At 63.7% G+C, this 56526-nt stretch carries 54 protein-coding genes (1 of these 54 only partly in view); 29 read left to right on the top strand and 25 right to left on the bottom strand.

Annotated elements, in window-relative coordinates; genetic code table 11:
• The 3 genes in view from GCN75_RS19685 to GCN75_RS19675 are tightly spaced (at most 1 nt apart) and all read left to right on the top strand, a layout consistent with a single transcriptional unit that may run on beyond the window.
• On the top strand, window positions 1-322 hold the final stretch of the coding sequence (locus tag GCN75_RS19685) for an AmpG family muropeptide MFS transporter (RefSeq protein ID WP_152283929.1). Its footprint begins 938 nt before the window's first position; only the last 322 of its 1260 coding nucleotides appear in the window; its start codon lies beyond the left edge, outside the window; the stop codon is at window positions 320-322.
• Window positions 303-1205, top strand: coding sequence for a M48 family metallopeptidase (locus tag GCN75_RS19680; protein WP_152283928.1), 903 nt, complete (start codon window positions 303-305; stop codon window positions 1203-1205). The genes GCN75_RS19685 and GCN75_RS19680 overlap by 20 nt, the downstream gene beginning before the upstream one ends.
• Before the next feature lies 1 nt (window position 1206).
• Window positions 1207-2112, top strand: coding sequence for a pseudouridine synthase (locus GCN75_RS19675; RefSeq protein WP_152283927.1), 906 nt, complete (start codon window positions 1207-1209; stop codon window positions 2110-2112).
• On the opposite strand, the gene GCN75_RS19670 is transcribed toward GCN75_RS19675, so the two are convergent.
• The gene (locus GCN75_RS19670; protein WP_152283926.1) at window positions 2109-2885 is read right to left on the bottom strand and encodes an exodeoxyribonuclease III; all 777 of its coding nucleotides are present in this window, start codon (window positions 2883-2885) and stop codon (window positions 2109-2111) included. The two genes, GCN75_RS19675 and GCN75_RS19670, sit on opposite strands and share 4 nt — an antisense overlap.
• A gap of 109 nt (window positions 2886-2994) precedes the next feature.
• Here GCN75_RS19670 and pyrE point away from each other — a divergent pair, with 109 nt between their 5' ends.
• On the top strand, window positions 2995-3657 hold the full coding sequence (gene pyrE / locus GCN75_RS19665; protein ID WP_076568256.1) for an orotate phosphoribosyltransferase: 663 nt from the start codon (window positions 2995-2997) through the stop codon (window positions 3655-3657).
• Window positions 3658-3670: 13 nt separating this feature from the next.
• Window positions 3671-3997, top strand: coding sequence for a low molecular weight protein tyrosine phosphatase family protein (locus tag GCN75_RS19660; protein WP_152283925.1), 327 nt, complete (start codon window positions 3671-3673; stop codon window positions 3995-3997).
• Here GCN75_RS19660 and GCN75_RS29975 read toward each other — a convergent pair.
• Both GCN75_RS29975 and GCN75_RS19650 read right to left on the bottom strand, forming a co-directional pair.
• Window positions 3933-4196: a GNAT family N-acetyltransferase gene (locus GCN75_RS29975; RefSeq protein WP_226941475.1), complete on the bottom strand. Its 264-nt coding sequence runs from the start codon at window positions 4194-4196 to the stop codon at window positions 3933-3935. The genes GCN75_RS19660 and GCN75_RS29975 overlap by 65 nt on opposite strands.
• Window positions 4193-4936: a sulfite exporter TauE/SafE family protein gene (locus GCN75_RS19650; RefSeq protein ID WP_152283923.1), complete on the bottom strand. Its 744-nt coding sequence runs from the start codon at window positions 4934-4936 to the stop codon at window positions 4193-4195. The genes GCN75_RS29975 and GCN75_RS19650 overlap by 4 nt, the downstream gene beginning before the upstream one ends.
• A gap of 126 nt (window positions 4937-5062) precedes the next feature.
• On the opposite strand from GCN75_RS19650, the gene GCN75_RS19645 reads away from it, so the two are divergent.
• The 5 genes from GCN75_RS19645 to GCN75_RS19625 all read left to right on the top strand — a co-directional run bounded on the left by GCN75_RS19645 (window position 5063) and on the right by GCN75_RS19625 (window position 7996).
• Window positions 5063-5956, top strand: coding sequence for a LysR substrate-binding domain-containing protein (locus GCN75_RS19645; protein ID WP_034749390.1), 894 nt, complete (start codon window positions 5063-5065; stop codon window positions 5954-5956).
• 21 nt (window positions 5957-5977) lie between these two features.
• Complete coding sequence (locus GCN75_RS19640; RefSeq protein ID WP_152283922.1) at window positions 5978-6871, top strand: alpha/beta fold hydrolase; 894 nt, start codon at window positions 5978-5980, stop codon at window positions 6869-6871.
• Between the two features lie 74 nt (window positions 6872-6945).
• Window positions 6946-7137: a YqaE/Pmp3 family membrane protein gene (locus tag GCN75_RS19635; protein ID WP_077399393.1), complete on the top strand. Its 192-nt coding sequence runs from the start codon at window positions 6946-6948 to the stop codon at window positions 7135-7137.
• A gap of 65 nt (window positions 7138-7202) precedes the next feature.
• Window positions 7203-7667, top strand: a complete 465-nt coding sequence (locus GCN75_RS19630; protein ID WP_152283921.1) for a peptidase associated/transthyretin-like domain-containing protein — start codon at window positions 7203-7205, stop codon at window positions 7665-7667.
• Window positions 7667-7996 (top strand): hypothetical protein, encoded by a 330-nt coding sequence (locus GCN75_RS19625; protein ID WP_152256146.1) that lies wholly within the window; start codon window positions 7667-7669, stop codon window positions 7994-7996. Before GCN75_RS19630 ends, GCN75_RS19625 begins: the two co-directional genes overlap by 1 nt.
• A 21-nt stretch (window positions 7997-8017) precedes the next feature.
• Here GCN75_RS19625 and GCN75_RS19620 read toward each other — a convergent pair whose 3' ends face one another.
• From GCN75_RS19620 to gatC, 6 genes are all read right to left on the bottom strand, one after another.
• On the bottom strand, window positions 8018-9055 hold the full coding sequence (locus GCN75_RS19620) for an oxidoreductase (RefSeq protein WP_152283920.1): 1038 nt from the start codon (window positions 9053-9055) through the stop codon (window positions 8018-8020).
• Window positions 9056-9152: 97 nt separating this feature from the next.
• Complete coding sequence (locus tag GCN75_RS19615) at window positions 9153-10400, bottom strand: M56 family metallopeptidase (RefSeq protein WP_152283919.1); 1248 nt, start codon at window positions 10398-10400, stop codon at window positions 9153-9155.
• On the bottom strand, window positions 10397-10780 hold the full coding sequence (locus GCN75_RS19610) for a BlaI/MecI/CopY family transcriptional regulator (RefSeq protein WP_152283918.1): 384 nt from the start codon (window positions 10778-10780) through the stop codon (window positions 10397-10399). The genes GCN75_RS19615 and GCN75_RS19610 overlap by 4 nt, the downstream gene beginning before the upstream one ends.
• Window positions 10781-10975: 195 nt before the next feature.
• Window positions 10976-12451, bottom strand: a complete 1476-nt coding sequence (gene gatB, locus GCN75_RS19605; protein WP_264372550.1) for an Asp-tRNA(Asn)/Glu-tRNA(Gln) amidotransferase subunit GatB — start codon at window positions 12449-12451, stop codon at window positions 10976-10978.
• 48 nt (window positions 12452-12499) lie between these two features.
• Window positions 12500-13984: an Asp-tRNA(Asn)/Glu-tRNA(Gln) amidotransferase subunit GatA gene (gene gatA / locus GCN75_RS19600; RefSeq protein WP_152283916.1), complete on the bottom strand. Its 1485-nt coding sequence runs from the start codon at window positions 13982-13984 to the stop codon at window positions 12500-12502.
• 178 nt (window positions 13985-14162) lie between these two features.
• Window positions 14163-14465, bottom strand: a complete 303-nt coding sequence (gene gatC, locus GCN75_RS19595) for an Asp-tRNA(Asn)/Glu-tRNA(Gln) amidotransferase subunit GatC (protein WP_034784699.1) — start codon at window positions 14463-14465, stop codon at window positions 14163-14165.
• 350 nt (window positions 14466-14815) lie between these two features.
• Between gatC and GCN75_RS19590 the strand changes: the two genes are divergently transcribed.
• The 6 genes from GCN75_RS19590 (at window position 14816) to GCN75_RS19565 (ending at window position 21750) form a co-directional block, all read left to right on the top strand.
• Window positions 14816-15859 (top strand): rod shape-determining protein, encoded by a 1044-nt coding sequence (locus tag GCN75_RS19590; protein ID WP_010393186.1) that lies wholly within the window; start codon window positions 14816-14818, stop codon window positions 15857-15859.
• A 108-nt stretch (window positions 15860-15967) separates the two neighbouring features.
• Window positions 15968-17020: a rod shape-determining protein MreC gene (mreC, locus tag GCN75_RS19585; protein WP_152283915.1), complete on the top strand. Its 1053-nt coding sequence runs from the start codon at window positions 15968-15970 to the stop codon at window positions 17018-17020.
• Window positions 17017-17529, top strand: a complete 513-nt coding sequence (gene mreD / locus GCN75_RS19580; protein ID WP_077399420.1) for a rod shape-determining protein MreD — start codon at window positions 17017-17019, stop codon at window positions 17527-17529. Before mreC ends, mreD begins: the two co-directional genes overlap by 4 nt.
• 12 nt (window positions 17530-17541) lie before the next feature.
• The gene (gene mrdA, locus GCN75_RS19575; RefSeq protein ID WP_152283914.1) at window positions 17542-19515 is read left to right on the top strand and encodes a penicillin-binding protein 2; all 1974 of its coding nucleotides are present in this window, start codon (window positions 17542-17544) and stop codon (window positions 19513-19515) included.
• 67 nt (window positions 19516-19582) lie between these two features.
• Complete coding sequence (rodA, locus tag GCN75_RS19570) at window positions 19583-20698, top strand: rod shape-determining protein RodA (RefSeq protein ID WP_101483784.1); 1116 nt, start codon at window positions 19583-19585, stop codon at window positions 20696-20698.
• On the top strand, window positions 20698-21750 hold the full coding sequence (locus GCN75_RS19565) for a septal ring lytic transglycosylase RlpA family protein (RefSeq protein ID WP_152283913.1): 1053 nt from the start codon (window positions 20698-20700) through the stop codon (window positions 21748-21750). Before rodA ends, GCN75_RS19565 begins: the two co-directional genes overlap by 1 nt.
• Before the next feature lie 71 nt (window positions 21751-21821).
• Here the strand turns inward: GCN75_RS19565 and GCN75_RS19560 are convergent, their stop codons facing one another.
• Genes GCN75_RS19560 through argS form a run of 7 tightly spaced genes read right to left on the bottom strand, consistent with a single transcriptional unit; the run spans window position 21822 to window position 28058 of the window.
• Window positions 21822-22529: an SPOR domain-containing protein gene (locus GCN75_RS19560; protein WP_152283912.1), complete on the bottom strand. Its 708-nt coding sequence runs from the start codon at window positions 22527-22529 to the stop codon at window positions 21822-21824.
• Entirely contained in the window at window positions 22523-23281 is a 759-nt protein-coding gene (locus GCN75_RS19555) for a type III pantothenate kinase (RefSeq protein WP_152283911.1), read from the bottom strand. Before GCN75_RS19555 ends, GCN75_RS19560 begins: the two co-directional genes overlap by 7 nt.
• Before the next feature lie 4 nt (window positions 23282-23285).
• Window positions 23286-24080, bottom strand: a complete 795-nt coding sequence (locus tag GCN75_RS19550; RefSeq protein WP_152283910.1) for a biotin--[acetyl-CoA-carboxylase] ligase — start codon at window positions 24078-24080, stop codon at window positions 23286-23288.
• Between the two features lie 15 nt (window positions 24081-24095).
• Window positions 24096-24878, bottom strand: a complete 783-nt coding sequence (locus GCN75_RS19545; protein WP_152283909.1) for an SDR family oxidoreductase — start codon at window positions 24876-24878, stop codon at window positions 24096-24098.
• A gap of 46 nt (window positions 24879-24924) precedes the next feature.
• Window positions 24925-25596 (bottom strand): thiol:disulfide interchange protein DsbA/DsbL, encoded by a 672-nt coding sequence (locus GCN75_RS19540; protein ID WP_152283908.1) that lies wholly within the window; start codon window positions 25594-25596, stop codon window positions 24925-24927.
• A gap of 9 nt (window positions 25597-25605) precedes the next feature.
• On the bottom strand, window positions 25606-26328 hold the full coding sequence (locus GCN75_RS19535) for an SPOR domain-containing protein (RefSeq protein ID WP_152283907.1): 723 nt from the start codon (window positions 26326-26328) through the stop codon (window positions 25606-25608).
• Window positions 26329-26348: 20 nt separating this feature from the next.
• The gene (gene argS, locus GCN75_RS19530) at window positions 26349-28058 is read right to left on the bottom strand and encodes an arginine--tRNA ligase (RefSeq protein WP_152283906.1); all 1710 of its coding nucleotides are present in this window, start codon (window positions 28056-28058) and stop codon (window positions 26349-26351) included.
• A gap of 376 nt (window positions 28059-28434) precedes the next feature.
• Here argS and rsmB point away from each other — a divergent pair, with 376 nt between their 5' ends.
• The 8 genes from rsmB to GCN75_RS19490 all read left to right on the top strand — a co-directional run bounded on the left by rsmB (window position 28435) and on the right by GCN75_RS19490 (window position 36677).
• Window positions 28435-29862, top strand: a complete 1428-nt coding sequence (rsmB, locus tag GCN75_RS19525) for a 16S rRNA (cytosine(967)-C(5))-methyltransferase RsmB (protein WP_152283905.1) — start codon at window positions 28435-28437, stop codon at window positions 29860-29862.
• A gap of 97 nt (window positions 29863-29959) precedes the next feature.
• Window positions 29960-30466 (top strand): DUF4390 domain-containing protein, encoded by a 507-nt coding sequence (locus GCN75_RS19520; RefSeq protein WP_226938932.1) that lies wholly within the window; start codon window positions 29960-29962, stop codon window positions 30464-30466.
• The gene (locus tag GCN75_RS19515) at window positions 30466-32763 is read left to right on the top strand and encodes a sensor histidine kinase (protein ID WP_152283903.1); all 2298 of its coding nucleotides are present in this window, start codon (window positions 30466-30468) and stop codon (window positions 32761-32763) included. Before GCN75_RS19520 ends, GCN75_RS19515 begins: the two co-directional genes overlap by 1 nt.
• A gap of 98 nt (window positions 32764-32861) precedes the next feature.
• Window positions 32862-33581, top strand: coding sequence for a response regulator (locus GCN75_RS19510; protein ID WP_152256164.1), 720 nt, complete (start codon window positions 32862-32864; stop codon window positions 33579-33581).
• Window positions 33578-33979, top strand: coding sequence for a GTPase (locus GCN75_RS19505; protein WP_152283902.1), 402 nt, complete (start codon window positions 33578-33580; stop codon window positions 33977-33979). The genes GCN75_RS19510 and GCN75_RS19505 overlap by 4 nt, the downstream gene beginning before the upstream one ends.
• A gap of 165 nt (window positions 33980-34144) precedes the next feature.
• Window positions 34145-34402, top strand: coding sequence for a BTH_I0359 family protein (locus GCN75_RS19500; protein ID WP_010393222.1), 258 nt, complete (start codon window positions 34145-34147; stop codon window positions 34400-34402).
• 77 nt (window positions 34403-34479) lie between these two features.
• A complete protein-coding gene (locus tag GCN75_RS19495; RefSeq protein WP_101484851.1) occupies window positions 34480-35259 on the top strand; it encodes a class II glutamine amidotransferase in 780 nt (259 codons plus the stop codon).
• 137 nt (window positions 35260-35396) lie between these two features.
• On the top strand, window positions 35397-36677 hold the full coding sequence (locus GCN75_RS19490) for an EAL and HDOD domain-containing protein (protein ID WP_152256167.1): 1281 nt from the start codon (window positions 35397-35399) through the stop codon (window positions 36675-36677).
• A gap of 147 nt (window positions 36678-36824) precedes the next feature.
• On the opposite strand, the gene GCN75_RS19485 is transcribed toward GCN75_RS19490, so the two are convergent.
• The gene (locus GCN75_RS19485) at window positions 36825-37196 is read right to left on the bottom strand and encodes an SPW repeat protein (RefSeq protein WP_152283901.1); all 372 of its coding nucleotides are present in this window, start codon (window positions 37194-37196) and stop codon (window positions 36825-36827) included.
• Window positions 37197-37311: 115 nt separating this feature from the next.
• The gene (gene metH / locus GCN75_RS19480) at window positions 37312-41106 is read right to left on the bottom strand and encodes a methionine synthase (protein WP_152283900.1); all 3795 of its coding nucleotides are present in this window, start codon (window positions 41104-41106) and stop codon (window positions 37312-37314) included.
• A gap of 653 nt (window positions 41107-41759) precedes the next feature.
• On the opposite strand from metH, the gene GCN75_RS19475 reads away from it, so the two are divergent.
• Window positions 41760-44234 carry an IPT/TIG domain-containing protein gene (locus tag GCN75_RS19475; RefSeq protein WP_152283899.1) on the top strand — a complete coding sequence of 825 codons (2475 nt, stop codon included), beginning with the start codon at window positions 41760-41762 and terminating at the stop codon, window positions 44232-44234.
• Window positions 44235-44350: 116 nt separating this feature from the next.
• Here GCN75_RS19475 and fmt read toward each other — a convergent pair whose 3' ends face one another.
• Window positions 44351-45307: a methionyl-tRNA formyltransferase gene (fmt, locus tag GCN75_RS19470; protein WP_152283898.1), complete on the bottom strand. Its 957-nt coding sequence runs from the start codon at window positions 45305-45307 to the stop codon at window positions 44351-44353.
• A gap of 94 nt (window positions 45308-45401) precedes the next feature.
• Entirely contained in the window at window positions 45402-45944 is a 543-nt protein-coding gene (def, locus tag GCN75_RS19465; RefSeq protein WP_152283897.1) for a peptide deformylase, read from the bottom strand.
• A 312-nt stretch (window positions 45945-46256) separates the two neighbouring features.
• Between def and dprA the strand changes: the two genes are divergently transcribed.
• From dprA to GCN75_RS19450, 3 genes are all read left to right on the top strand, one after another.
• Window positions 46257-47363: a DNA-processing protein DprA gene (dprA, locus tag GCN75_RS19460; protein WP_152283896.1), complete on the top strand. Its 1107-nt coding sequence runs from the start codon at window positions 46257-46259 to the stop codon at window positions 47361-47363.
• Between the two features lie 94 nt (window positions 47364-47457).
• Window positions 47458-47922, top strand: coding sequence for a DUF494 family protein (locus GCN75_RS19455; RefSeq protein WP_034749287.1), 465 nt, complete (start codon window positions 47458-47460; stop codon window positions 47920-47922).
• A gap of 293 nt (window positions 47923-48215) precedes the next feature.
• Complete coding sequence (locus GCN75_RS19450; protein ID WP_152283895.1) at window positions 48216-50885, top strand: DNA topoisomerase III; 2670 nt, start codon at window positions 48216-48218, stop codon at window positions 50883-50885.
• An 81-nt stretch (window positions 50886-50966) separates the two neighbouring features.
• Here GCN75_RS19450 and pcaC read toward each other — a convergent pair whose 3' ends face one another.
• The 5 genes from pcaC to GCN75_RS19425 all read right to left on the bottom strand — a co-directional run bounded on the left by pcaC (window position 50967) and on the right by GCN75_RS19425 (window position 55938).
• The gene (gene pcaC / locus GCN75_RS19445) at window positions 50967-51365 is read right to left on the bottom strand and encodes a 4-carboxymuconolactone decarboxylase (protein WP_152283894.1); all 399 of its coding nucleotides are present in this window, start codon (window positions 51363-51365) and stop codon (window positions 50967-50969) included.
• Between the two features lie 78 nt (window positions 51366-51443).
• Window positions 51444-52172, bottom strand: a complete 729-nt coding sequence (locus tag GCN75_RS19440; protein ID WP_152283893.1) for a hypothetical protein — start codon at window positions 52170-52172, stop codon at window positions 51444-51446.
• 75 nt (window positions 52173-52247) lie between these two features.
• Window positions 52248-53633, bottom strand: a complete 1386-nt coding sequence (locus GCN75_RS19435; protein ID WP_405002829.1) for an alkaline phosphatase — start codon at window positions 53631-53633, stop codon at window positions 52248-52250.
• Between the two features lie 68 nt (window positions 53634-53701).
• On the bottom strand, window positions 53702-55102 hold the full coding sequence (locus GCN75_RS19430) for an alkaline phosphatase (RefSeq protein WP_226941474.1): 1401 nt from the start codon (window positions 55100-55102) through the stop codon (window positions 53702-53704).
• 164 nt (window positions 55103-55266) lie between these two features.
• Entirely contained in the window at window positions 55267-55938 is a 672-nt protein-coding gene (locus tag GCN75_RS19425; protein WP_152283890.1) for a hypothetical protein, read from the bottom strand.
• Window positions 55939-56037: 99 nt separating this feature from the next.
• Between GCN75_RS19425 and GCN75_RS19420 the strand changes: the two genes are divergently transcribed.
• Window positions 56038-56526 (top strand): LysR family transcriptional regulator (locus tag GCN75_RS19420; RefSeq protein ID WP_226941469.1); only part of this gene is annotated, 489 nt, incomplete at its 3' end.

The following is a 56526-nucleotide window of genomic DNA, read 5'->3' as shown; positions in this document are numbered from 1 at the left end:
GGCGCAGGTGGGGCCGAATACCATGCTGTTGAGCGCCGTGATCGGCTTCGAAGCCTTTGCCAGCCTGGGCCTGGGGGCGGCCGCGTTTGTCGCGTTCCTGTCGCGCACCACGGACCCGCGCTACACGGCCACGCAATATGCGCTGTTTTCCAGCCTGAGCGCCGTGCCGCGCACCCTGATCAATGCCTCGGTGGGTTTTCTCGTTGCCGAGCTGGGCTGGTTCTCGTTTTTCATCGTGTGCTTCTTCCTGGCCTTCCCGGCCATGATGATGCTGCCTAAAATTGCTCCATGGAGGTCTGCCAATGGCACCAATATCCCTTAAACGCTGCGCCGTCCTGGCCAGCCTGTGCGCCGCCACCGCGCTGGCGCCCTTGTCCGCCCATTCGCAACAGCAGGTGATGCAGGATGGCATCAAGGTGCGCCCTTTGTCGGGCACGCGCATTTTCGCCGGCGGCGAAAACTTCAACGAGAAATCGAAACTGCAGTATGCGGAACTGGTGCGCGAGGCCAAGGAAAAAAATGCGCTCGTGCCGGACAGCGATCCGCAGGTGAAACGCTTGCGCGCCATCGCCCAGCGCATCATCCCGTACGCGGCACGCTGGAACGACGCCGCCAGCAGCTGGCAATGGCAGATCAACCTGCTCAATTCGGACGAGGTGAACGCTTTCTGCATGCCGGGCGGGCAGATCGCCTTCTACAGCGGCATCCTGAATAAACTGAACCTGACGGATGATGAAGTGGCCGTCGTCATGGGCCATGAAATTTCGCACGCCTTGCGCGAACACGCGCAGGCGCAGGCAGGCAAGGGCAACCTGGCGGCCGTGGGCGCCAAGCTGGCCGGCGCCGGCCTGTCGGCCTGGCTCGGCGTCGATCCGAACCTGACCAGCACCGCCACCAATATGGCGGCCAAGGGCGTGATGCTGAAGTTCTCGCGCGACGACGAGCGCGAAGCGGACCTGATCGGCATGGACCTGGCCGCGCGCGCCGGTTTCGACCCGCGCGCCGGCGTGGTGCTGTGGCAGAAGATGGCGGCAGTCAGCAAGGGCGCGCCGCCGGAATTCCTTTCGACCCACCCATCGGGCAGCGACCGCATCTCGCAGATGAACAGCCACATGGCGCAAGTGCTGCCCTTATATGCGCGCAGCAAGGGTGTCAGCGTGGACGCCTTGCCGCCATACCGCAGCAACGCCATCGCCGCACGCTAGGATGTCTGCCCGTAGCAGTTCCGTGCCGCTGCCCATGCGCGACGGCGTCGCCCCCAGCTATCTGTGGCTGCCGGAGGGGCAGTGGCCGGACATGCTCTCCTTTCTCGTCGCGCGCTATCCGCAGATCAGCGCCGCGCAATGGCAGGACCGCATGGCGCGCGGCGAAGTGGTCGATGGCGACGGCGCCGTGCTGGGGCCCGCCAGCGCCTACAAGCGCGGCATGCGCATTTTTTATTACCGCGAGCTGGAGCGCGAAACGCCGATCCCGTTCCAGGAAGAGATCCTGTTCCAGGACGAACACCTGGTGGTGGTCGACAAGCCCCATTTTCTGCCCATGACGCCGGGCGGGCGCTTCGTGCAGGAGACCTTGCTGACGCGCCTGAAGAAACGGCTCGACAGTGCCGACCTGACGCCCATCCACCGCCTCGACCGCGAGACGGCCGGCGTGGTGATTTTTTCGCGCCAGGTAGCGAGCCGGGGCGCCTACCAGTCGCTGTTCCAGCGCCGCGAAGTGCGCAAGACGTACGAGGCGCTGGCGCCGCGCCTCGACGGCCGCGATTTTCCGTTCACCTACCGCAGCCGCATGGTCGAGGGCGCGCAGTTTTTCCTCATGCGCGAGGAGGCGGGGGAGCCGAACTCGGAAACCGTCATCGACGTGATCGAACGGCGCGGCGAGTTGAACCTGTACCGGCTGCATCCGCACACGGGCCGCAAGCACCAGCTGCGCGTGCACCTGGCGTCGCTGGGCGTCCCCATCGTCAACGATGCGTTTTACCCGGTGGCCCTGCCGTGCAAGGAAGACGACATGTCGCAGCCCTTGCAGCTGCTGGCGCGCGCCATCGATTTCACGGACCCGTTGAGCGGCGCGCCGCGCCGTTTTGAAAGCCGGCGCAGCCTGGGGGCTTAAACCTTGAGCGTGTAATCGATGATCAAGGGCGCGTGGTCGGAGAAGCGCTCGTCCTTGTAGACGCTGACCGTGTGCGCCTGCGCCGCGATGCCGGGCGTGGCGACGTGGTAGTCGATGCGCCAGCCTACGTTCTTCGCATAGGCCTGGCCCCGGTTGCTCCACCACGTGTACTGGTCTTCGCGCTTGTCCAGGCCGCGGTGCACGTCGACGAAGCCCACTTCGTCGAAGACGCGCGTCAGCCACGCGCGTTCCTCGGGCAGGAAGCCGGAATTCTTCTTGTTGCCCTTCCAGTTTTTCAGGTCGATTTCGTGGTGGGCGATGTTCCAGTCGCCGCAGATGACCACTTCGCGGCCCAGCGCCTTCAATTCCAGCAAGTGCGGCAGGAACAGTTCCATGAAGCGGAACTTGGCTTCCTGGCGTTCCGGGCCGGACGAACCGGACGGGCAGTACACGGAAATGACGGACAGGTTGCCAAAATCACAGCGCACATAGCGGCCTTCGGCATCGAATTCGGGGCTGCCGAAGCCGATATGCACGGCGTCCGGTTCCACCTTGCTGTACACGCCCGTACCGGAATAGCCTTTTTTCTCGGCATAGTGGAAATGGCCATGGTAGCCGTGCGGATTGAGGAATTCCGGCGTCATGTCGGGCAGCTGCGCCTTCAATTCCTGCACGCAGATGAAATCGGCCGTCTGCGTGCCCATCCAGTTGAAAAAGCCTTTTTTGGCGGCGGAACGGATGCCGTTCAGGTTGGCGGAGATAATTTTTGGCATAGGTCGAGAGTAAAAAGGGCGCTGGACGGGGCCGGCGGGCGCGGCATGGCGATTGTCTCGCCGGTGCGCGCGGATTAAAATACAGGCACTTTTAAAAAATGAGGCTAATGTGAATAATTTACGCCAGCAGTTTATCGCGTTTTCAGTATCCAAGGGAGTCTTGCGGTTTGGCGAGTTCACCACCAAGGCCGGACGCCAGTCGCCGTACTTCTTCAATGCGGGCCTGTTCCATGACGGCGCCACCTTGGCCGAGCTGGCGCAGTTCTACGCGCAGACCCTGCTCGACTCGGGCGTCGAATTCGACATGCTGTTCGGCCCCGCCTACAAGGGCATCACCCTGGCCTCGGCCACCGCCGTGGCGCTGGCCGGCAAGGGCCGCAACACCTCGTTCGCCTTCAACCGCAAGGAAGCCAAGGACCATGGCGAAGGCGGCACCATCGTCGGCGCCAAGTTGCATGGCAAGGTTGTCATCATTGACGATGTGATCTCGGCCGGCACCTCGGTGCGCGAATCGGTCGACATGATCCGTGCCGCCGGCGCCGAGCCATGCGCCGTGCTGATCGCCCTGGACCGCATGGAGCGTTCGGGTCCGGACGGCCAGCTGTCGCCAAGTTCGGCGGTGCAGGAAGTGTCGAAACAGTACGGCATTCCCGTCATCTCGATCGGCAACCTGGACGACCTGTTCGGCTACCTGAATGGCGCAGGCGCCGATCCGGAACTGCTGAAGCACAAGGAAGCCGTTTCCGCCTACCGCGCGCGCTACGGCATCTGAGGTTCGGGCGCGCTTGAACGTCCTGTTCGTTTGCAGCCGCAACCAGTGGCGCAGTCCCACGGCGGAGCAGGTATGGCGCCGCCATCCCGCCCTGTCCGTGCGATCGGGCGGTACCAGTCTGAACGCGCGCCATCCCGTCAATGCAAATGACCTGGCCTGGTGCGAGGTGATTTTCGTGATGGAAGAGAAGCACAAGTCGCGCCTGCGCGCGCAGTTTGGCCGCCTGCTCGAGCACAAGACCATCCACGTGCTCGACATCCCCGACGAGTATCAATTCATGCAGCCGGAGCTGGTCGAGCAGCTCGAACTGTCGGTCGCGTCCATTCTCGGCCTCGATTGACCCAGCGCACCTGCGCATAGCGCCGCAGGATTTCGCGCATCAATGCCCTGGCCACGCCACGATGGCGAAATGGCGGTTTCACGAACAGCATGTTGAGCGTGGCTTCGCCGCCGCAGGGGCTGAAATCGAGCATGGCCACCTGCTGCCCGTCGATGCAGGCCGACAGCGCATGCTCGCCCCAGGGCACCACGGCTATCATCCCAGCCATGGCTTGACCGCCGCATGCAGGCCCAGGGCGAACAGCCCTGCAAAAAAGCACCGTTTGAACACGGCCTGCGCGATGCGCCCGCGCAGCCATTGGCCGGCCAGCATGCCGGCCAGCGCCGGCAGCAGCGCATACGCGGAAGCGCCGACCGCGCCGAGACTGAAGTCGCCGTGCAGGGCCAGGCTGGCCGCCAGCGCCACGGTCGATGCGGTAAACGCCAGGCCCAGCGCCTGCACGAGCGCATCGCGCGCCAGGCCCAATCCCTGCAGATACGGCACGGCGGGGATCACGAACACGCCCGTGGCGGCCGTCACCAGTCCTGTCGCGGCGCCCGCCACGGGGCCCAGCCACGCTTCGTGCCGCGCCGGCACGCGCAGCTGCAGCGAAAACAGTCCCGCCAGTGCATACAGCATCAGCGCCACGCCCAGCGCGACGACGGCCCAGGTGCCGCTATCCTTCGGCAGCAGGGCGCCGCCCGCCAGGGTGCCCCCCATGACGCTGGCCAGCAGGGGCCACAGGCGCCGCAGCAGGGCGCGCAGGCCCGGGCCGGCCGCCAGCTGCCATACGTTCGTCACCATCGACGGCACGATCAGCAGGGCGGCGGCCTGCACGGGCGGCATGACGAGGCTGAGCGTGCCCATGGCCACCGTTGGCAAGCCTAGTCCGACTACGCCCTTGACGAAGCCAGCGGCGAGAAAACTGGCGCCAACGGCCAGCAGAAATGACGTCTCCATGATTTTATTCCACAGTGATTTTGCGTGGATTTTGCGCGCGCTTGCGGATTTCGCCAAGGTGGATTATTTTGAGTCAGCCTCAGTGGTGGACGAAGGCTGATAAGATGGGGAAAAAGGAGGGCTGTCATGCGTTTCGATCTGGTCGACTTGCAGCTGTTTGTCAACGTGGTGGAGGCGGGCAGCCTGACGGCGGGCGCCGCGCGCAGCCATCTGGCGCTGGCCTCGAGCAGTGCGCGCGTGCGCGGCATGGAAGAGATGCTGGGCATGCCCCTGCTGCTGCGCGGCCGGCGTGGCGTGGAACCGACACCGGTGGGCCAGACCCTGCTGCATCACGCGCGCCTCGTTTTGCTGCAAATGGAGAAAATGCGGGGCGAGCTCGGTGAGTTTGCGCGCGGCTTGAAAGGGCAGTTGCGGCTGCTGTGCAATACGGCGGCCCTCAGCGAATTCCTGCCCGAGGCGCTCGGCGCTTTTCTCGACCGCCATCCGAACCTGACCATCGACCTGGAAGAGCGCCTCAGTTACGATATCGTCAAGGCCGTCTCGGAAGGGCTGGCCGACATGGGCATCGTGTCCGACTCGGTCGACATGCGCGGCTTGCAGACGTTTTTGTTCCGCCCCGACCGGCTGGTGGTGATCGCGGCGGCCGACGGCGTGCACCACCGCGCGCTGGGACAGGATGGCGTCGTCGACTTTGCCAGCGTGCTCGATCACGATTTCATCGGCCTGGCCGACGACAGTGCGATGCAGCAGTACCTGGGCATGCACGCGGCGCGCCTGGGGCGCCCGCTGAAAGTGCGCGTGCGCCTGCGCAGCTTCGATGCCGTGTGCCGCATGGTGGCCAGCGGCGTGGGTATCAGCGTGGTGCCGCTGGCGGCGGCAAGCCGCTGCCAGCAGACGATGGCGCTGCGCTGCCTGGAATTATCCGATCCCTGGTCGGTACGCAATCTGACGATTTGCGTGCGCCAGTTCAGTGAATTACCCCTGTATGCGCGCCAGTTGATCGATCACCTGAAGGCGTGACAGGGCATGACAGGAGCAGCGATGCGTTTTTCAGAAGACAAGATGGCCAGCCTGCTGTGCAGCGACCAGGTCGAGCGGCCCATCCACATCTGGCAGCCGCCAGGGCCGCAACAGCCACGTGCCGTAATCCTGGCGATCCACGGCGGCATGGCGCATGCGGGCGACTATGTCACGCCGGCGCTGTACTTCCGCCAGCACGGCATCGCCACCGTCAGCTTCGACATGGTGGGCCACGACGGCAAGCGCATGGTGGACATCCCCTCGTTCGAGGCCTTCCTCGACGACGAGGAACTGTTCCTCGCCTGGGTCAGGCAGACGTACCCCGGCGTGCCGGTTTTCGTCATGGGCCACTCCATGGGCGGCCTGATCGCCACCCATCTGGGGCTGCGGCGCTTTGCGGGCGACCCGGTCATCCGGGGCTTCATCATCTCCTCGCCGTATTACGTGAATGCGATTCCCGTGCCGAAGGTGCTGCAGATGCTGTCGGGCTGGCTGGCCAGGCGCTTCCCCACGATGAAGGTGCCGTTGGGGAACCTGACCATGCTGCTGACGCACGACCAGGCCATCACCGCGCGCCATTTCCAGGACGAGCGCGACGGCATACGCGCCAGCGCCGCGTCGGTGCGTTTCGCCCACGCGCTGACGTCGGCGCAAAAGGAACTGGCGGGCGGCTTGTCGGGCTGGACCTTCCCCCTGTTTGCCGTGGTGGCGGGCGACGACAAGCTGGCCGACAGCCGCGCCACGGAAGGCATGCTGCGCAGCGTGCCCGATGGCTTGCTCGACTACCATTTTTATCCTGCCAATTACCACGAGAATTTCAATGAACTGAACCGCGAAGAGATCTTCGCCGCCATCCTGGCGTGGATGGAAAAACAACTGGCACCGGCGCCGCGTGAGGCGCAGCTATCGTTATAATCAGGTCAATGGATTTTACCGCCGGCATGCCGGCCCGGTCCCCGCGGCGCAGGGGAATACTGAAGGAACGAACGATGCGCTTGCTGATTGCCCTGATATTCCCGTGGCTGACCTTTTTCACGATCGGCCGTCCGATCGCCGGCATCATTTGCCTGATCCTGCAAATCACCTTGATCGGCTGGCTGCCAGCCACAATCTGGGCCGTGTATGCGCTGAGCCAGTTCAAGACGGACCAGAAGATTGCCGAGGCCATGCGCCGGCGGTGATGGTTTCCTAAGTCCTGCCTAAGCTGCGCTTCCTATCTTGATTCAACCGACACGAGGAGAGTGAGATGGCATCAAACAGACGCGGTACCTTGAGCCTGGCTGCGGCAATGCTGGCCGCCGGGCTGTTGCTGGGAAGTGCGGCGCAGGCACAGAATGAGAGTGCGCTGCCGCCCGTGCAGAAGAGCGGGGCGGTGGAATACCTGAGCGGCGGCATCGGCCTCGATGAATCGACCGCCATCAAGAGCGCCAGCCGGCATTGGCCATTGAGCCTGGTGTTTTCCGTGCAGGCGCCGGGCAAGGCGGAATTTGCCTCCGACGTGAAGCTGCAGATCAGCGACGCCAAGGGCGCGCAGGTGCTGGAAACGACGGCCAGCGGGCCATTCCTGCTGGCGAAACTGGCGCCGGGCAGCTACAGCCTGCGCGCCACCCTGGCCGGCAAGACCTTGGAACGCAAGGTGCAGGTCAAGGCGGGCAGCTCGGCGCGCGTGGAGCTGGTCTGGCCGGCGGGAACGAACCAGGGCCGGACCTGATGCCGGGCGACGGCAAGGCGCCCGAACGGGGCGTGCCGGCGCGCGGTTTGTCTGCCCATATTTTGCCTACCTCGGCGACGATGGTGGGCGTGTGCATGACGGTGCTGTCGATCGGCCACCTGGCGCCGCGCGGCGAGATGCGCGTGGCCATCGACAAGCTGCTGGCCGTCGATGCCATCGTCTTTCTCGTCAGCGCCGTGCTCTCGTTCATGTCGCTGCGCCCCGGCCAGCCGCGCTTGCGCTACGAGTGGTGGGGCGAATTGCTGTTCATTTGCGGCCTGGCCCTGCTGGCGCTGGGCGCCGTGGTGCTGGCCTTCGTCATCAACTGAGCCGGGCCGGCTGGCACCGGATCAGTCGACCGGGAGCACGCGGCCTTCGGCGGCGCTTTGCAGCGCCAGTTCGATCAGGCGTATCGTCGCCGCCGCATCCTCGGCCGCCACGGGCGCCGCTGCGCCGTGGCGGATGGCGTCGGCCATGCCCTGGTAAAAGTCCTGGTAGTGGCCCGCCTGTATCTCCAGGTGTTCGACGTGGCCGTCCGGCTGCGTGCCCAGGTGCAGCGCGCCGCGCACGGGGTCCACGCCCCAGCCGGGCTGTCCCGGCCTGCCGCCCGCCTTCAGGGCGTCTTCCTGCGGATCGAGGCCGAATTTCACGAAGCTGCCCTTGTCGCCATGCACGGCGAAGCGCGCCGTCGGCGCCTTTACCAGGCATCCGGCCTGCAGCACCACGCGCAGCCGGTCGTAATACAGCACGATGTGGAAATAGTCGACGGCTTGCGCGCCATCGCGCTGCAGGGCGATATCGGCAGACAGTTTTTCCGGCATGCCGAACAGCTGCATGGCCTGGTCCAGCATGTGCGGGCCCAGGTCGTACAGCAGGCCGCCGCCCGGCGCGCCGGACTCGCGCCAGCGCTGGCGGATCTCGGGGCGGAAACGGTCGAAATGCGATTCGACGCTGGCGATGCGCCCCAGGGTGCCCTGCGCCAGCAGCGCCTTGATGGTGAGGAAATCGCCATCCCAGCGCCGGTTGTGGTACACGCTGAGCACCAGCTTGCGCTCCTTCGCCACGGCGATCAGGGTTTGCGCCTCGGCGCTGGAAATCGTGAATGGCTTGTCGACCACCACGTGCTTGCCCGCCTGCAGGGCCGCCAGCGCCAGGCTGAAATGCGCTTCGTTGGGGGCGGCAATGACGACCAGTTCGATGGCCGCATCGGCAAACAGCTGCGCCGGTTCCGCATACACGGTGGCCTGCGGCCAATCCTGGTGCACGAGGTCCGGCTTGCTGGAGGCGATGGCCGTCAATTCCAGGGCGTCGATGGTGGACAGCACGGGAGCGTGGAAGGTGGAGCCGGCAAAGCCGTAGCCGACCAGGCCGGTTTTGATCTTGTTCATGGCGTATTCACAGGTGCGTGGAAGAATCCATGATCATACCCGCAAGCGGGCGGCGGCAGCGCTGCAACAATGTCGCCGCGATGCCGCCGCTACTGCATTAGTTCAGGCGCCAGACGTATTGCACCTTGACGCTGGCACTGACTGGCTTGCCGCCAGCGAGGGCCGGCTTGAACGTGCACTTGGCGATGCCGCTGCGCGCCGCCTCGTCGAGGGCCGGATGGCCGCTGCTTTTGACCACGCTCGACCCGTGGACCTTGCCGGTGGCATCGACATCGAAGGACATGGTGACCGTGCCCTCGTCCTTCGCCTGCAGCGATGCGGGCGGGTAGGCCGGTTTGCCGCAGACGCCAAAGTCGACGACGGGGCGGCGCTCCAGCACGGGTGCGCTGTCGGCGGCGACGGCCTGACCGTAGATGCCGAGGCAGGCGCCGGCCAGTGCCAGCAGCGGTATGGCCGCTTTCCAGTTCAGGGTTTGTGGTGCAGGGCGCAGCAGTCGTGTGATACGTGACATAAGATCTCCTCCGTTGGCCGCCTGGGCCAGGTGGTGGGTTGAGAACTGGAGACGTTCCAGTTCCGAGAGTGCAAGAGCCAGACGCCGCGGTTCGCCCAGTTGTCTTGCTGCGAAATCATCTGCAATGTGTTCGCGTTCGAGGCGCACGCCGCGTGAAATCCACCAGACGGCCGGGTGGAAGAACAGCAGCGCCTCGATGGCGTTTTGCAGCAGGTTGAGCAGATAATCGTGGCGCCGGATGTGCGCCAGTTCATGCGCCAGCAGCGCGTCAAGCAGGTGCGGCGGCATGCCGGTGATCAGCGCCGCCGGTACCAGCACCATGGGGCGCCAGATGCCGGCCGTGAGGGGGCTGGCAATGCCGTCGAGCACGCGCAGGCGCACGGGCCGCGTCACGCCGGCGTCTTGCGCCATGCCGGACAAGCGCGTTTGCCAGAGGGCGTGCGTGGCCTCGTCTTTGCGGGCGCTGCGTGCTATCCACAGCATGCCCAGCGCCATGCGCAGGGCCAGCAGGGCGGCGCACAGCGCCCACACGCCGACGATGGCGCGCAGCAGCAGGTCCAAGTCGGGCAGGCTGTCGGGCGCCAGCAGGGCGGCCGGCAGCAAGGTGCTGGAGAACAGGACGCCCGCGGCATCGCCGCCGGCCAGGCGCAGATACAAGCCCGCCGCCGGCCAAGCCAGGCAGGCCAGCAGGGCGCCGCAGCCGACGGCATAGCGCGCCTCGGGACGCGCATTGCGCAGGGCGGCCCGCGCCAGCGCCGTGGCGCAGCCGATCAGTAAGCCTTGCCACAGGAAGTGCAGCAGGGTCCAGCCCAGGGCCGGCACGAAGGCGCTCATGATTGATCGTCCTTGAGCATTTTTTCGATCTCTGCGCGTTCGGCGCGCGACACGCCCGTGCGCAGGGCCGCCAGCACCAGCGCCTTGGCCGAACCGGCAAAGGCTTTCTGCATCAATTCCTTGAGCAGGTTCGTCTGCAGGCTGTCCTGCGCCTGCGCCGGCGCATACACGTGCGAACGCTGGCTTTCGTCGCGGATCAGCAAACCCTTGCCATGCATGATCTGCATCAGGCGCAGCACGGTGCCGTAGGTGATGGCCGGCTTGGCCAGCGCCATCGCTTCGTGCACCTGCTTGGCCGTGGCGGCGCCCAGCGGCCACAGTGCCTGCAGCAGATCGAGTTCGGCTGCCGTCGGTTTCGGGATGTCGTGCGTCTTGCCCATGCTGTTTTCCTCTTGCCTGAAATTCAATAAGGCTAGAATAATCGTTGTAGACAAAAATGTATACTTTAATTTTCAATGTTGCATAAGCGCCTGTCAGGCATGCTGGAAAATATAGACAAGCTTGTTTAGAAAAGGGCCGGACAGGCGAAAAAAAAGACGCCGCAGCGTCTTTTTTTGGGGGCGTACGGAGGAAAATTATCCCGCCAGCTTGGCCTTCAGCAGCTCCGTCAGCTGGGCTGGATCAGCCTTGCCTTTCGACGCTTTCATGGACTGGCCGATCAGCGCGTTGATGGCCGCTTCCTTGCCGGCGCGGTACTGTTCCACCGACTTGGCGTTGGCCGCCAGCACGGCATCGACGATGGCTTCCAGCGCGCCCGTGTCCGAGATTTGTCGCAGATCCTTGGCGTCGATGATGGTGTCGACCAGGTTCTCGTCGCTGGACTTGGCTTCCCACATGCCAATAAAGACTTCCTTTGCCGCCTTGTTCGAGATCGTGCCGTCGGCGATGCGCTTGAGCATGGCGGCCAGCTGCGCGGCGGAGACGGGCGCCTCGTCCAGGTCCACGCCTTCGCGATTCAGGGTCGACGATACGTCGCCCATCAGCCAGTTGGCGGCGGCCTTGGCGTTTTCCTTGCCAGCCTTGTCGACCACGGCGACGAAATAGGTGGCCATGGCTTTCGATTGCGTCAGCACCAGCGCATCGTATTCCGGCAGCGCGTATTCGCTGATGAAGCGGGCGCGCATGGCGGCCGGCAGTTCCGGCATCGAAGCCTTGACCGTATCGATCCACGCTTGCGAGATGACCAGCGGCGGCAGGTCCGGGTCCGGGAAGTAGCGGTAGTCCTGCGCGTCTTCCTTGCTGCGCATTTCGCGCGTTTCCTTGCGGTCCGGATCGTACAAACGCGTCGCTTGCACGACCTTGCCGCCGTCTTCGATCAGTTCGATCTGGCGGCGCACTTCCACGTGCACGGCTTCCTCGATGAAGCGGAACGAGTTCAGGTTCTTGATCTCGCAGCGCGTGCCGAATTCCTTCTGGCCGACGGGGCGCACGGAAACGTTGACGTCGCAGCGGAACGAGCCTTCCTGCATGTTGCCGTCGCAAACGCCCAGCCACATGACCAGCGAGTGCAGGGCCTTGGCGTAGGCCACGGCTTCGGCGGCGCTGCGGATTTCCGGTTCCGAGACGATTTCCAGCAGCGGCGTGCCGGCGCGGTTCAAGTCGATGCCGCTCATGCCGGCGTAGTCTTCGTGCAGCGACTTGCCGGCGTCTTCTTCCAGGTGGGCGCGCGTCAGGTTGACGGTCTTGGTGACGAATTCGCCATCCTTTTCATAGCCGAAGGTCAGGGCGCCGCCGATGACGACGGGGTCCTCGAACTGGCTGATCTGGTAGCCCTTGGGCGAGTCCGGATAAAAATAGTTTTTGCGCGCGAAGACCGAGTGCGGCGCGACGGTGGCGCCCACGGCCAGGCCGAAGCGGATCGCACGGTCGACGGCCTGCTTGTTCATCACGGGCAGCACGCCTGGCAGGGCCAGGTCGACGGGGCTGGCCTGCGTGTTGGCGTCGGCGCCGTACTTGATCGGCGAACCGCTGAAAATTTTGGATTCGGTCGTGAGCTGCACGTGGTTCTCAAGACCGATGACGACTTCCCATTGCATAGTGTTCTCGCTTATTTTTGGTGGCGCCGCTAGCCGCGGCGCAAATCTGTTCTTGGTCTGCTCTTAAACGCCGGCAGGGCTGCGCGTATGCCAGTCCGTCACTTGCTGGAACTGGTGGGCCACGTTCAGCAATTTGGCTTCGCCAAAGTAATTGCCGATGATTTGCAGGCCGACGGGACGCTTGCCGTTTTTCTCGCCTTCGCCGAAACCGCAAGGGATCGACATGCCGGGCAGGCCGGCCAGGCTGGTCGACAGGGTGTAGATGTCGGCCAGGTAGTTTGCCACCGGGTCGTCCGTCTTGTCGCCCAGGTCCCAGGCGACGGTTGGCGCGACGGGGCCCATGATGACGTCGCAGACGGCGTTCGGGCCATTCAGGACGGCGTCGAAATCCTGCGCGATCAGGCGGCGGATCTTTTGCGCCTTCAGATAGTAGGCGTCGTAGTAGCCGTGGCACAGCACATAGGTGCCGACCATGATGCGGCGCTGTACTTCAGGGCCGAAGCCTTCGGCGCGCGATTTCTTGTACATGTCCTGCAAGTCCTTGTACTCGGCCGCGCGGTGGCCGTAGCGCACGCCGTCGTAGCGCGACAGGTTCGACGACGCTTCGGCCGGCGCGATCATGTAGTAGGCGGGAATCGACAGGGCGGTGTTCGGCAGCGAGATGTCGACCAGGGTGGCGCCCAGCTTTTCATACTGCGCCAGCGCGCCGCGCACGGCCGCTTCCACATCCTTGGCCAGGCCTTCGCCGAAATACTCGCGCGGCACGCCGATGCGCAGGCCCGTCAGCGGCTGGCCCAGTTCACGCGAAAAATCTTCCGCCACGCCGCCCTGTTCCGGCGACAGGCTGGTGGAGTCGCGCTCGTCGAAGCCGGCCATGGCGCTCAAGAGCAGGGCGCAGTCTTCGGCCGAGCGGGCCATCGGGCCGCCCTGGTCCAGCGACGAGGCAAAGGCGATCATGCCGAAGCGCGAGACGCGGCCATAGGTAGGCTTGATGCCGGTGATGCCGCAGAAGGCGGCCGGCTGGCGGATCGAGCCGCCCGTGTCGGTGCCGGTGGCCGCCGGCGTCAGGCCGGCCGCCACGGCGGCGGCCGAACCGCCGGACGAGCCGCCTGGCACGGCGGCTTTGTCCCACGGATTCTGCACGGCGCCGAAGGCCGAGTTCTCGTTGCCGGAACCCATGGCGAATTCATCGCAGTTGACCTTGCCCAGGGTGACCATGCCGGCCGCCTGGAATTTTTCCACCACGGTGGCGTCAAACGGGCTGGCGTAGTTGGCCAGCATTTTCGAGCCGGCCGTGGTACGCCAGCCTTTCGTCACGAACAGGTCCTTGTGCGCGATCGGCACGCCCGTCAATGGCGTGGCCGTGCCGGCCGCGATGCGGGCATCGGCTTCGGCCGCTTGCGCCAGGGTCAGGGCACGGTCGACGTGCAGGAAGGCGTTCGAGGTGTCCGCTTCGATGCGGTCGAGGAAATGCGTCGCCAGTGCAACGGCGGAAATTTCCTTGTTCTGCAAAAGCGTGGACAGCTGTTTGATGGATTTTGTATGCATGGCGTTTCTATTTTTATCTATTCGGCAGGGTTGTTTTTTGTGCACTGCGCCGTTCTAGCGCCTGACAGAAGCGTAGCGAGCGGAAGTGAGTTGTGGCCGAGAAGCGGAGCTGTGCTTGAGCACAGTGAGCATCGGAGGCCGCAAATCGCGACGCGCAGCAGCTTATGTCAGGTGCCAGTTACTCGATCACTTTAGGGACGAGATACAGGCCATCCTGGACTTTCGGCGCCACGGCCTGGTAGGCGTCGCGGCGATTCTGCTCGGTGGCGATGTCCTCGCGCAGGCGCAGCGCGATATTGTCCATGTGGGCGGCCAGCGGGTGGCTCAGGGGGGCCACGCCATCGGTATTGACGGCTTGCATTTGTTCGGCCAGTGCAAAAATCTTGTTCAATTGGGCCAAAGACGTGACGGCCTGGTCGTCGGCCATTTCAAGTTGCGCCAGATGGGCGATGCGTTTTACGTCGGATAGTGTCAGGGACATGGCGAATGGCGCGGAGTGCCGCGCATTAGTATTAAGTTGGCGTTTTGATAAAACGCGGGTATTTACTGCTCTTTTGCTCACAAAAGCCGAGGAATGCCGCGTAACTCGCGGCTGCAAGAGTCGCACTTTTCCATGGTTTTTGAGCAAATCGCATTCAAATTATAAGGTAGAATGGCGGGTTAATGCGTTGCCGGCGCTGATGGACTGCTGCCGCAGCATAGAAAAGATTGCGCAAGCGCCAAGCGAAACCCGGAAAAATCGCCTTTTGGATTTTCAGGGTGCCTGAAAGCGCCCGCTTTGAAACTCCCCATAAACAGCTTTTGCGCAGCTCGATGCGCTACAGGACACTCATGTTTGGTTTTTTACGCAGGTATATCTCCACCGATCTGGCCATTGACTTGGGCACGGCCAACACCCTTATTTATGTGCGCGGCCTCGGTATCGTCCTGGACGAACCATCGGTCGTCGCCATCCGCCAGGAAGGCGGTCCGAATGGCAAGAAGACCATTCAGGCAGTCGGCAAGGAAGCCAAGCAGATGCTGGGCAAGGTGCCGGGCAATATCGAAGCGATTCGTCCGATGAAAGATGGCGTGATCGCCGACTTCACCGTGACCGAGCAGATGCTCAAGCAATTCATCCGCATGGTGCACGACTCGAAATTCTTCCGTCCATCGCCGCGCATCATCATCTGCGTGCCTTGCGGTTCGACCCAAGTAGAACGTCGCGCGATCCGCGAATCGGCGCTGGGCGCCGGCGCCTCGCAGGTGTACCTGATCGAAGAACCGATGGCAGCGGCCATCGGCGCGGGCCTGCCCGTGTCGGAAGCAACGGGTTCGATGGTGGTCGACATCGGCGGCGGTACCACCGAAGTGGGCATCATCTCGCTGGGCGGCATGGTCTACAAGGGTTCCGTGCGCGTGGGCGGCGACAAGTTCGATGAAGCCATCGTCAACTACATCCGCCGCAACTACGGCATGCTGATCGGCGAACAGACGGCCGAAGCCATCAAGAAAGCCATCGGTTCGGCCTTCCCTGGTTCCGAAGTGAAGGAAATGGAAGTCAAGGGCCGCAATCTGTCCGAAGGCATCCCCCGTTCGTTCACCATTTCCAGCAACGAGATCCTCGAAGCGCTGACGGACCCGCTGAACAATATCGTCTCGGCCGTGAAAAACGCGCTGGAACAGACGCCGCCGGAACTGGGCGCCGACATCGCCGAAAAAGGCATGATGCTGACGGGCGGCGGCGCACTGCTGCGCGACCTGGACCGCCTGCTGATGGAGGAAACCGGCCTGCCGGTGCTGGTGGCCGAGGACCCGCTCACCTGCGTGGTGCGCGGTTCCGGGATGGCACTGGAACGTATGGACAAGCTCGGCTCGATCTTCTCCTACGAATAATCTGACAGAAGGGCCGGAAACCATTCCGGCCTTTTTTTGGTTTTGGCGCCGGCGTTTGACCGGGGCTTGCACGTTGGCGCACTGCGCCTGGCCTGATTATTGGAAGTCATGGAATACAGTCCTCCGCCACTTTTCAAACAAGGCGCCTCCGCCCGCGTCAAGATGATGGTGTTCGCCGGCATTTCTATCGCCCTGCTGCTGGTCGATTCGCGCATGCACGCGCTGACGGCCGTGCGCCAGGCCGTCGGCACCGTGCTGTATCCGGTGCAGATGGCGGCCCTGGTGCCGCGCGACGTGGCGCTCGGCGTCGGCAACTACTTTTCTTCGCTGTCCGCCCTGGAAAAACAGGTGCGCGACCTGAAGCACGAACAGATCGCCTCGGCGCAGATCCTGCAGCAGGCGCAGCTCAATATCGTTGAAAACAACCATTTGCGCAAACTGATGGAGGCGCGCGAGCGCGTGCCCGTGAAGACCCTGATGGCCGAAGTCCTGTACGACACGCGCGATTCGGCCACGCGCAAGATCGTGCTGGACCGCGGCATCCAGAACGGCGTTGAACTGGGGCGCCCCGTGATCGACAACCTGGGCGTGGTGGGGCAGGTCACGCGCGTGTTCCCGTTCACTTCCGAAGTGACCCTGCTGACCGATGAAGAGCAAGCCATTCCCGTGCAGCTGCTGCGCAATGGCGTGCGCAGCGTGGCCATCGGGCGCGGCAAGTCCGGCACCATGGAACTGCGCTTCACGGCCCCCAGCGCCGACATCCAGATCGGCGACATCGTCATTACCTCGGGTCTTGACGGCCTGTATCCGGCCGGCCTGGCCGTGGCGCGCGTGACCCTGGTCGAGCGCAATGCGCACGGTCCGTTCGGCCGCGTCGTGTGCCAGCCGCTGGCCGGCATCGAACGCAATACCCAGCTCCTTATTTTGATGACGTCGCCCGAGATACCACCACGTCCGCCTGCCGAAGATATCAAGACGGGCCGCAAGATTGCCGGCAAGATGGCGCCGATCAAGGACCCGGCCAAGGAGCCTGCCGCCGCTGCGGCGCCGGCGCCGGCCGCGAATGGCGCAGCCGCACCGGCCGCGAAAGCGCCGGCTGGCACCCTACCTGCGCCCGCGCCCGCGCCTGCCGCCGTGCCACCGAAGGAGGCGACACGATGAACCGCCCGCATTACATCCTGCTGCCGGTCAGTCCCCTGTTCATCGGCTTTTCCCTGCTGTGCGCTTTTCTGTTGAATTTGCTGCCATGGGGGCAGTTCGTCGGCGTGCCCGATTTCGTCGCCCTGGTGCTGGTCTTCTGGGGCATTCACCAGCCGCGCAAGGTCGGCATCGGCGTGGCGTTCTTCATGGGCTTGATGATGGACGTGCACGATTCGACCCTGCTGGGCGAGAATGCGCTGGCCTACACCCTGCTGTCCTACTTTGCCATCATGATGCACCGCCGCGTGCTGTGGTTCCCCATCCTGACGCAGGCGCTGCACGTGCTGCCGCTGCTGCTGCTGACGCAGGCGCTGCAATTGCTGACGCGCCTGATCGTCTCCGGGCGCTTCCCCGGCTGGCTCAATTTCATCGAGAGCTTCGTCGCCGTGGCCCTGTGGCCCCTCGTCACGTGGATCCTGCTGGCGCCGCAGCGCCGCGCCGTGGACCGTGACCACAACCGGCCGATTTGACGGGCGCCTGCCATGACTGAACTGAAGAACACCGAGCGCGAACTGCATTTTTTCCGCATGCGCCTGACCATCCTGGGCGGGCTCGTCTTCGTCTGCTTTTCGCTGCTGCTGGCGCGCTTCATCTGGCTGCAGGTGATCAAGCACGAGGATTACGCCACCAAGGCCGAGGACAACCGCATCGCCGTGGTGCCCATCGTGCCCACGCGCGGCCTGATCCTCGACCGCAACGGCGTGGTATTGGCGCGCAATTACTCGGCCTATACGCTGGAAATCACGCCATCGAAGCTGAGCGCCAGCCTCGACTCGGTGATCGACGAGCTGTCGACCCTGGTGCAGGTCGACATCAAGGACCGCCGCCGCTTCAAGAAACTGCTGGAAGAATCGAAGAACTTTGTCAGCGTGCCGCTGCGCACGCGCCTGACGGACGAAGAAGTGGCGCGCTTTACGGCGCAGCGTTTCCGCTTCCCTGGCGTGGAGGTGCAGGCGCGCCTGTTCCGCCAGTATCCGATGGGCGAAATCGCCTCGCACGTGGTGGGCTTCATCGGCCGCATCAACCGCAATGAAGCGAAGGCGCTGGAAGAGGGCGAGGACGCGGCCAACTACAACGGCACCGATCATATCGGCAAGGAAGGCCTGGAAAAAAGCTATGAGAAGCAGCTGCATGGCACCACCGGCTACGAAGAGGTGGAAGTGTCGGCCGGCGGGCGCGCCATGCGCACCCTGTCGCGCACGGCGGCCACGCCTGGCAACAACCTGATCCTGTCGATCGACATCGAACTGCAGAAGGTGGTCGAGGAAGCGTTCGGCGAATGGCGCGGCGCGGCCGTGGCGATCGACCCGGCCACGGGCGACATCCTGGCCTACGTGTCCAAGCCCGGCTACGACCCCAACCTGTTCGTCGACGGCATCGACCAGCAAAGCTGGAATGAGCTCAATACCTCGCTGGACCGGCCGATGGTCAACCGTCCCCTGTCCGGCACCTACGCGCCCGGCTCGACCTTCAAGCCCTTCATGGCGCTGGCCGCGCTGGAACTGGGCAAGCGCACGCCGAGCCAGTCGATTTCCGATCCCGGCTTCTTCATCCTGGGCGGGCATACCTTCCGCGACGACAAGGTAGGCGGCCATGGCACGGTGGACATGCACAAGTCCATCGTCGTCTCGTGCAATACCTATTACTATCAGCTGGGCCGCGACATGGGCATCGACGCCATCCACGACTTCATGAAGCCGTTCGGCTTCGGCCAGCTGACGGGCATCGACCTGAATAACGAAAAGACGGGCGTGCTGCCGTCGACGGAATGGAAGCGCAACCGCTTCAAGACGCCGCAGCAGAAAAAATGGGTGGGCGGCGACACGATTTCGGTGAGTAACGGCTCCGGCTACAATTCCTATACGCCGCTGCAGATCGCCCACGCGACGGCCAACCTGGCCAATAACGGCGTGGTGATGAAGCCGCATCTGGTGAAGATCATCGAAGACGCCAGCACGCGCGCGCGTACCCTGACGGTGCCCAAGGAAAGCTACCGCATCGCGCTCAAGCAGGAAAACATCGACACCATCAAGCGCGCCATGGTGGGCGTGACCAGCGAACAGGGCGGCACGGCCGCGCGCATCTTCGCCGGCGTGCAGTACACGGTGGGCGGCAAGACGGGGACGGCGCAGGTGGTGGGCATCAAGAAAAACGAGAAGTACAATGCCAAGCTGCTGGCCGAACGCCTGCGCGACAATGCCTTGTTTACGGCCTTCGCGCCGGCCGACAAGCCGCGCATCGCGATTGCCATCGTGGTGGAAAACGCGGGCTTCGGCGCCGGCGTGGCCGCGCCGATCGCGCGCAAGGCGCTCGACTACTACCTGCTGGGCAAGCGCCCGAGCGACAAGGAAAAGGACACCACCAAGGTGCCCAAGGAAGATGTCGACGAAGTGCGCACCCTGGAAGAAATCACCGACGAGCAGGCTGCCCCGGCGGCGCCTGCCAGACAACAATGAAACGTTTCTTGTTACGAGAGGCGCTCGCCATGGCGGCGCGCCAGACCCCAAGGCAATAAGGAAGCACATGCCCATAAACGAGAGGCGCTCGCTGTGGCGGCGCGCCAAACCCTATCTGGCGGTATTCGATCCGCCGCTGATGATCATCATCCTGATGCTGCTCAGCACCAGCCTGCTGACCCTGTATTCGGCCAGCATCGGCATTCCCGGCAAGATCGAGGATCACCTGCGCAACATCCTGCTGTGCTTTTTCGTCATGTGGGTGGCGGCCAACGTCACGCCGCAGATGATGATGCGCATCGCCGTGCCCGCGTATACGGTCTCGGTGATATTGCTGGTGGCCGTGGCGCTGTTCGGCACGATCAAGCTCGGTGCGCGGCGCTGGCTGCATATCGGCGTGATCGACATCCAGCCTTCCGAGTTCCTGAAGATCGCCACGCCGCTGATGCTGGCCTGGTTCTTCCAGCACAATGCGGGCGCCCTGCGCTGGAAATCGTTCCTGATGGCGGCCGTGCTGCTGCTGGTGCCCGTCTACCTGATCGCGCGCCAGCCCGATCTGGGCACGGCGCTGCTGGTGGTGGCGGCCGGCTTTACCGTGATCTTCCTGGCCGGCCTGTCGTGGAAAGTGCTCGCCGGCCTGCTGATCACCTTTGTTTCCTGCCTGCCCATCGCCTGGTCGCACCTGCATGATTACCAGCGCGACCGCGTGATGATGCTGATCGACCCGACCAAGGACCCGCTGGGCAAGGGCTTCCATATCATCCAGTCCATCATCGCCATCGGTTCCGGCGGCATGACGGGCAAGGGATGGACGCACGGCACGCAGGCCCATCTGGAGTTCGTCCCGGAGCGCACGACCGACTTCATCTTCGCCGTGTATTCGGAGGAGTTCGGCCTGGTGGGCAATTTGATCCTGATGCTGATGTATTTGCTGCTGGTGGGACGGGGGATGATGATCGCCGCCAACGCCCCCAGTTTTTTCACTCGCCTGCTGGCAGGAGCGATAACTATGATTTTCTTTACGTATGCGTTTGTTAACATGGGCATGGTCAGCGGCATCGTGCCGGTGGTCGGCGTGCCCCTGCCTTTCCTCAGCTACGGCGGCACGGCGCTGCTGACCCTGGGCGTGGCCACCGGTATCCTGATGAGCATTCAGCGCCATCGCAAGCTGGTGCAGACCTGATGCGCGCGCCTGTCGATACCTTCGCCATGCGCGGGCTGAATGTTGCCACACTGCTGGCGGTCTTGCTGACCCTGGCCGCCTGCGGCACCACGCCGCAAAAGCCGCCGGCCAACGTGCCCATGCCGCCGGGCGGCAAGGTCAAGTCCCCCGTGCGCCAGGACCCCACCTTGCCCGCGCTGCCGGCGGCCGGCTCCGGGCGCGGCGGCTACTACAAGGATGACGGCCCGGGCGACAATCCGCCCGCCAACCTGCGCGACGTGCCCGATGCGGAAGTGCGCAACGAGCCGTATTCGACGCGCTCGAACCGTCCCTATGTCGTGTTTGGCAAGACGTATACCCCGATCACCGACAACGAACCGTTCAAGCAGACGGGCACGGGCACCTGGTATGGCAAGAAATTCCATGGCCAGCGCACCTCGTCGGGCGAAATCTACGATATGTACAAGATGACGGCGGCCCATCCGACCTTGCCGATTCCATCGTATGCGCGCGTGACGAGCATCGACAGCGGCGAGCAGGTGATCGTGCGCATCAATGACCGCGGTCCGTTCCACGCCACGCGCGTGATCGACGTGTCCTACACGGCGGCGCTGAAACTGGGCTTCCTGGGCAAGGGCAGCCACCAGGTGGTCGTCGAGCGGCTGCTGCCGGCCGACATCGATGCCATCCTGGCCGCCAGGGCGGCGCCCAAGCCGGTGCCTTCCGTGGTCGCCATTTCCATCGATACGCCAGTGGAAACGGGCGCCGTGGTGCAGCCGGAAGTGTCGACGCAGATGCTGCCCGTCGATGCGACGGTGGCCATGCCTGCTCCGGCGGCGCTGGCCAGCGGCTTCTATCTGCAGCTGGGCGCCTACTCGCGCGCCGACAATGCGGAAATGGGGCGTTCGCGCCTGGCGCCCTACGCGGCGGCTCTGGGAACGCTGGGCGTGGTACAGGCCGGTAATCTGTTCCGCCTGTACGGCGGACCGTTTTCCAGCCGCGCCGAAGCGGCGCGGGCGGCGGCGAATCTGCCGGAATCGACCGGCATCAAGCCGATCGTCATCCAACGATAAGGCACGGGACTGAACCGCAGCGCGCATCGCAGGTGCGCACAGCGCGACGCGCAGCAGGTTTGCTCAGGTGCTTATTTGCAGTTGCGCAGTTCCTGCTCCGGGAACTGCGCCTTGATCTTTTCCAGCCGCGCGCGCGTGGCGGCGTCGAGGTCGCGGAAGCGGTAGGCCATCTGCTTGCTGGCGCTGTAGCGCGGCGCGATGCGGGCGCTGTGCACGCCCTGCTTGTTGAGCGCTGCCAGCTGGCTTTGCGCGCTGTTTTCCGATTTGAATACACCCAATGAAATGCCCCAGCGCTGCGGGCTGACTTCGTTCATGATGAAGTAGTTCGTCACGCCCAGCTGCTTCAATTCGCCCGCCTTGCGGTCGGCGCCTTCCTTGCTGCCCTGCGGCGGGATGTACACCATGTAGCTGGAAATCTCCTGGCCGGCCACGTTGCGGCGCGACTGGCGGTCGCCCAGGTCCAGGGCGGCCACTTGCGCTTCGAAGCGGCGTCCGTCCGCCAGCAGGAAATTGCCCACTTCCGTGCAGGCATACGATGGCGGCGGCGCGGGAGCGGCCGGAGCGGCCGTTGCCGGTGTCGCCGCGTCGTCGGCGGCCGGTGGCGCAGCGGGCGCCGTGGCCTGCTCCTGCGTCAGCAAGGTGAGCTTGCCGGCCTGCAGCTGGTTTTTCAGGCGCGCCGGTTCGCGCGTCTCGCTACGGAAACTGCCCAGATAACCCTGGCCGATGGCCAGCACCAGCAGGTTGACGCCGGCCAGCAGCCAGAAGACGAATTTCAGCATACGTGGTTTCCTTGTGTTCCCGCTGCTCCGGTGCGCGCGGCCGCCTGCAGCCCGATCATGACGATATTGTCCACCAGGTGCAGCGGTACCGCCAGCGCCAGTGCCGGCGCGATGCGCGGCGCGGCGCCGCCGGACAGCAGGCAGGCGCTGGCGCCGTGCATGCGCACGGCCCGTTCGATGGCGCCCGCCTGCGCCGCCAGACAGCCGGAGAGGATGGCGTCGTCCGTGTTGTCGGCGAAGCCGGCCGGCAGCATGGCGTCGCTGGCGATTTGCGGCAGCTGCGCCGTGTTGCGTGCCAGCGAACTGGCCATCAATCCCAGTCCCGGCAAGATCATCCCGCCGAGAAAAACGCCATCTGCCGTGACGGCGTCGATGGTGGTGGCGGTGCCGCAGTTGGCGACGATGACGGCCTGGCCAGGCGCCAGCGCCTGCGCGCCGATGGCGGCGGCAAAACGGTCGCAACCGAGCTGCGACGGCGTGCGGTAGCCATTCTTTAATCCCGCCAGCTGCGGCTGCGAGGTGAAGTCGCAGGGCGCTACCGGCAGCATGGCGCGCAGGCGCATGCCGATGACGGTGCCTGCCACGTTCGACAGCAGCGCTGTGCTGATGGCGAGGCCGGCCCACTGCGCGGCCAGTGTGTCGATCTGCGCATGCGCGACGGCGCCGCTGGCCAGCCAGCCGCCGGCGGCACTATCGGCGGCCACGAGCGCCCATTTGATGCGTGTATTGCCGGCGTCTATCAGCAGCAGCATGCGCTTACTCCCCCGCCAGGCGCAAGGACACGTCGCCGGACATGACTTCCTGCAGGCCCCCATCGGTGTGCAGCAGCAAACGGCCCAGGTGGTCCACGCCAGCGGCCACGCCTTGCTGCAGCAGCTGGCCGTTGTCGAGGATCTTCACGTGCTGGTCCTGCCAGGCGTGGAGCAGGTTCCAGCGTTCGGCAAAAGGCGCGAAGCCCGTGTCATCGAATTCGGCCAGCACGCCGGCCAGGCGGCTCAGGAGCGCCGCGACCAGGGTGTTGCGCTCCATCTGCGCCAGCCAGGGCACGGCCGAGACGCTGCGCCCGATCTGCTGCTCCAGCGCATCGGGCATCAGCAAATTGATGCCGCAGCCGATGACGGCCCACACGCCGCCATCGGCTGCCTGCTGCGTTTCGACGAGGATGCCGGCCAGTTTGTGGCCATCCTTGAGCATGTCGTTCGGCCACTTCAATTGCACCGGCACGCCCAGCGCCGTCATGCTTTCGGCCAGCGCCACGCCGACGGCCAGGGGCAGGCCCACCATCCCGTGCAGCGGCCCCTTGAAGCGCCAGGCCAGCGAGAACATCAGGCTGGCGTCGGCCTGCGACACCCAGGGCCGTCCGGCGCGCCCCCGTCCGGCAGTCTGCTGGCCGGCGATACGCAAGGTGGGGCCGGCCAGGGTGGCGCAGCGCGCCAGCAGGTCGGCGTTGGTCGATCCCGTTTCGTCGACCACTTCGATGGCCACGTGGGAGGCGCCCGTGGCGCAATGGGCGGCGATGGCCGCGCTGTTCAGGTCTGAATGCTTCGTCATGGTGAGGAAATGGTTTTACTGGCTGTCGCCGGATGGCTTGCTGCGCGCCTTGTGCGGCGCGTTGGCGAAGGCCATGTCGTAGACGGCATTGGGCAGCGCGCGCAGCAGCTTGGCGACGACGCCCATCTGCCACGGGATCACGCGGTAGCTGTCGCCGTCGGCGATGGCGCGCGCGGCGCGTGCGGCGAATTTTTCGGCCGGCATCAGGAAGGGCATGCGGTAGGCGTTATGCCGCGTCATCGGCGTGTCGATGTAGCCGGGCGTGATGGTGACGACCTTGACGCCCGCAGGTTTCAATTCCAGGCGCAGCGATTCGCAGTAGCTGATGACGGCCGCCTTCGAGGCGCTGTACGCTTCGGCGCCGGGCAGGCCGCGGATGCCCGCCACGCTGCCGATGCCCACCAGGCGTCCGCTGCCTTGCTGCTGCATGGTGGCGATGAAGGGAGCGAAGGTGGCGACGGTGGCCGTGACGTTGATGGCCATGAGGCGCGCGAAGGCGTCGAGGTCTTCCGCGTGTTCGGTCAAGGTGCCGTACGATACGCCGGCGCTGGCGATGACGACATCGATGCGCCCCGCATGGGCGATGAAGTCGTGCGCCGCGTTTTTCAGGGCGGCGTGGTCGCACACATCGACGGCGTAGGCACGGTGGCGTTCGGGGTGGGGCAGGGAGGCGATCAGTTGCTGCAGGGTTTCGCCGCGGCGGGCCAGCAGGCCCAGTCGGGCGCCCTGGCGCGCGTACTGCAGCGCCAGGGCGGCGCCCAGTCCGCTCGACGCCCCCGTGATGAAAACGCTGTGCATCAGGCGATGCGCGCGTGCCGGGGCTGCGCCAGGGAGGTAGACATGCTTATTTCTTTTCCGCTTTGGCTTTCGCAACCAGCACGTCCATCACGGTGAGCGCCTGGGCGTTCAACTGCTCTTCGTTCTTGGCCGACTTGCTGCCTTGATCCGCCTGCGATGGCGAGGTGATGTAGCGGCCGTCGATGGCGATCATGGGCCAGAACGTCACGTTATAGCCTTGCATCATGGCGTCTGCGCGGCGCACGCGGGCTGAGATACCCATCGAACGGTAGGTGTCGATGAACTTCTGGCGGTCCACGCCCTGCTTGGCGACGAAGTCGAATACGGCGTCGTCCGTGTTCAGGCGGTTGCGCTCCACGTGCATGGCGTGGAAGACGCTGGTGTGCAGCTTGTCGATCAGGCCCATGGCTTGCAGGGTGAAGAACAGGCGCTGCTGCGGCGCCACGCTGTCATCGCGCGACACGTGCACGCGCTTGAAGACGATGTTGTCGCCCTGTTTCTTGACCCAGGCCGCCAGTTGCGGCTCGAGCACGTTGCAATGCGGGCAGTAATAGGCGAAGAATTCCGTCACTTCGATCTTCTTGCCCGATTCCGTCGCCTGCGGCGTGGCCAGGGTTTCGTACTCGACGCCGTTTTTCGGATCGGCCGGCGAGGCCGATGCCCCCATGGCGGCGGTGCACAGGGCGGCGGCGAACAGGACTTTCTTCAGAAAACGCATGCTGGTTCCTTATTTTTGGTTGCGGACGACGGCGACATCGATGCCGTTTTCGGACAGTTTGGTACGTGCGCGGTTCATCGCTTCGAGCTGGTTGAACGGCCCGATGCGCACGCGGTGCAGCACGCCGGCATCGGTGCTGCGGTCGCTGATGGCCGCTTCGAAGCCGAGCAGCGCCAGTTTGCCGCGCGTGCTTTCGGCGTCCGACATGTCATGGAAGGCGCCGGCCTGCAGATAATAAATCCATTTGTCGCTGGCTGCATCGGCCTTGGCGTCGGCTTTCGTCTCGGCCTTGGCCTGTGCCGCCGGAGCGGCCGCCGGCGTTTTCGGCGTCGGCTTGTCCTTCAGGGTGCCGATCAATTCCTGCAGCGCGTCTGGCGGCGGCGCCTTCGGCTGCTGCACGGGAGCTGGCGCCGGTGCCGGCGCAGCGGGCTGCGTCGGCGTGGTGATTTCGCGTGGCTCCTTGGAGAAGTCGCGCGCCGCTTCCTTGGCCGCTTCCTTGTTGCCGTACATCGGCTTGTTCGGGTCGGCGATCTGGCCAGCCGTCGGTTCGGCCGATTTGCCGGCCTTGGGCGACTTGTCGGTGAAGGGCGAGGCGCCCTTGGTGATCACCAGGGCGACCACCACGGCGATGCCCAGGCCGATGACCAGGCCGATGATGATGCCGACCAGCGTATTGCCCTGCTGGCGGCGGACCGGCGTGGCGCGGGAAGCGTAAGAGGAAGCGTGATTCATTGACGGTTTGACCTTCGCGATTACATTTTGTTTGGCGCGGACACGCCGATCAGTGCCAGGCCGTTGCGCAGCACCTGGCGCGCGGCGATGACGAGCGCCAGGCGGGCCATCTTGACGGCTTCGTCCTCGACCAGCACTTTTTCGGCGAAGTAGAAGCTGTGCAGGTTGGCGGCCAGGTCGCGCAGGTAGAAGGCGACCTGGTGGGGACCCAGTTCCGCTTGCGCGCGCGCCAGCATTTCCGGGTAGGCGGCCAGGGTCGCCAGCAGGGTCGCTTCCGTCGGCGCCGTCAGCGGGGAAAGGTCGACGTTGGCAACCGTGCCTGCATCGCCGCCCCAGTTTTCCAGGATGCGGCAGATGCGCGCATGCGCGTACTGCACGTAATAGACGGGGTTTTCATCGGTGGTTTTCAGCGCCACGTCGACGTCGAAGACGAATTCCGTGTCGGCCTTGCGCGAGATCAGGAAGAAGCGCACGGCGTCGCGGCCCTTGGCGATGTCGCCGCCGCCGGACCATTCGATCAGGTCGCGCACGGTCACGTAGGAGCCGGCGCGTTTCGAAATTTTGACTTCTTCGCCGTCCTTCATGACGGTGACCATCTTGTGCAGCACGTAGTCGGGGTAGCCTTGCGGGATGCCCATGTCGACCGCCTGCAGGCCGGCGCGCACGCGCGCGATGGTGCCGTGGTGGTCGCTGCCCTGGATATTGATGGCCTGCACGAAGCCGCGCTGCCATTTCACCAGGTGATACGCCACGTCCGGCACGAAATACGTGTAGGTGCCGTCCGTCTTGCGCATGACGCGGTCCTTGTCGTCGCCGAAGTCGGTGGTGCGCAGCCACAGCGCGCCATCCTGCTCGTAGGTGTGGCCCGCCTTGATCAAGGTCTCGACGGCGCTGTTGACCTTGCCGTCCGCGTACAGCGACGATTCCAGGTAGTAGTTGTCGAACTTCACGCCGAATGCCTGCAAGTCGATATCCTGCTCGTTGCGCAGGTAGGTGACGGCGAATGGACGGATCGAATCGATGTCTTCCACGTTGCCGTTGGCCGTCGCCGGCAAGCCGTCGCTGGCCGACACGGTCTTGCCGGCGATGAAGTCGTTGGCGATATCGGCGATGTAGTCGCCGTTGTAGCTTGACTCGGGCCATTCGGCGTCGCCCGGCTTGAAGCCGCGCGCGCGCGCCTGCACGGAATTGGCCAGGGTCTGGATCTGCACGCCCGCGTCGTTATAGTAGAACTCGCGCGTCACTGTGTAGCCTTGCGCGTCGAACAGCGAGGACAGCGCATCGCCCAGGGCTGCCTGGCGGCCGTGGCCCACGTGCAGCGGGCCCGTCGGGTTGGCCGAGACGAATTCCAGGATGACCTGCTTGCCGGCGCCTGCCGTGCTGCGGCCATAGCTGTCGGCCTCGCTCAGGATAGTCTTGACCACGGCCTGCTTGGCGGCGGCGGACACGCGCACGTTGATGAAGCCGGGGCCGGCGATTTCCACTGCCTCGATCAGGCCCTTGCCGGCCGGGTTGGCCAGCACGGCCGTGACGATGGTTTGCGCCAGTTCGCGGGGATTCTGTTTCAGCTGCTTGGCCAGTTGCATGGCGATGTTGCAGGCGACGTCGCCATGCGATGCATCGCGTGGTCGCTCGAGCACCACGGAAGGCGCAAGCGAAGTGCCGGCCAGGACGGGAGCGAGGGCGGCCTGGAACAGGGCGATGATTTCTTGTTTCTGTTGGGCGAGCATGAGCAGGATGGCGGTGGAACCGCGTTAAGAATGAATAGAATGAATCAAAAAGCAAAACGGACGGCAAGTATGCAAGCCGCCCAGACTGCGTTAATTATACTGGTTTGCTGCCGGGAACAATACGCCGGCCGGCAGTGTGCCCGTGCCGGCGCTTTTCACGATATTATCAGGACGGCATGGTCATGTTGGTGCACGAAAACATCAGCATGGTGCATTCTGCTTGTATATATGCAGTTTTTTGCCGGAAATTGCCCATATCGCTGCAATCGCTTGGGCCAGAGGGCGCCACAAACGCTACAATCGACCCTTTATTGATGACGCGCGGCCGCGTATTTGCCACCATGCCGCCAGCCGCGCGCAGCCACACCGGATAACTATGAACAAGCGCCCCACGCTGAAATTGAAAACCAAGCCGGCGCCAGGCCAGGCTCACGCCCCTGCCGCCGCAAAATTGCGTCCCAGCTACCATCCCGACCTGAAACCGGTCCTGCAGCCAGGCTTCCAACCCGATTTGCGCGCCGACTCGCTGGCGTTTTGCCTGCTGGGCGCCGCCAATGCCGTGGCGCAAGTGCGCACGGGCACGGCCCTGCCGCAAGCGCTGGCCAAGGTGTTTACGCAATCGAACGCCAGCCCGCAAGCGCGCGGCGCCATCCAGGATATTTCCTACCGTACCATGCGCCAGCTGGGCCGCAGCGAAACCCTGGTCGGCCTGATGACGTCGAAGGCGCCCGAACCGCCGATGCTCGCTGCGCTGCTGTGCTGCGCGCTGTCCCTGATGTCGGCCGAGCCGGGCGAGCAGCCGTACGAAGAATTCACCGTTGTGGACCAGGCCGTCACGGTGGCCACCTCGCACCCTGACCTGGCGCATGCCAAGGGCATGGTCAACGCCGTGCTGCGCCGTTTCTTGCGCGAGCGCACATCCTTGCTGGCAGCGGCCTTGCAGCAACCTTTGGCGCAATGGAATTATCCGCAATGGTGGATCGACTCGCTGCGCCTGGCCTATCCCCGCGACTGGCAAGCCATTCTGACGGCCGGCAATGCCGTGCCGCCATTGACCTTGCGCGTGAACCGCCGCAAGAGCACAGTCGAAGCGTATCTGGCCGTGCTGGCGGAGGCGGGCATTGCCGCGGGCCAGGTGGGGCCGTTTGCCGTGCGCCTGGACAAGCCCATCGGCGTAGCGCTGATCCCCGGCTTCGAGCAGGGCGTCGTTTCCGTGCAGGATGCCGGCGCGCAACTGGCCGCACCGCTGCTGGACTTGCAAGATGGCATGCGCGTGCTGGACGCCTGCGCGGCGCCTGGCGGCAAGACGTGCCACATCCTGGAACTGGCCGATGTGCAAGTCACGGCCATCGATGCGGACGCCAAGCGCTTGCCGCGCATCGCGGAAAACCTCGAGCGCCTGGGCCTGGAAGCGACCCTGAAGGCGCAGGATGCGCAATCGAGCGCGTGGTGGGACGGTCAGCAGTACGACCGCATCCTGGCCGACGTGCCGTGCACGGCCTCGGGCATCGTACGCCGCCATCCCGACATCCGCTGGTTGCGCCGCAAGGGAGATGCGTTCCAACTTGCAACACTTTCATCTAAAATTCTGGACAACCTGTGGCAGATGCTGCGCCCCGATGGTAAATTGCTGTTCGTGACTTGTTCATTGTGGCCGCAGGAATCCGAGGCACAGGCGGCGGCATTTGCGGTGCGCAATAATGCGACCCGATTGACAGCGCCTGGCCAGCTGTTGCCGACTGGCAGCGCGGAGCAGGACCACGACGGTTTGTTCTATGCGCTATTCCAAAAAAATGCGGCTTGAGCGATTCGTCGATACTTTTCCTACGGACACTACCGGCACACTTGTGACAACACGACTCTTCCGACTCCTGGCCCTGCTGCTGATGCTGGCATGTACCATGCCACGCGCGCATGCCGCCGACATGGTCGAGATCACCCGTGCCTACATCGAGTCGAGCGAAGAGGGTTACAAGCTGGCCGCCACGTATTCCTTCGAGCTCAATCACGACCTCGATGATGCGGTACAGCATGGCGTGCCGCTGTATTTCACGACGGAAATCGAACTGACCCGGCCCCGCTGGTACTGGTTCGATGAAAAAGCCATCGTGGCGCGCCAGACCAGCAAGCTGTCGTACAACGTGCTGACGCGCCAGTACCACGTGTCGGGCGGCGGCTTGCAACAAAGCTTTCCCACCCTCGACGATGCGCTGTTCCTGATCCGCCGTCCCAGCCGCTGGCTGGTGGCGCGGCGCGGCGAGCTGAAAGTGGGGCAGACGTATAACGTCACCTTGCGCATGGGCATGGACCGCGACTACCTGCCCAAGCCCATACAGGTCAATGCCTTCAACAACAGTGACTGGCGCCTGGCTTCGAATAAAAAAACCTTCTTGTATACGGCGGAGTAGTGAGTCAAGCATTGCGCTATCTGCTGGTGGTGGGCGGCGGCATTGTCAGTATCCTGCTGTTCCTGCTGGCGTCGGCTTCCGACAATTCCGGCTTCTTCGACCGTTACTACACCTGGCTGCTGGGCCTGAACGCGGCCGTGGCCGTGTCCCTGCTGGCGCTGGTGGGCATTTCCCTGGCCCGGCTGTACGCGCGCTACAAGAGCGGCAAGTTCGGCTCCAAGCTGATGACGCGCCTGGTGATGCTGTTCGCCGCCGTCGGCATCCTGCCGGGGCTGGTGATCTTCCTTGTTTCCGTGCAATTCGTATCCCACTCCATCGAGTCCTGGTTCAACGTCAAGATCGAAGCGGCGCTGGAATCGGGCATTGAGCTGGGCCGTGCGGGCCTCGATGCAGCCCTGGTCGAGCTTGACCACCGGGGCCACAAGGCGGTCGATGAACTTGGCGCCGATCCGGTGGCCGGTCCGGCCGTGCTGACCAGCCTGCTACGCGAAGAGGGCATGCAGAACGTCATGATCGTCAGCGGCGACGGCGTGCTGCTGGCCAGCGCCGGACCGCACAGCGCGGCCGACTTGCCGACGCCGGCCATGCTGGTGCAGGCGGCCTTGCCGGCTGGCTATGCCTCGGCGGAAGGGGGCCTGGAATTGCACGACGATGGCACGGAGTCGGGCGGCGGCGGTTTCCGCGGTGGCGTGTCGGCGCCGCTGGAACCGGCGGCCAGCCTGCGCCTGCGGGTACTGGTGGCCGTGCCGGGCCCCTCCGTCTCGCCCCGCTACCTGCAACTGCTGCAGGCGGTGCCGCCCAAGCTGGCGACGAATGGCGAGGTGCTGCGCGCCGCCTACAGCGAATACAAGGAACGCTTCGTCGCGCGCGTGGGTCTGCGCAAGATGTACATGGAAATCCTCACCTTGACCTTGCTGCTGGCCATTTTCGGCGCCATCGGCAGCGCTTTCCTGATCGCGGGCAACCTGGCCCAGCCTTTGCTGCTGCTGGCCGAAGGCACGCGCGCCGTGGCCGAGGGCGACCTGTCGCCGCGCCCCATCGTCGCCACCAAGGACGAGCTGGGGACCTTGACGCAGTCGTTCAACATCATGACGCGCCAGCTGCTCGACGCGCGCACGGCCGTGGAAAGCAACCGCGCCGCGCTGCAAAACGCCAAGGCCCACCTGGAATCCGTGCTGGCGAACATGTCGGCCGGCGTGATGGTGCTCGATGGCGATTTCAAGCTGGTGACCTGCAATGAATCGGTCGAGCGCATCCTGCAGCATTCGGGCATGAGCATGGTGGGCCAGCCGCTGGCCGATATTGCTGGGATGGAAGAGTTTGGCGGCGCCATCATCAGCGCCTTCACGGCGCAAAGCGCGCAATCGGCATCGGGCCGCAACCAGCAGCGTCTGCACTGGCAGCGCCAGATCGAGATTCCGCGCCGCGTGGGCAGCAGTGCCGACGAGCACGACATCACCTTGCTGGCGCGCGGTTCGCGCCTGCCGCTGGAGTCCGGCAGCGGCTACATCGTCGTGTTCGATGATATTTCCGACGTGATTTCCGCGCAGCGCTCGATCGCCTGGGGCGAGGTGGCGCGCCGCCTCGCGCATGAAATCAAGAATCCGCTCACACCCATCCAATTGTCGGCCGAGCGCCTGCAGATGAAGCTGGAAGGCAAGCTGGAGCAACCGGATGCCGACTTGCTCAGCCGCGCCACCACCACCATCGTCAAGCAGGTCGATGCGATGAAGCGCATGGTCGACGATTTCCGCGACTACGCGCGCACGCCGCCGGCCGTGCTCACGCCCTTGCGCTTGAACGAGCTGATCGAAGAAATCCTGAACCTCTACCTGCGCGGCGACGATGGCGACATCATCCACCCCATGCTGGCGCCGAACCTGCCCATGGTGATGGGCGATCCCACCCAGTTGCGCCAGGTTATCCATAACTTGCTGCAGAACGCGCAGGACGCCATGGCGGACCTGCCGCCGGACTCGCCGCATCCGCGGATTGACGTACGGACGGAAGCAATTCATTATCGCAGTGCGGACGGCGGCGTGAATATCGCCGTGCGGCTGGCCATCACCGACAATGGCCCTGGTTTCGCGCCAAAGATCCTGGCGCGCGCCTTCGAACCCTATGTGACCTCAAAGGCACGGGGCACGGGATTGGGCCTGGCGATGGTGAAGAAAATTATCGATGAACATGGCGGACGCATCGATATCGAGAACCGGGTCGACGGCAATGGCGCTTCGGTGGTCATTTTGCTGTTAAAGTTAGCTCCCGACACTCCTGCCCAGGAATTCCTGGCATGAAGGTCTGGTTTAGTATTTAAAACACTAATAAAATCATAGTTGTCCGCCGTGTGCATCTTGTGCGCGACGGCCGGCGAAATGAGGAAGGCAAGACACGAATGGCAAACATACTCGTAGTGGATGATGAAATGGGTATCCGTGAGTTGCTCTCGGAAATATTGGGCGACGAAGGACATGCTATCCAGCTGGCCGAAAATGCGCAGCAGGCGCGCGAAGCGCGTGCCGCCGGTGCGCCGGATCTGGTATTGCTGGATATCTGGATGCCCGACACCGATGGCGTCACCTTGCTCAAGGAATGGCAGCGCGATGGCTTGCTGACCATGCCCGTGATCATGATGTCGGGCCACGCCACCATCGATACGGCGGTCGAGGCGACGCGCATCGGTGCCATGAACTTCCTGGAAAAACCGATTGCCCTGCAAAAACTGCTGAAGGCAGTGCAGCAAGGCTTGACGCGGGCACAGGAAACCGTGCGCGCGCCGAGCGTGGCGCCCCGTCCGGCGGCACCCGTGGTGGCCGAGGAAAGCAGCCATCCCGTGCCCAGCTTTGGCGGCAGCGCGCCGCAACAGCTGATGGTGCGCCCAGGCATCGCCATGCCGGCGGTGGCCGAGGGCCATGGCTACAACCTGTCGTTCGACTTGCCGCTGCGCGAGGCGCGCGATGCGTTCGAGCGCATGTACTTTGAACACCACCTGGGCCGCGAAGGCGGCAGCATGACCCGCGTGGCGGAAAAGACGGGCCTGGAGCGCACCCATTTGTACCGCAAGCTGAAACAGCTGGGCGTCGAACCGGGCAAGCTGGCCAAGAAAGGCCTGTGACGCCAGCCGTGCGGCGTCCGACGCCGCTGACCCTGGTCAGCGGCGGACGCGCCGCCGGGCGCGAGGCGGCCATCGCGCGCGCCTTGCCGCCGGACCAGCCGGCCGCCGTGATCCTCGAAGGATTGGCTGACGGCAACGGCATCCTGGCCGACCTGGCCGAGCAAGTTTCTCCTTCCTCATCGTTTCCACTGCAACTGTTGCGCATTGCGCCTGGTTGCCTGTGCTGCAGCGGCAATCTCGTATTGCGTGTAACATTGAATCGTCTGCTGCGCCATCCACCCGCGCTCTTGTTCATCAGCCTGGCCGATGCCTCGCACATCGAACAATTGCGCACCTGGCTCACTGCCAGTCCCTACGATGCCCTGCTGGCGCTGCAAGCAGACATGGTGGTGTCCTGAACGCGGTTTTTGACGTTTTCCTGCTTGCATCACCGCAGTCGCAATTTGCATCTCGTTACAACTCTGTAGCCCGCCGGGTGGCACGGCGCTTGAAATGGCGCCGTATCAACCCCACCTCTGTTCTGACACCGCAGGAGATTCTCCTGCTTGAGCGAAGGATGCAAAATGAACCTGATCTATAACAGCGAGCAATACAGCGTCGTGGAATTCGGCGCCGACGTCGACCTGGAAGCCCTGCGTTTTGGCGGCTATGAAATCGTCGACAAGGGCGGCAAGCGCGAAACCTTCATCGCGGGCGTACTTGCCCAGCATTTCCGCCGCGACGTCACGGAATTGATCGCCAGCGAACCCAGCATGGAAGAGATCGATGAATTTTTGGGCAGCTACGATTCCCTCATGAGCCAGCCGGTCCTGTTGCACTAGGCGGATGGCCATCGCCGCCATACCAATCCGCCGGACGGCATGGTATGGTGGCCGTGTTATCCCGCTGCAAACAGATCATGTGCCAACTTCTTGGAATGAATTGCAATGTCCCCACGGACATTGTCTTTAGTTTTACCGGCTTCGCCATGCGCGGCGGCCATACCGATACCCACCATGACGGCTGGGGCATCGCCTTTTTCGAGGGCGCCGGCGTGCGCCATTTCGTCGACCACCAGGCGGCCATCGCCTCGCCCGTGGCCGAACTGATCAAACGCTACCCCATCAAGTCGCGCAATGTCATCGCGCATATCCGCAAGGCGACCCAGGGCCAGGTGGCGCTGGAAAACTGCCACCCGTTCGTGCGCGAACTGTGGGGCCGCTACTGGGTGTTCGCCCACAATGGCGACCTGAAGGAATTCCATCCCGTGCTGACGGGCAGTTACCGTCCCGTCGGTTGCACGGACAGCGAGCTGGCGTTCTGCTATCTGCTGCAGGAGCTGCATGCGCGCTTCGGCGACGCCCCGCCGGCACTGCCGCAGCTGCATGCGGCCCTGGCGGAGCTGTTGCCCAGCATCGCGGCCCATGGCACGTTCAACATGATGCTGTCCAGCGGCGAAGCGCTGTTTGCCCACTGTTCCACCAGCTTGCACTATCTGGTGCGACAACATCCGTTTCCAACTGCTAAACTCTCCGATGAAGACCTGAGCGTGGACTTTTCCCAGGTGACGACGCCCCAGGACCGCGTGGCCGTGATCGTTACCCAGCCGCTGACGACAAATGAGCAATGGACGGCGTTTGCGCCGGGCGAATTGAAGTTATTTGTCGACGGGATGGTGCAAGACACGCCGGTAGCCTAATTTGTTGACGACAATACGCGTGATTGCTGCCAAAATACCCACAGCGCGGGCGAAATTCAGCTAAAGTATTGTCAATAGTGAACCTTGATGCGGGCGCCGCGCGGCCGGTGTCACTCGACCTGATTGATGAAGAGTTAATGATCGATATTTCCAGCAACGACATCACCCCGAAACCCTTGCGCGTGCGCGAGTTCTATCTGGGGCGACAACCTATCCTTGACCGCAATCAAGCCCTGTTTGGCTATGAGTTGCTATTCCGCAACGCTCCGGTCGGTCCCGCCAACATTACCAGCGACCTGTCCGCCACGGCGTCCGTGATTGCCCACGCTTCCCAGCTGGGCATGGAAAAGGTCATCGGCGACGCGCTCGGTTTCGTCAACGTCGATGCCGACGTGATCATGAGCGACATCTTCGTTTTCCTGCCGCGTGAAAAAGTCGTGCTGGAAATCGTCGAATCGATGCCCGTCACGCCGGAAGTGCGCGCACGCATCAGCGAGCTGGTGGGCCACGGCTTCACCTTCGCGCTGGAAAACGTGGTGTCCGACACGTCGCAAGTGCAGGAGCTGTTGCCACTGGTGCAATATGTCAAGATGGACATGAGCACGGTCGACCCGAAAGTGCTGGCAGCGCTGGCGCCCCGTTTCAAGCAGGAAAACAAGAAACTGGTGGCGGAGAAGGTCGAGACGCGCGAAGAATTCAAGTCGGGCCTGGACCTGGGCTTCGACTACTTCCAGGGCTATTACTTTGCCAAGCCTGCCATCATGACGGGCAAGAAGCTGTCGCCGTCGCAACTGGCCGTCATGGAACTGATGACCCTGGTGACGTCGGACGCCGACAACATGGATATCGAGCGCGCCATCAAGCGCGACGTGTCGCTGGCCCTGAACCTGTTGCGCCTGGTCAATACGCCGGCCGTGGGCGCGCGCCAGCGCATCGATTCGCTGAGCCAGGCCGTGACCGTGCTGGGCCGCCGCCAATTGCAGCGCTGGCTGCAAATCATGCTGTATGCGGAACCAAGCAAGCGCGGCCATAGCATGACGCCGCTGCTGATGCTGGCTACCACGCGCGGTCGTTTGCTGGAATTGCTCGCGCATAAACTGCGCCCGAACCACGCCCATTCGGCCGATATCGCGTTTACCGTCGGCATCATGTCCCTGATGGATACGCTGTTCGGCGTGCCCATGTCGGAAATCCTCGGCCAGATCGAAGTGATCGACGAAGTGGCCGAAGCGCTGCTGTCGCGCGAAGGCTTCTATGGCGACCTGCTGCGCCTGGCCGAATGCATCGAGCGCATCGAAGACATGGAAGGCGAGATCGTGCCCACCTTGCGCGACCTGGCCATGTCGCCGGACGACCTGGTGGAGCTGGAAATGGCCGCCTATGAGTGGAGCGACAACGTAGTACGATACGCGCTGTAGGTCGGATTAGGCCCGAAGGGCCGTAATCCGACAATACTGTAGGCGGTAACAGGTGTTGTCGGATTGCGCGCAAGCGCTAATCCGACCTACCCGATTTATCTAAAAGAGCCCTGCACGGCGTCGCCGTGGCAGGGTTTTTTTACGCCGCTAGGCGGCCGCGCCGGGCCAGTGCTTGTGCAGCTCGGGGTCGGTGCGCAGTTCCCACAGGGCCAGGACGGCGACGGCGATGCCGACGATCAGCTCGTTCCACATGACGACGCGCTGTTCGGCCAGCCGCAGGACCCACGGCGAGGCGGCGACCCAGACGCCCACCAGCAGGTTGACGACGACGGCCCAGAAATACGTCTTGTACAGGTCGAAGGCGGCCAGGATGGCGATCACCAGGCCCGAGACGAAGGCATTGATCATCTGCGGCGAGCCTTCGGGATAGGAAAAGGCCCAGGGCGAGACGAGCAGCCACAGGCCCAGCAGCAGGATCACTTGATCTTGCCAGCGTTTCAGTTTGAAATTGGTTGCCATATATTACCTCCTTGCCAGTTGGGAAACGGGCCGGAGCGGGCATGCAGCATGCCGACCGGCATACTGCGTTAGTGCGCTGCGGCGCGCGATAAGTTCCGCGCGCCGTGTACCTGGATCAGGACAGATTGGGCGACAGCCAGCGTTCCACGTCCTCGATGCTGACGTTGCGGCGCTTGGCCATGTCTTCCACCTGGTCCATGCCGATCTTGCCGACGACGAAGTATTTCGATTCCGGGTGGGCAAAGTAGAAGCCGGACACGGCTGCGCCGGGGAACATGGCATACGATTCCGTCAGCTGCATGCCGATTTCCTCCGCCTGCATGACCTCGAACATTTCCTTCTTGACGGTATGCTCGGGGCAGGCAGGGTAGCCGGGCGCGGGGCGGATGCCCACATATTTTTCGCCGATCATGTCGTCGTTGCTCAAGTGCTCGTCCGGCACATAGCCCCACAAATCCTTGCGCACGCGCTCGTGCAGGTATTCGGCAAACGCTTCGGCCAGGCGGTCGGCCAGCGATTTGAGCATGATGGACGAGTAATCGTCGTGCGCATCCTCGAAGCGCTTCTCGTATTTCTCGATACCGAGGCCGGACGTGACGGCGAACATGCCGATGTAATCCTTCACGCCCGATTCCTTCGGGGCAATGAAGTCGGCCAGGCACTGGTTCGGGCGCTGCACGCCGTCGACCACGGGTTTGACGCCCTGCTGGCGCATGCCGTAATACGTGAACGCCACGCTACTGCGCGTATCGTCCGTGTACACCTCGATATCGTCGTCATTGACGCTGTTGGCCGGCAGCAAGGACACGACGCCATTGGCCGTCAGCCAGCGCCCGTCGATGAGTTTTTTCAGCAAGGCCTGGCCTTCCGCGTACACCTTGGTGGCCGCGTCGCCCACCACGTCATCGGTCAGGATGGCGGGGAAGGGGCCGGCCAGGTCCCAGGTCTGGAAGAACGGACCCCAGTCGATGTAGTTGGCCAGGGTGGCCAGGTCGACGTTTTTAAAGACGCGTCGGCCGATGAACTTTGGCTTCACGGGCGTGCACGGGCCGTCGAACGGCACGAGCATCTTGTTGGCGCGCGCCTGCGCCAGCGGCAAAATCGGCAGCGCCTTCTTGTTGGCGTGCTGCTCGCGGATGCGCGCGTAGTCGAGTTCGATGTCTTCCACATACTTGTCGCGCTGTTCCGGCGTCAGCAAGGATTGCGCCACGGATACGGAACGCGAGGCGTCCGGCACGTAGATGACGGGGCCTTCGTAGTTGTGGGCGATTTTCACGGCCGTGTGGGCGCGGCTGGTGGTGGCGCCGCCGATCAGCAGGGGAATCTTGAGCATGCGGAAATGTTCGTCGCGCTGCATTTCCTTGGCGACATACGCCATTTCTTCCAGCGACGGCGTGATCAGGCCCGACAGGCCGATGATGTCCGCGTTTTCCACCTTGGCGCGGGCCAGGATTTCCGAGCACGGCACCATCACGCCCATGTTCACCACTTCGAAGTTATTACACTGCAGCACGACGGTGACGATGTTCTTGCCGATGTCATGCACGTCGCCCTTGACGGTCGCCATGATGATCTTGCCCTTCGGCTTGGCAACGATGCCCGTGCGCTTTTCTTCCAGCAGCTTTTCTTCCTCGATGAACGGAATCAGGTGGGCCACGGCCTGCTTCATCACGCGCGCCGATTTCACCACTTGCGGCAGGAACATCTTGCCCTGGCCAAACAGGTCGCCCACCACGTCCATGCCGGCCATCAGGGGGCCTTCGATCACGTGGATGGGACGCCCGCCATTGTGCAGCAGTTCCTGGCGCGCTTCTTCCGTGTCTTCCACGATGAATTGCGTGATGCCGTGCACCAGCGCGTGCGACAGGCGTTCCTGCACCGTGCCTTCGCGCCAGGCCAGGGTTTGCGCCTCGGCCTTGCCGCCCGCCTTCAGGGTGCCGGCAAACTCGATCATGCGCTCGGTCGAGTCTTCGCGGCGGTTCAGCACCACATCTTCCACGCGCTCGCGCAATTCCGGGTCCAGGTTGTCGTACACGCCCACCATGCCCGCGTTGACGATGCCCATGGTCATGCCCGCCTTGATGGCGTGGTACAGGAAGACGGTATGGATGGCTTCGCGGGCGGGATCGTTGCCGCGGAAACTGAAGGACACGTTCGACACGCCGCCCGAGATCTTCGCGTATGGCAAGTTTTCCTTGATCCAGCGCGTGGCGTTGATGAAGTCGACGGCGTAGTTGTTGTGCTCTTCGATACCGGTGGCCACGGCAAAGATGTTCGGATCGAAAATGATGTCTTCCGGCGGGAAGTCCAGCGCATCGATCAGCAAGTGATAGGCGCGCGCGCAAATCTCGATCTTGCGCTCGAAGGTATCCGCTTGCCCTTTTTCATCGAAGGCCATGACGATGACGGCCGCGCCATAGCGGCGGCACAGCTTGGCCTGACGCAGGAATTCTTCCTCGCCTTCCTTCATGGAAATCGAGTTGACGATGGCCTTGCCCTGCACGCATTTCAGGCCCGCCTCGATGACCGACCATTTCGACGAGTCGACCATGATGGGCACGCGGGAAATATCGGGTTCCGACGCGATCAGGTTCAGGAAGCGCGTCATGGCCGCCAGCGAGTCGAGCATCGCCTCGTCCATGTTGATGTCGATTACCTGCGCGCCATTTTCCACTTGCTGGCGGGCCACGGACAGGGCTTCATCGTATTGCTCGTTGAGAATCATGCGCGCAAACGCCTTCGAACCCGTGACGTTGGTGCGCTCGCCCACGTTGACGAACAGCGACTCGTCGTTGACGACGAACGGTTCCAGGCCGGACAGGCGCAAGTCGTGCGACGGGGCTGGCACGGTGCGCGGGGTGTTTTGGGACAGCAATTTGCCGATGGCGGCGATGTGCTCGGGCGTGGTGCCGCAGCAGCCGCCCGCCATGTTCAGAAAGCCCGCGTCGGCGAATTCGCGCAGCAGGGCGGAAGTGTCGGCAGGCAACTCGTCGAAGCCCGTGTCGCTCATGGGGTTGGGCAAGCCCGCGTTCGGGTAGATGCACACGAACGTGTCGGCGATCTTGGCCAGCTCTTCCGCGTACGGGCGCATCAGGGCGGCGCCCAGCGCGCAGTTCAGGCCGATGGTCAGCGGTTTCGCGTGGCGCACGGAATTCCAGAAGGCAGGCACGGTCTGGCCCGACAGGATGCGGCCCGAGGCATCCGTGACGGTGCCGGAAATCATCAAGGGCAGGCGCACGACATCCGGATTCTGCTCGTAGAACAGGTCGATGGCGAACAGGGCCGCCTTGCAGTTCAAGGTATCGAAGATGGTTTCCACCAGCAGCACGTCGGCGCCGCCTTCCACCAGGCCCTGCGTCTGCTGCAGATAGGCGGCCACCAGCTGGTCGAAGGTGACGTTGCGCGCGGCCGGGTCGTTCACGTCGGGCGAGATCGACGCCGTCTTCGGCGTGGGTCCCAGGGCGCCCGCGACGAAGCGCGGCTTGTCCGGCGTGGAATATTTATCGCAGGCGGCACGCGCCAGTTTGGCGGCCTGCACGTTCATTTCATAGGCCAGGTGGGCCATGTGGTAGTCGTCCTGCGCGATCGTCGTGGCGCCGAAGGTATTCGTTTCGATCAGGTCGGCGCCCGCCGCCAGGTAGCGCTCGTGGATTTCCTGGATGATGTGCGGCTGCGTCAGGGTCAGCAGCTCGTTATTGCCCTTGACGAACAGTTCACGCGCGCCGCTGTCGGCCGGCGCGGCGAAATCGATGAAGCGGCCAGCGGGGCCGCCCCGGTACGCTTCTTCGTCGAGCTTGTATTGCTGGATGATCGTGCCCATCGCGCCGTCGAGGATCATGATCCGCTGCGCCAGAATGGCGCGCAAGGTGGCTTCGGTCGGGGACAGGGCAGGGATCACGGTAGCGTTCATTTCATGCTTTCAATAGGCAAACGGGCGGCGGCGCGGTGGCCAGGCGGTTGCGGGTCAGCTTGATCAGCGGACGGAGAGTGCCGGCCGGGTAGGGCGGGCAGAAGGTGGCAATCGCCTGATTTCACCGGGCCTAAAATTATACGGCATCAGGCTGCTTTGGTTTTAAGCAAAAGCGGCCCCCAGGCCAGTCTGCGTTGTTTCGCGCAACACAAGGCCGTCACGGCCAGCCCGGCGGCGGCGGCTGCCCGGCCCCTTCCGTAAATTACATTCCTGAAAATCTTACTCAAAATGTTAATTCTTCCGATAAAGTTGGCAAGACGGCATGGCGTCTAGGCTGTGGAAAAATTTCCACATTATTTATCTCTGTCTCAATTATTTTTCATGAATGGAATGGCAATAGCTGCAAAGGAAAATAATTTTGATTTACAGCAATACAGAATGAAACCGGTAATGCTAAAAATAAAGTTTGCCAAGCAGATACTTTAATTATTATCAAAACCAATTGAATCAAAAGCATTAATAGTTGTCTTCGGGAATCGAATTAACCGATAATATTGGTTCCTTGAAATTAAATTCTCACCAAAAGTCACCGATATGTCACATTTCTCTCGTGTCCTCCCCTGCATCGCGCTGCATCAACATGGTTGCCAGCCATGAAAAACCATCTGCTTGTTGCATTGTTTGTCGTGCTGGGCCTGTCCGCGTGCGGTGGTGGCGGAGGCGGTGGCGATACGGTGGTGGCGGCCACCTCCGGTGATACGGTCCTGACGCCTGCCGTAACGGCCGTCTCGGCGGCGAATGTCGCCGTGGGCGGCAGCCTGGTGCTCACGGGCAAGAATCTGAGCCGCGCCACCGCCTTCCAGGTGGGCGGCGTGACGGTGGCCACCAGCGCTGCCAGCGACAGCAGCGTTACCCTGGTCATGCCTGGCGTGCCCGTCCAGGGCGCCTTGAGCCTGGTCAGCGCCAGCGGCACGGCGGCCACCAGCTATAACGTGAATGTGTACCTGCCCTTGAGCGTCAGCAGTGTCGCGACCTTGACGGGCGGCGTCGGTTCCAGCGTCACGCTCGCGGGCGGCGGCATGGGCGCCGTGACGGCCGTGCAGTTTGGCAATGGCGCGGCGGCGACGCCGCAAAGCCAGACGGCCAGCAGCGTGACCGTGGTGGTGCCACTGGGTGCGGCAACGGGGCCGCTGACGGTGCGCGGTCCCTATAACGATGTGATCAGCAGCGATACGTACACGGTCCTGGCCAGCGTGGCGGTGACGTCGATCACGTCGGCCGTCAACGGCGCGACCTTGTCGGTGACGGTGCAGGGCAGCAATCTCGACCAGGTCAGCTCGGCGTCGGTGGGCAGTACGCCAGCCACCATCGTCAGCGCCAGCGCCAGCCAGCTGCTGCTGTCGGCGCCAGCCTCGGCAACGGGCAACGTGATGCTGTCGGCCGCTGCGCGCGTCGCCGTCAATGCCGGCACGGTATCGGCCTTTACCCTGGGCAGCATTGATTTCGCGCAAGTACTGAACTTGAACGCCAGCGATACGGCCTTGCGCCTGACGCGCGGCAAGCCGGCCGCCGTGCGCGTGGCCGTGCTGGCCGCGCAGGCGGGCCAGGCCAGTCCGGCCGTCATCCTGAACGCGACCGCCGCCAATGGCAGCAACCTGGGCAGCATCACCATGACGGGGCCGGCACTCTTGCCGACGACGAAGAACAATGACAGTTTCAGCGGCAATTTCAGTGCCGTCCTGCCGTCCGGCTGGATCTTGCCCGGCGTGCGCGTGCGCGTGACGGCCGTGGGCAATGATGGCGTGCAAGTGAGCCAGGAAGCGGCGCCCACGGTGGCCAGCCTGGCCAAGATTCGCCTGGTGCTGGTACCGCTGAGCACCGATGATGGCGTGGCGCAACTGCCTGACGCCGAGCTGATCCGTGCTGCGCTGCTGCGCGTGTATCCGTATGCGACGGAAAACATCAGCATCACCACGCGCGCTGCGCTGAGCATGCCTGGCAGCAGCACGGCCGACAGCTGGTGGAGCGATACCCTGAGCAAGCTGGAAAGCAAGCGCGCGCTGGAAGACAGCGGCGCCTACTATTATGGTTTCGTGCCGAAAATGTCTTCCACGCGCGCCGCCGGCCTGGCCTACATCAACGGGCGCAGCAGCGGCAGCGACTTCACGTCGGCCATCGGCCTGGACGCCCGGTTCAACAGCATTGCCTCCGTCGATCCGTTCGGCAATAGCTGGCCTGAATGGCTGACCACGCTCGTGCATGAGCTGGGCCACAACCACTCGCTGCAGCACGTCGCCTGCGGCGGCCCGGCTGGCGCAGCCACCGACTATCCGTATGCGAATGGCGACCTGGGCCCGCAACCGCTGTACAACAGCAGCTATGCGGGCAGCATCGGCCAGCTGAGCAAGGCTGTGTATGGCAGCACGCCGATGAAGGACGTGATGAGCTATTGCAGCGGCGCCTGGTTCTCCGACTACAGCTATGCGCGGGTGCAGCAATTCCTGGAAAAACGCAGCACGCAGCCTGCGGGCAGCAATGTGCTGGCCGCCAGCATGTCCGTGGCCGAGAATGGCTATCTGACCATTTCCGGCCGCATCACGCCAGGCGGCGTGGCCCTGCGCCCGGCCGTTGCCTCGTCGGCGCGCATCGGCACCGCTGCCAGCGGCAGCGGCCATGCGTACACCCTGCGGATCCTGACGGCGTCCGGAGCGACTATCGACTTGCCCTTCGATGGCGTCTCCGTGGCCGACCATGGCGGCAACGCCATGAGCCACTTCCGCGTCAGCTTCGCCAACCCGGGCGAAATCAGCGATGTGCAAGTGTTGGCAAATGGTAAGGCTTTAGCCAAGCTGGAGCGCCCGGCGCGCCGCAGCAAGGCCGCCGCCAACGATGCCACGTTTGATGCGACGCAAAGCGGCGGCAAGCTGGCGCTGGTCTGGAATGCCGAGGCGGAACCGTATGCGGCCGTGCTGCACGTGGCGGCCGATGGCCGCAAGACGGTGGTCGCCAGCGACTTGACGGGTGGCAAAGCCAACGTCGACGTGAGCGCCTTGCCGGCCGGCGGGCGTTTCGAAGTCAGCCTGTCGTCGTCCGTGGGCGGACGCCTGATGAAGGTGCAGCGCCGCTAAGCGCTACGGCTGGATGCAAAAAAGGCTTGCCGCGGCAAGCCTTTTTTTATGTGCGCAATACGTACAGATGCTGTGTGCGCCAGGTACTGCCCTTGCCGCGGGCAGCGATGGCCTGCTTAAACGAAGCGCTTGCCTTCGAGGGGGAAACCCTTGATGAATTCGGCCGCGGGCAGGCGCTTGCCGCCCGGTTTTTGCAGTTCCGTCAGGCGCAGGGAGCCGTTGCCGCAAGCGACGACGATGCCGTGCTGGGCGTCGGCCGCCAGTACCTGGCCCGGCGCTTCCTTGCTATCCGCCTCGAGCACGTCGGCGGCCCAGATCTTGATGGTGATGCCATCGACCTGGCCGCAGGCGCCGGGAAACGGATTAAAGGCGCGGATCTTCAAGCCCAGCTCCAGGGCCGGCAGACTGAAATCGAGTGCTGCCTCTTCCTTGGCGATTTTGGCCGCGTAGGTCACGCCCGCTTCCGGCTGGGGCACGGCTTCCAGCGGCTGCTGCTGCATCTTGCGCAGGGTCTCGACGATCATCTTGCCGCCCAGTCTGGCCAGCTTGTCGTGCAGGCTGGCCGTGGAATCGCCCGCTTCGATGGGCGTGCGCTCGATGGCCAGCATGGGGCCCGTATCGAGGCCTTCTTCCATCTGCATGATGGTCACGCCCGTTTCATCGTCGCCGGCTTCGATGGCGCGGTGGATGGGCGCGGCGCCGCGCCAGCGCGGCAGCAAGGAACCGTGGATATTGATGCAGGGTTTGATGTCGAGCGTGCTGCGCGGCAAGATCAAGCCGTAGGCGGCCACGACCATCACGTCGTAATCGGTGGCCAGCAGGCGCTCGTGGGCTGCCTTTGCTTCCGCGGCGCGCTGGGGATCCTTGCTGTCCATGCGCAAGGACAGCGGCTGCAGCACTTCGATGCCGTGTTGCTGCGCGTATTGCTTGACGGCCGAGGCGTGCATCTGCATGCCCCGTCCGGCAGGGCGGTCGGGCTGGGTCAGCACCAGCGGAATCTCGAAGCCCGCTTCGTGCAAGTCTTTCAGGGCCGTGGCGGCAAATTCAGGCGTGCCTGCGAAGATCACTTTCATATGGTTCCTTGACGTGAGGTGCGCAGGCCCGCGCCGGAGGCGCCAGGCTGGCAGGGTGTTACGGTCAGTCTATCAGCACAGCGGCAAAAGCGGATTAGAAGCGGCGATTCTGCGCGCGCAGGCTCGCTTCGCGTTCGAGACCACGGATTTCCTTGATCATCTTGGTCTTGATGCGGTTGCGCTTGAGCGGCGACAGGTATTCGACGAATACCTTGCCCAGCAAATGATCCATCTCATGCTGGATGCAGACGGCCAGCAAGCCATCGGCTTCCAGTTCGAACTGCTTGCCGTGGCGGTCCAGCGCGCGCACCTTGATGCGGGCCGGGCGCTCGACGCCATCGTAGACGCCGGGCACGGACAAACAGCCTTCGTCGTAGACCTGCTTTTCTTCGCTGGCCCAGGTGATTTCCGGGTTGATGAACACTTGCAGCTGGTTTTTCTCTTCGGTGATGTCGATCACCATCATCTGGATATGCTCGTCCACCTGCGACGCGGCCAGGCCGACGCCCGGGGCGTCGTACATGGTTTCGGCCATGTCGTCGATCAGGGTTTGCAGGCGCTCGTCAAATTCCGCGACGGGCTTGGCGACCGTGTGCAGGCGAGGATCGGGGTAACGCAGGATATTTAATATGGACATACGGATTCGACTGGTTAAGGTGGGCGCCGGTGCGCCGGATAATTCATGCCTGGGCCATGCGCGCGATGGCATGGCGGATTGTTATTGAGTGTGCGTACGCTACGGTTGGGTGCGTGCGGCGCAACGGCGCGGCAGATGCGTTTGCCAGTGCGTCGATTTGTCTGCTGCAAAGGGAAATTTTATCACAGACGCCCATGGCCCTGTGGATGCGGGGCCGTTTTGCCCCGCCATGGCACGCATCCTTGCGCGCGTCGGCATCGCGCGCGCGCCATGGCGCTAGCATGGGGGAGCACAGTTCATAGCGAGGTTGTCATGCATGCAATTGCAACGACGGCAGACACGGCCACGGAGCTGGCGGGCTGGCTGCGCCTGCAGCATGTGCCCGGCGTGGGGCCCGTGGCGGCGCGCGCCTTGCTGGCCCGCTTCGGCTTGCCGCCGCACATCTTCTCCGCCCCGTTCGACGCCTTGCGCGAGGTGGTGCCGGCCAGCGTGGCGCGCCTGATCGCGCAGCCGCCCAGGCCCGTCGCCAACAGCCAGCTGGAACTTACCCTGCAGTGGCTGCAGCGGCCCGGCAATGCCGTGCTGACCCTGGCCGATGCCGGATATCCGCCCCTGCTGCTGGAAATTGCCGATCCGCCGCTCTTGTTATATGTGCGGGGGCGGGCCGAACTGCTGTCGCGGCCCGGCGTGGCCATCGTCGGCAGCCGCAATGCCAGCGCGCAAGGCATGCAGAATGCGGCCGCGTTCGCGCACACCCTCAGCGGGGCAGGCGTGACCATCATTTCCGGGCTGGCGCTGGGCATCGACACGCACGCGCACGAGGGCGGCTTGCGGGGCGCGGGCGGCACCGTGGCCGTGATCGGCACGGGCGCCGATTTGGTGTATCCACGACGCAATCTTGATCTGGCGCAAAGAATTGCCGAACAAGGCTGCATCGTCAGCGAGTACGCGCTGGGCTTGCCCGCCATGCCCGCTAACTTTCCGCGCCGCAACCGCCTGATCAGCGGCCTGGCGCGCGGCGTGCTGGTGATCGAGGCGGCCGCGCAATCGGGCTCGCTGATCACGGCGCGCCTGGCGGGCGAGCAGGGCCGCGACGTGTACGCCTTGCCCGGCTCCATCCATGCCACCCTGGCCAAGGGTTGCCATGCGCTCATCAAGCAGGGCGCCAAGCTGGTCGAGTCGGCCGACGACGTGCTGCAGGAATTGTCCTGGCTGGGCATGCCGGCGGCGCGGCCCGACGACGCGGCGCCCGTGGACACGCCGCTGCTGGCCGTGCTGGGCCACGATCCCCACGATGCCGATACCCTGGCCGCGCGCAGCGGCCTGGCCATGGGCGTGCTGATGGGTGAATTGCTGGCGCTGGAGCTGGCGGGCCGGGTGGAACGCTTGCCGGGAGGACTGTTTCAACGCTGCAAATGACAGCTTGTCACTTGTGTGGCGGCCTTGCCGCACGGGGCCGCTTTGTCGGCGCGCACCCTTGTGCCGCAGCGAACTTAGCTGATAGAGTAGAGCCATGTTCGATATCCTGGTGTACCTCTACGAGACTTACTATCGCCCCGATGCCTGCCCCGAGCCGGCAGTGCTGGCGCGCAAACTGTCGGCCGTCGGTTTCGACGACGTGGAGATTTCCGAAGCCCTCGTGTGGCTGACGGACTTGAACGCCATGGCCGGCGTCGAACAGACCCTGACAGCCAGTTCCACGGGCACGCGCTTCTATGTGCAGCAGGAAAGCGACGTGCTGGGCACGGCCGCCATCGGTTTCATCCAGTTTCTGGAAAGCGCCAAGGTGCTGTCGCCGCTGCAGCGCGAAATCGTCATCGAGCGGGCGCTGGCCCTCGACGAGGCGCCCGTTTCGCTGGGCAAGCTGAAAGTCATCGTGCTGATGCTGCTGTGGAGCCAGGGCAAGGAACCGGATGCCCTGATGTTCGACGACCTGTTTGTCGACGACGAAGACCTCCCGCCGCGCTTATTGCACTAATATATAGGCGTCGCTGGCGGCCGCTGCCGCTGCCTGCCCGACCCTGGCGCCGCCGCCTAGCCATCCCCTTTACTATGTGCTGTACCGGCGCGCCCGCCCGGCCATTGTGTTTGCGCCTGCGCATTCTTGCTTGCAGATAACTTGCCGAATTCTTCAATAGGCGCTTATCATTGGCCGCTTGACAAGACCACAAGTCACAAGGCCTTGCGCAGACAAAAGCGTCGGCGCCTGGCAATGCACTGTATGATGCGCATGCTGAAACTATCCTAGAGCATTTTTCGAGACTAAAAAATATGACAAAAACCCTCATCATCGCCGAGAAGCCTTCTGTCGCGAACGATATCGCGAAGACGCTTGGCGGCTTTACCAAGCACGATGAGTACTTTGAATCGGATGAATACGTCCTGTCGTCGGCGGTCGGCCACTTGCTGGAGATCGCCGTGCCGGAAGAATTCGACGTGAAGCGCGGCAAATGGAGTTTCGCGCACTTGCCGATGATTCCACCGTATTTCGCGCTGAACCCGATCGCCAAGACGGAAGCGCGCCTCAAAGTATTAAACAAGCTGATCAAACGTAAAGACGTTACCACCCTCATCAACGCATGCGATGCGGGGCGCGAAGGCGAGCTGATTTTCCGCCTGATCGCGCAAAACGCCAAGGCCAAGCAGCCGGTCAAGCGCCTGTGGCTGCAGTCGATGACGCCGGGCGCCATCCGCGACGGTTTCTCGCACCTGCGCAGCGACGAAGAAATGCTGCCGCTGGCCGATGCGGCCCGCTGTCGTTCGGAAGCCGATTGGTTGATCGGTATCAATGGCACGCGCGCCATGACGGCGTTTAATTCGAAAGAAGGCGGCTTCTATCTGACCACCGTGGGTCGCGTGCAGACGCCGACCCTGTCCATCGTGGTCGAACGCGAAGACAAGATCAAGAAATTCGTGCCGCGCGACTTCTGGGAAGTGCGCGCCGAATTCGTCTGCGCAGCCGGCATCTATGAAGGTCGCTGGCTGGACACGAAGTTCAAGAAGGACGAGAACGATCCCGAGAAGCGCGCCGAGCGCCTGTGGAGCAAGACGGCTGCCGACTCGATCGCCACCGCCTGCCGCGGCCGCCAAGGCATCGTCACGGAAGAATCGAAGCCGACCACCTCGATGGCGCCGGGCCTGTTCGACCTGACCAGCCTGCAGCGCGAAGCGAACTCGCGTTTCGGCTTCTCGGCCAAGAACACGCTGGGCCTGGCCCAGGCGCTGTATGAAAAGCACAAGGTCTTGACGTATCCGCGTACCGATTCGCGCCACTTGCCGGAAGACTACATGCCGACCGTGCTGCAGGCGCTGGAAACGGTCAAGGAAAACAGCAACTACCACCAGTTCGCCAAGCAGATCGTCGACAAGGGCTGGGTCAAGCCGAACAAGCGCATCTTCGACAACACGAAGATCTCGGATCACTTCGCCATCATCCCGACGACGATTGCACCGAAAAACCTGTCCGAGCCGGAACAGAAGCTGTACGACCTGGTCACGCGCCGCTTCATGGCCGTGTTCTTCCCGCCTGCGGAATTCCAGGTCACCACGCGCTACACGGAAGTGTCCGGCCATCAGTTCAAGACTGAAGGCAAGGTCATGACCAATCCGGGCTGGCTGGCCATCTACGGCAAGGAAGCATCGACGGACGCGGACAAGGAAAGCAATGGCAACGGCAACCTGGTGCCCGTGGCCAAGGGCGAGAAAGTGCAGACGGAAAGCGTCAGCGCCAACGGCCTGGTGACGAAACCGCCCGCGCGCTTCACGGAGGCGACCTTGCTGTCGGCCATGGAAGGCGCCGGCAAGCTGATCGACGACGACGAGCTGCGCGATGCGATGGCCGGCAAGGGCCTGGGTACGCCAGCCACGCGCGCGGCCACCATCGAGGGCTTGCTGACGGAGCGTTACCTGATCCGCGAAGGCCGCGAACTGATACCGACGGCCAAGGCATCGCAGCTGATGACCTTGCTCAAAGGCCTGGGCGTCAATGAGTTGACCGCGCCGGAGCTGACGGGCGAGTGGGAATACAAGCTGTCGCAGATGGAAAAAGGCAAGATTTCGCGTGAAGAATTCATGCGTGAAATTGCGCAGATGACGCAAATCATCGTCAAGCGGGCCAAGGAATACGACAACGACACGATTCCCGGCGACTACGCGACCCTGGAAACGCCATGCCCGAATTGCGGCGGCGTGGTGAAGGAAAACTACCGCCGTTTCGCCTGCACCAAGTGCGAATTCTCGATGAGCAAGACGCCGGGTTCGCGCCAGTTCGAAATCGCGGAAGTGGAGCAATTGCTGAAGGACCGCACCATCGGCCCGCTGCAAGGTTTCCGCTCGAAGATGGGCCGTCCGTTCGCCGCCATCCTGCGCATCGTGCGCGATGAAGAGATCAAGAACTTCAAGCTGGAATTCGATTTCGGCCAGAATGACGAGAGCGAAGATGGCGAAGGCGTCGATTTCACGGGCCAGACGCCCGTGGGTCCTTGCCCCAAGTGCAACGCCGGCGTGTACGAAATGGGCCTGGCCTATGTGTGCGAACACAGCGTAGCCAAGCCGAAGACGTGCGATTTCCGCAGCGGCCGCATCATCTTGCAGCAGGAAATCTTGCCGGAACAAATGGCAAAACTGCTCAACGATGGCAAGACGGACCTGTTGCCGGGCTTTGTATCGCAGCGTACCCGCCGTCCGTTCAAGGCCTTCCTCGTGCGCGGCAAGGATGGCAAGGTGAGCTTCGAGTTTGAAGAGCGCAAAGCCAAGCCGGGCGCGAAGACCAAAGCGGCAGCGGCCGAGGCGGAAGGCGAAGAAGGCGCGGCGCCAGCGAAGAAGACGGCCGTCAAGAAAGCGGCAGCCGTCAAGAAAGCGCCGGCCAAGAAGGCTGCGGCCGTGAAAAAGCCGGCCGCCAAGAAGGCGCCGGCGAAGAAGGCGGCAGCAGCGGCGGAGTAATCGTCTGCGGCATCAGCCAGCGTCAAAAAGCCAGGGATCGCTCCCTGGCTTTTTTTACGTCCCGATTTGATGGATGAATAGTCAGCCTGGCGGCGGGGCCGGCTCCACCAGCCCCATTTCCCGCAGCACTTCATGCGCGGAACGGAAGGCGTCGATGGCCAGCGGCATGCCGCAATACACGGCCGCGTGCAGCAGCACTTCCTGGATTTCCTGCATCGATGCGCCATTGTTGACGGCGCCGCGCACGTGGCCGCGCAGCTCCTGGGCGCGTCCCAGGGCCGTCAGCATGGCGATCGTCGCCAGGCTGCGCGTTTTCAGGTCCAGGCCGTCGCGGCACCACGTCGTGCCCCAGGCGTTGCGCGTGACGAAGTCCTGCAAGGGCGCCGTGAAGGCGTCGACCTGGGCAAACGCGCGTTCGACAAAGGCGTCGCCCATCACCTGTTTGCGAATGCGCAAACCGTTCTCGAATTGTTCATCCATGCCGCGCTCCCTTTGCTGTACGCTGTCGATACTAGCGAGCGGGCAAAGTGCGGTCAAGCGCGGCGTGGCGGCTTGCGCTCAGTCCAGGTAGTCCGAGTATTCGCGCTGCGCGTAGTTCTGCAGGTTTGCCCATGGCTGGGCCTTGCTCACGCCTGGCTGCAGCTTGACGTCGACCCGGCGGTAGAACGTGTTCGCGCGGTCGCCGCTTTCGATGATCAAGGGAATCTGCTTTTGCTCATCCCACAGGATGCGCTGGAACACGCCATTTTTTTCCACTTCGCGCCAGCGCGCGCCCGTCACGTTCGATGCCTGTTTCGACAGCGGCATGGCGGCCACCAGTTTCGGGTCCAGCAGATAAAAACTGTTTTCCCAGGAACCGTCGAAATTGACGTTCTCGTACTCGGCTTTCGGGATGGAGACGACGATCTTGTCGTGCGCATCGATGTATTCCATGCGCACCGTGTTCTTTTCCAGCATCACATGGCGGGGAATCAGCACGGGATTGAAGTGCTTGTGCTCATGCTGCGTGGCCGCGGTCGATGTCTTCAGCGCCACTTTCCTGTTCTCGCCATGGCTGTGGCCGGCATGCGCGTCGGTGGCCGGCGCCAGTACGCGCTCGACCCACACGTGGCCGGGACGGCGCAGCATTTTTTCTTCGTAGCGGCTTTCGCGCGTCACGCCTTCCGGCGTCAGCACGCGGCTGTAATAGGTGATGCCCAGGTCCAGGTCGGCAGGGGCGGCGGGCGCGGCCTGGGCGCTGGCGGCAAAGCCGGCGGCCAGGAGGACGGCGATCAGGGTCGGTTTCATGGTGTTGCCTTTACGTGCAAAGGGGGCGGAGGGCATACGCCATCCGCCCCGGTGGGGTTACCGTGTTGATGCAGATCAGAAGCCGAAGGCGGCCTTCAGCAAGTCAAACACCTTGGTGTTGTCCAGCGTGCCCTTGAAGGTCTTGGCACCGGCACCCGTGGCCAGCAGTTTGACGTCGCCGCCGCCATGGGTTTCGCTGGCCAGGCGCACGCCTGTTTCTTGCAGGTAGTTGTCTTTCAGGGCCGTGGCGCTGTCGACATTGCTGCGCAGATCAGGGCGGTTCGGGCCATTGCCGAATACCAGGGTGGTGTAGGTATTGCCATCGGCATCCTTGCTTGGCTGGTTATCCTTGTAGCCGCGGTTGATGTCGAGGATAGGGTTGCCGCGCTTGCCGTAGCCGTTGAACGCCAGGGTGTGGTCATGGTCGGCCGTGACGACGATCAGGGTGTTGGCCAGCGTCGGATCGGTTTCCTTGACCTTGGCGATGGCCGCCTTGATGGCGTCGTCGAAGGCGATGGTGTCCGTCAGCGCGCGCTTGGCGTTGATGCCGTGCAAGGCGTGGTCGATGCGGCCGCCTTCGACCATCAGGAAGTAGCCGTTGCTGTTTTTCGACAGCAAGTCCATGGCTTTCAGCGTCATTTCCGACAGGCTAGGCTGGGTCGCGCCTTCGCCCAGCGGCGGCGTGGCGGTGCGGTCCAGCTCATATTCCAGGTGGCTGCGGGTGCTGTACAGGCCGATGAATTTCTTGCCGCTTGGCGCTGCCGCCATTTCCGCTTTCGTCGCGGCCACGGTGTAGCCCTTGGCGGCAAATTCCGTCAGCAGGTTGCGGCCATCGGCACGGCCATACTTGTTGCTGGCCGACCAAGGCGTGAAGTGGTTGCGGCCGCCGCCCATCAGCACATCGACGCCGTCGCCCAGGGCAGCGTTGTAGCCTGCGCCGCCCGGCACCGTTTGCGCGGCAATCGCGTATTGCGCATTGCGGTTGCAGATGTGCGAGAAGGTCGTTGCCGGCGTGGCGTGCGTCAGTTCCGTGGTGGTGATGGCGCCCACGGCCTTGCCCTTGGCTTTCGCCAGTTCCAGGATGGTCGGCACGGTCTTGCCGCCGGCCGGGCAGTTGTCCACGCCCAGGTTGCCGTTGGCATCGCGGCTGGGCTCTTTGGCGATCGTGTCCTGCGCCATCGAGATGACTTCATTGTTCATCTTGACGCCGGTCATGTAGGCGGCCATCGATGGCGCGCTGTCCGTCGTTTGCGCATCGTTCGAGAACGTCTTGATGCGCGCCGTGCGTTCCAGCGTGTCCATCGTCAGGCTGCCGTCTTCCTTGTACTGGTAGATGCGCGCGGCCGTCACGACGGACGGGCCCATGCCGTCGCCGAGGAAGAAGATGACGTTCTTGGCGTCGGCGGCGTAGGCGCTGGCGACGCTGGCGGCCACGAGCGTGGTCAGCAAGGAGAGTTTCAGGGCCGATTTCAGTGCGGCGGGTTTCAATGCGCTTTTCATGTGCTTGTCCAATTCTTGTCTCTTGGGGATTACAGACCGCCGGCGGTCTTGACCAGGCCGAATACTTTGGTGTTGTCGATGGTGCCCAGGAAGGTTTCCGAACCCTTGCCGATGGCGCCCAGGAAGACGTCCGTGCCGCCGTGGGTTTCATTGCCGGCCGTGGTGCGGATTACCGCTTCCTGGTGGTAGGTGTTGGCGCTGGTGACGGTTTCATCGAGGCTGGCCATGGCGGCGCGGCTCGATTGCGTGCGGTTTTCGCCATTGCCGAAGCCGATGATCGAATACGGTGCGCCGTCCAGGTCTTTCTCGATGGCGCCGGTCACGTAGTTCTTCACCACGCCCAGGACGCCAGGGTTGCCGGCAGCCGTCTTGCCCGTGCGCTTGGCATAGCCGTTCAGCACCAGGGTGTGGTCATGGTCGGCCGTGACGACGATCAGGGTATTGGCCAGGGTAGGATCGCTGACCTTGGCTTTTTCGATGGCGGCCTTGATGGCGTTGTCGAATGCGACGGTGTCTTGCAGCGCTTTCTTGGCGGTGGTTTCATGCAGCGCATGGTCGATGCGGCCGCCTTCGACCATCAGGAAATAGCCCTTCTTGTTCTTGGCCAGCACGTCCATGGCCTTGGTGGTCATTTCCGCCAGGCTAGGTTCTTTGGCAGCATCGCGGTCCAGGTCGTAGCTCATATGGCTGGACGTGAACACGCCGAACAAACGGTCCGTCTTGGCCGCATCGACGGCCTTGAAGTCGGTGGCGTTGTTGGCGATGGTGTAGTTCTTCGCTTTCAGCTCGGCGACCAGGTCGCGGCCGTCGGAACGCTTGCCGCCATCCTTGAACGGTTTGAAGAATTGCGCGCCGCCGCCGAGAACCACTTCCAGGCCGGAAGCGCCCAGCGCGTTGTTGTAGCCCGTACCGCTAGGCACCAGGGCTGCGGCGATATCGTTTTCCAGGTCGCGGTGGCAGATGTGCGAGTACGTCGCGGCCGGCGTGGCGTGCGTCACGCGCGCCGTGCTGACGACGCCGGCGGCAAAGCCCTTGGCCTTGGCCAGTTCCAGCAGGGTGGTGGCAGGCGTGCCGTTGCTGGTGCCGCAGTTGTTGACCAGCTTGTTGCCGTTCGCATCCGTGCCCGGATCGATGGCGACCGTGTTGGCGGACATGGAGATGACTTCATTGTTCATCTTGACGCCGGTCATGTAGGCAGCCATCGATGGCGCGCTGTCCGTCACTTGCGCATCGTTCGAGAAGGTCTTGACGAAGGCCGTTTCCGGCAGGGTGTCCATGGTCAGCGAACCGTCTTCGCCCACCGAATAGATGCGCGCGGCCGTCATCGTGGTCAGGCCCATGCCATCGCCGAGGAAGAAGATGACGTTTTTCGGTGGCGTATCTGGCGCCACGTCGTCTTTTTTGGCGTCGCTGCCGCAGGCGGCCAGCATCAGGGTGATGGCGACGCTGCAGCCAGCGACGGAAATTTTTCTGCGTGTCATGTGGTTCATCCGGCTAGGTTTGAAAGAGCTAGCAAGATAACAATCCAATGTGACACCCTCATGACGGTGTGACACGTTTTGTGACGGCGCAACGCCATCGCCGGTGTGCTGCTTTAGCGTACGTCCTCGGTAGAAAAATACACCGTACCGCGCAAGCGGGCCGCTTGTCCCAGCTGCGTGCGCAGGGCGCCGGCCGGGGTTTCCCGCACGCCCGACCTGGCCACCACGATGTCGGCGTGCGGCGCCTTGGCAGGGCTGGTCCAGGCCACGATATGCTCGAAATCGGGCCGGCTGTCGATGCGCTTGACGAGGAAGCGCTGCGTGCCGTCGCCCACCTGCAGGTAGCGCGCGCTGGTATTGACGGCAGGCGCCGGCGACAGCTGGCGCATCAGCAGCACGCGCTCGACGACGATGGCGGCCGCGCCGTAGCCGGGCTCGGCTTTGCCATCCTTCTCGAAATGCCCGCGCACCACCGTCGCCCGGAACTGGCGCAGCGGCTGCGGCGTGGCGGGCAGCAGGCGCGCCAGCTCGAAGCGTTCCGGCTCCAGGGTCCACAGGGCGGTCCTGCCGTCGAGCTGCCGGCGCAGCCGCGCATCGAGGGCGGGGTCGGCCAGCCGCAGCTGCAGCACCACCTGGTAGTCGTGCGGGGCATGGAACATGGGCAGGTGCGAAGCATAGAGCCCCTGCTTGCCGCCAAACAGCACCATGCCGTGCACGCCCCAGGTCGGTGGCGTGGCATGGGCGAGGCTGGACGTGAGGAGGAAGAGGGCAAGGAAACGCAGCATGGGGAAAATGGCAGAGTGACGATGCCACGATGATAGAGCCGGTATCATGGCCGGTACAGCAACCATTTTTCATATTATGTGTCCCATTGGGAAACTATCATGCCCCTGAACCTTGCCGACCTGCGCGTGTTCTGCAGCGCCGCGCGCCAGCCCACCCTGGGCGCGGCGGCGCTGGAATTGCATTTGACGCCATCGGCCGTCTCGAAAGCCTTGCGCCGCCTGGAGGGCGACATGGGCGCGCCCCTGTTCGACCGCAGCGGCAAGCAATTGCTGCTCAACGATAGCGGCCGCCTGCTGCTGGCACGGGCGCGCGCCCTGCTGGCGCTGGCCGAACAGGCGCGCCTGGACGTGATGGGCGAGCGGGGCGCCATCGCCTGCCGCATCGCCGGTCCGGCCCTGCTGCTGTGGCGCCACGCGGACGCCCTGGCGGCGGCGCTCGATGCGTATCCGCAGGCCAGCGTGCACCTGCAGCCCGCTTTCGAGGATGCGGCGCTGGCGGCCCTGGCGCGCGGCGACTGTGGACGGTGTTTCCGAATATCGACGATGAAAACCACTTGCTGGAATGGCTGCAGGCGCTGTTCCTGGCCC

The sequence above is a fragment of the Janthinobacterium violaceinigrum genome (genome assembly GCF_009208555.1).
Taxonomy (GTDB): domain Bacteria; phylum Pseudomonadota; class Gammaproteobacteria; order Burkholderiales; family Burkholderiaceae_D; genus Janthinobacterium; species Janthinobacterium violaceinigrum.
This window is presented reverse-complemented; position numbering and strand designations above follow the sequence as displayed.

Bases quoted from the DNA above. Each gene is read 5' to 3' on its own strand.
- GCN75_RS19430 (WP_226941474.1), bottom strand. From the start codon at position 55,102: ATGCTGGCCGCCTGCGGCAGCGACGCCAAAAAAGACGACGTGGCGCCA.
- fmt (WP_152283898.1), bottom strand. From the start codon at position 45,307: ATGAAAGTGATCTTCGCAGGCACGCCTGAATTTGCCGCCACGGCCCTG.
- GCN75_RS19535 (WP_152283907.1), bottom strand. From the start codon at position 26,328: ATGAATCACGCTTCCTCTTACGCTTCCCGCGCCACGCCGGTCCGCCGC.
- GCN75_RS19510 (WP_152256164.1), top strand. From the start codon at position 32,862: ATGGCAAACATACTCGTAGTGGATGATGAAATGGGTATCCGTGAGTTG.
- GCN75_RS19495 (WP_101484851.1), top strand. From the start codon at position 34,480: ATGTGCCAACTTCTTGGAATGAATTGCAATGTCCCCACGGACATTGTC.
- GCN75_RS19485 (WP_152283901.1), bottom strand. From the start codon at position 37,196: ATGGCAACCAATTTCAAACTGAAACGCTGGCAAGATCAAGTGATCCTG.
- GCN75_RS19560 (WP_152283912.1), bottom strand. From the start codon at position 22,529: ATGCTGAAATTCGTCTTCTGGCTGCTGGCCGGCGTCAACCTGCTGGTG.
- GCN75_RS19565 (WP_152283913.1), top strand. From the start codon at position 20,698: ATGCGCGCGCCTGTCGATACCTTCGCCATGCGCGGGCTGAATGTTGCC.
- GCN75_RS19425 (WP_152283890.1), bottom strand. From the start codon at position 55,938: ATGCTGCGTTTCCTTGCCCTCTTCCTCCTCACGTCCAGCCTCGCCCAT.
- GCN75_RS19620 (WP_152283920.1), bottom strand. From the start codon at position 9,055: ATGAACAAGATCAAAACCGGCCTGGTCGGCTACGGCTTTGCCGGCTCC.
- rsmB (WP_152283905.1), top strand. From the start codon at position 28,435: ATGAACAAGCGCCCCACGCTGAAATTGAAAACCAAGCCGGCGCCAGGC.
- GCN75_RS19540 (WP_152283908.1), bottom strand. From the start codon at position 25,596: ATGCGTTTTCTGAAGAAAGTCCTGTTCGCCGCCGCCCTGTGCACCGCC.
- GCN75_RS19680 (WP_152283928.1), top strand. From the start codon at position 303: ATGGCACCAATATCCCTTAAACGCTGCGCCGTCCTGGCCAGCCTGTGC.
- GCN75_RS19490 (WP_152256167.1), top strand. From the start codon at position 35,397: ATGATCGATATTTCCAGCAACGACATCACCCCGAAACCCTTGCGCGTG.
- GCN75_RS19615 (WP_152283919.1), bottom strand. From the start codon at position 10,400: ATGAGCGCCTTCGTGCCGGCCCTGGGCTGGACCCTGCTGCACTTCCTG.
- GCN75_RS19650 (WP_152283923.1), bottom strand. From the start codon at position 4,936: ATGGAGACGTCATTTCTGCTGGCCGTTGGCGCCAGTTTTCTCGCCGCT.
- GCN75_RS19670 (WP_152283926.1), bottom strand. From the start codon at position 2,885: ATGCCAAAAATTATCTCCGCCAACCTGAACGGCATCCGTTCCGCCGCC.
- pcaC (WP_152283894.1), bottom strand. From the start codon at position 51,365: ATGGATGAACAATTCGAGAACGGTTTGCGCATTCGCAAACAGGTGATG.
- def (WP_152283897.1), bottom strand. From the start codon at position 45,944: ATGTCCATATTAAATATCCTGCGTTACCCCGATCCTCGCCTGCACACG.
- GCN75_RS19630 (WP_152283921.1), top strand. From the start codon at position 7,203: ATGGCATCAAACAGACGCGGTACCTTGAGCCTGGCTGCGGCAATGCTG.
- GCN75_RS19555 (WP_152283911.1), bottom strand. From the start codon at position 23,281: ATGCTGCTGCTGATAGACGCCGGCAATACACGCATCAAATGGGCGCTC.
- GCN75_RS19475 (WP_152283899.1), top strand. From the start codon at position 41,760: ATGAAAAACCATCTGCTTGTTGCATTGTTTGTCGTGCTGGGCCTGTCC.
- GCN75_RS19635 (WP_077399393.1), top strand. From the start codon at position 6,946: ATGCGCTTGCTGATTGCCCTGATATTCCCGTGGCTGACCTTTTTCACG.
- dprA (WP_152283896.1), top strand. From the start codon at position 46,257: ATGCATGCAATTGCAACGACGGCAGACACGGCCACGGAGCTGGCGGGC.
- GCN75_RS19590 (WP_010393186.1), top strand. From the start codon at position 14,816: ATGTTTGGTTTTTTACGCAGGTATATCTCCACCGATCTGGCCATTGAC.
- GCN75_RS19520 (WP_226938932.1), top strand. From the start codon at position 29,960: ATGCCACGCGCGCATGCCGCCGACATGGTCGAGATCACCCGTGCCTAC.
- GCN75_RS19545 (WP_152283909.1), bottom strand. From the start codon at position 24,878: ATGCACAGCGTTTTCATCACGGGGGCGTCGAGCGGACTGGGCGCCGCC.
- GCN75_RS19450 (WP_152283895.1), top strand. From the start codon at position 48,216: ATGACAAAAACCCTCATCATCGCCGAGAAGCCTTCTGTCGCGAACGAT.
- GCN75_RS19610 (WP_152283918.1), bottom strand. From the start codon at position 10,780: ATGGGCAAGACGCACGACATCCCGAAACCGACGGCAGCCGAACTCGAT.
- GCN75_RS19440 (WP_152283893.1), bottom strand. From the start codon at position 52,172: ATGAAACCGACCCTGATCGCCGTCCTCCTGGCCGCCGGCTTTGCCGCC.
- metH (WP_152283900.1), bottom strand. From the start codon at position 41,106: ATGAACGCTACCGTGATCCCTGCCCTGTCCCCGACCGAAGCCACCTTG.
- GCN75_RS29975 (WP_226941475.1), bottom strand. From the start codon at position 4,196: ATGATAGCCGTGGTGCCCTGGGGCGAGCATGCGCTGTCGGCCTGCATC.
- GCN75_RS19500 (WP_010393222.1), top strand. From the start codon at position 34,145: ATGAACCTGATCTATAACAGCGAGCAATACAGCGTCGTGGAATTCGGC.
- mrdA (WP_152283914.1), top strand. From the start codon at position 17,542: ATGACTGAACTGAAGAACACCGAGCGCGAACTGCATTTTTTCCGCATG.
- GCN75_RS19625 (WP_152256146.1), top strand. From the start codon at position 7,667: ATGCCGGGCGACGGCAAGGCGCCCGAACGGGGCGTGCCGGCGCGCGGT.
- gatA (WP_152283916.1), bottom strand. From the start codon at position 13,984: ATGCATACAAAATCCATCAAACAGCTGTCCACGCTTTTGCAGAACAAG.
- mreC (WP_152283915.1), top strand. From the start codon at position 15,968: ATGGAATACAGTCCTCCGCCACTTTTCAAACAAGGCGCCTCCGCCCGC.
- mreD (WP_077399420.1), top strand. From the start codon at position 17,017: ATGAACCGCCCGCATTACATCCTGCTGCCGGTCAGTCCCCTGTTCATC.
- GCN75_RS19455 (WP_034749287.1), top strand. From the start codon at position 47,458: ATGTTCGATATCCTGGTGTACCTCTACGAGACTTACTATCGCCCCGAT.
- GCN75_RS19640 (WP_152283922.1), top strand. From the start codon at position 5,978: ATGCGTTTTTCAGAAGACAAGATGGCCAGCCTGCTGTGCAGCGACCAG.
- gatC (WP_034784699.1), bottom strand. From the start codon at position 14,465: ATGTCCCTGACACTATCCGACGTAAAACGCATCGCCCATCTGGCGCAA.
- GCN75_RS19675 (WP_152283927.1), top strand. From the start codon at position 1,207: ATGTCTGCCCGTAGCAGTTCCGTGCCGCTGCCCATGCGCGACGGCGTC.
- rodA (WP_101483784.1), top strand. From the start codon at position 19,583: ATGCCCATAAACGAGAGGCGCTCGCTGTGGCGGCGCGCCAAACCCTAT.
- argS (WP_152283906.1), bottom strand. From the start codon at position 28,058: ATGCTCGCCCAACAGAAACAAGAAATCATCGCCCTGTTCCAGGCCGCC.
- GCN75_RS19550 (WP_152283910.1), bottom strand. From the start codon at position 24,080: ATGACGAAGCATTCAGACCTGAACAGCGCGGCCATCGCCGCCCATTGC.
- GCN75_RS19645 (WP_034749390.1), top strand. From the start codon at position 5,063: ATGCGTTTCGATCTGGTCGACTTGCAGCTGTTTGTCAACGTGGTGGAG.